Source organism: Kangiella sp. M94, assembly GCF_054926195.1.
Window position 1 is genome coordinate 2,645,769 of sequence record NZ_CM142903.1, and the last position, 57,554, is coordinate 2,703,322.

The following is a 57,554-nucleotide window of genomic DNA, read 5'->3' on the forward strand; positions in this document are numbered from 1 at the left end:
TACTGTTTTTAACTTCGCTGTCAGTAACAGCTGCTTCTTGGCTAAATTGCTCAGCTTGTTCTTGTTGAGCTTGCGGGCCATAATCTTTCTGCCAGGCCTGGTACAGTAGAAATGTACAAATAGCCAAACCTAAAATAAAAAATCCGCGCATCGATTCCATAGCAATCTCTTTAATTCTTTGCGTGTACTGTTAATTGTTTACTGGAGGGATAGGATCATGACCACCCTCGCATCCAGGATGACAACGAGAAATTCGCTTTATAGTCAACCAACTGCCTTTAATTGCCCCGTGTTGCTGTAATGCATCTATAGAATAATTAGAGCAGGTCGGATAAAAACGACATTGATTCCCCATAACAGGGCTCAATATTTTTTGATATCCGCGCACGATTCCTATCAGCAATTGATTTATCACTTGTTCACCCTTCTCTGTAAACGATTCCAGAGCTGTTCAAGGTGCTCGAATAATACCTCATTCACCAACTGACTACTACCACGTCTGGCTAATAAAACAATGTCATAGTTGGGTAGGCGTTGCTGATTTAAACGAAAACTTTCTCTAGCTAACCTTTTGATCCTATTGCGATCTACAGCTCTACGGACATTTTTTTTAGCCACAATTAAGCCGAGTCTTGGATAAGTCTTTTGATTTGGTATAGCAAGAAGGGTGTAAGGAGGGCAAACTATTTTGACAGGATTCGTAAAAACCCTTTTATAATCCTCTGCTGTGAGCAATCGCAGACTCGTTGAAAAGCCAGCAGAAAGCTGTTTTTCACAAGCCTGCTTAGCGCTCACATCAAGGAATACTTTACTTATCAGGCGCTTAAACGCTTACGACCTTTTGCGCGACGACGGTTAATAACCTGACGTCCGTTTTTTGTTGCCATGCGTGCACGGAAGCCGTGAGTACGCTTACGCTTGATAATGCTTGGTTGAAATGTTCTTTTCATCGGATTAAACCCACTAGCCAATAAAATTTAAGCTGATTCTTGACCCCAGAGACCAATTCTCTGCGGTTAAAATACAATCCAGCTCTACTACAAGGACGCGAGATTCTATAGGATTTATAGCGTTTGTGCAACGATCTTGGAGATTATTTAACAATAATTTTGCACTTTATATTAAGTCTTCAATTTTTATAAAATTGCTAGCTTCTGTCTATAATTTACTCATCTTATCTTATCTGGTAGTAGAGCCAACAAAAAAGCACAACATCATCCATTTCTCGATTTTCTTTCTCAACTGTGGATAATTTTCATTTCAATTAAACCTTCTATATTTACAAAAGTGTCAATAAATTGCTTTTTTTGCTGACTCTGCTTCAAAGATTACTTTTCTCAATGTTATCTTTGCTAGCAAAGTCTATTTTAGGGTTATTAAGTGTGTAATATTAATAGATCTTTTTAAAAAGATCTTATTATTATTATTAGCTTTTTATTTTCTGTGAATAAGTACCTTTTCACTTTAAATATTAGATGTTTAAGTCAATGATAAGTCTCTTTACAACTTGTCTCAAAAGCTTGGGATTAAACTTGCATAACTGTGTTAAATCACTTAATTCCGGTTATATGCACAGTTTTAAAGGGATTTTATACAGTATATACCCACATAAAGGTTCTTTAGTCAGTTTTGAGTTATTTTTTGTATAGTTTTAATTCTAGCGGCTTTATCATTAGCTTTGTGTTTATAGTAAAAATATATAGGTAAAGTTGTGGATTATTTTATCTTCTGGATCTAAACTTAGTCTCTCACCGTTTGAAGTGACCAAATCTAGCGAAAGAATAGAATTTATCCCTTCGCTAATGACATATAAACAAAAATTTAGGACTCTAATAATAATGACGGGTACTGTTTGGCGGAGTTGTTTGCAGAAGCTGCAATCCGAGTTGTCAGCAACTGAATTCAACACTTGGATTAAACCTCTTCAAGTTAAAGAAACTGATTCAGAGATGGCTCTGTATGCTCCGAATCCTTTTTTTGTTGATTGGATTCGTCAGCAGTATTTAGACCGAATTAATGAGCATATTGGTCAGAGAGATTCCGGTGATAGTCAGCAAGCTAAGCAAATCTCTTTGCATGTGGGCAATGCTAATCAAGGAGTAGAAGTCCCTGTTTCTTCGGAGTCGACGACTGCTAATGGTCATACCTCCGCAGCTGTTTCATACAAAAGTCGTCCCTCCCAAAGTCAGCAAAATCATCAAAACTCAGGTTTTCAACAGAATAATCTAAATCCCAACTTCCTCTTTTCAAGTTTTGTTGAAGGTAAATCTAATCAACTTGCTCGTGCTGCGGCCCAGCAAGTGGTTGAAAATCCAGGTGAAGGCTATAACCCATTATTCATCTATGGTGGAGTTGGCTTGGGTAAAACCCACTTAATGCACTCTATCGGTAACTCCATCCTTGAAAAAAGCCCTAACGCTCAAATTGTATATCTGCACTCAGAGCGATTCATGGCTAACATGGTCAAAGCTTTACAAACAGGAACCATGGATAAATTTAAAAATTTTTACCGTTCTGTAGATGCACTTTTAATCGATGACATTCAATTTTTTGCCAATAAAGGTCGCACCCAGGAAGAATTTTTCCATACCTTTAATAACCTCATCGAAAAGAACAAACAGGTTATTATCACCTGTGATCGCTTCCCGAAAGAGGTTGATGGTCTTGAAGAGCGGTTGAAATCCCGTTTTGGCTGGGGGTTGACCGTTGCCGTTGAGCCTCCAGAGTTGGAAACCCGTGTGGCCATTCTTATGAGTAAGGCTCATAGCTCTAAAATTGAGCTACCGAATGAGGTGGCTTTTTTCATAGCTAAGCGTATCCGTTCTAATGTTCGAGAGCTTGAGGGGGCATTAAAGCGTGTTCTAGCTAATGCACAGTTTACTGGTCGAGCCATCACCCTGGATTTTGTTAAAGATGCCTTGAAAGACCTTATTGCTGCTCAAGATAAGCTCATATCGATTGAAAATATTCAAAAAACGGTTGCCAGCTATTACAAGATTAAGGTTTCTGATCTATTATCTCAAAGGCGCAGTCGTTCTATCGCACGACCACGTCAAATGGCTATGGCTCTGGCTAAAAATTTAACTAACCATAGTCTGCCAGAAATTGGCGATGCTTTTGGGGGAAAAGACCATACTACGGTCTTGCATGCCTGCCGCAAGATTGAGCAGCTAAAAGGCGAAAGCATCGATATAGAAGAAGATTTTTCAAATTTACTTCGGACTTTGTCCAGCTAATAACAAGGTATCTATATGCGTTTTACCATAAGCCGGGATCAATTGCTGGCGCCACTTCAATTGGTTAGTGGTGCAGTAGAGAAACGACAAACACTACCTGTTCTATCTAATGTTTTAATGGTGGTTGATGATAGTAAGTTATCACTAACTGCTACTGATTTAGAGGTTGAGCTTAAGGCTCAGGTAGATCTAGAAGGCGAGTTCGAGCCTGGTGAAATCACAGTTCCAGCGCGTAAGCTTTTAGATATTGTGCGCAGTCTAGGTGATGGCGAGAATGTTAAAGTCGAGCAATCCGACACTCGTTTAAAAATCATTACTCCTAGCAGCCGGTTTAGTTTATCAACCATGTCCGCTAATGAATTTCCCAACCTTGATGAAACTGTCAGTTTGGCCTCTTTGGAATTAACGCAGGAAATTCTCAAGAGCCTTATTGAAAAAACTCAATTCGCAATGGCTCAACAGGATGTTCGTTACTATCTGAACGGCATGCTTTTTGAGTTTGATAATGACAAATTAACCACCGTTGCCACTGATGGCCATCGTTTAGCTCTGTCTCGTGCCAAAGTTAAGATTGATACCGAAGATAAAATTAGCGCAATTATTCCTCGTAAAGGTGTTACTGAACTGGCTCGTTTGCTAGAGCATAGTGACGAAACTGTAACCCTAAATTTGGGATCCAACCATATTAAAGTAATAGGGACTGACTACTCTTTTACTTCTAAGCTGGTTGATGGTCGTTTTCCTGAGTACGATAAAGTGCTCCCCCGCAATGGTGACAAAACAGTTATTGCCGATAGAGAACTGTTCAAAGAGTCCTTGTCACGTGCTTCAATCCTGTGTAATGAAAAGTTCCGCGGCGTTCGCTTCATGCTAACCAATGAACAAGTCAGGTTGCATGCTAATAACCCGGAGCAAGAAGAAGCCGAGGTGGAATTTGGTGTTGATTACCAGGGATCTGATTTAGAAATCGGTTTTAATGTCAGCTATATGATTGATGTAATGAACACTATAAAAACTCCCCAGGTTAAGCTTACCTTTATTGATGCTAACAGCAGCACTTTGATCGAAGAGGTAGATGGTGGGGAAAGTCTTTATGTCGTCATGCCAATGCGACTCTAAACATTCTTTATTATCTTCAGCATCCTAGATGCATATAAAATCTTTATCTATTCAAAATTTCAGGAATCTGCAGTCGTCCAGGCTGCATTTTTCATCTCAGCTGAATATCATTTACGGTGATAATGCCGCTGGGAAAACCAGCATCCTTGAAGCCCTTTTTATTCTTGGTCACGGCCGCTCCTTTCGCACCAGTCGTCATAACAAGCTCATTAACTACGACCAAGATTCGTTTACTCTTTACGGTGAGCTGCTGTCTAAAAATGTCAGTCATCGACTAGGTATTCAACGCTTCAGAAATAATGACGTCCGAATTAGGCTAGACCAAGATAATCTCACCAAGCTGAGCGATCTTGTAAGCTTGGCCCCGATTCAAATTCTTGCTCCCGAGCATTATGAACTCATAACCAAAGGGCCTAGTGGTCGCCGTAAGCTGCTTGATTGGGGAGTGTTCCACGTGGAACATTCTTTCTTAAAACGCTGGCAAGACTGTCAGCGTATTATACTTCAGCGGAACAAGATGCTAAAAAACAGCAATTCCTATAAGGATATTGAAGTTTGGGACAAGCAGCTTGTGCCACTTTCTGAACAAATAAGTCGGTACAGACTAGAGTATTGTTCTTTACTTAGTCCTTATTTTAAGAAAATCGTCTCAGAGTTTTTACCTGACGTCGAATTGTCTTTAGAGTTTTACCGAGGCTGGCAAGATAAAGAGCTTGCGGAAGTCTTATATCAACAATACCCGAAAGACAAAAAACTTGGTTATACACAGGCCACGATACAAAAGGCTGATATAAAAATTTTATCCGGAAAACACCTTGCTGCTGACTATCTATCACGAGGCCAGCAAAAATTGGTCACAACAGCTCTAAAACTAGCACAGTTAAACCTTGCTCAACAGAAAGGCCACCAGTATCCTGTATTCCTACTCGATGATATTGGTGCAGAACTTGATGAAGCGCATCAGCAAATGCTCTTAAACTTCTTGGCTAATCAGCCTGTAGAGCAGCAAATATTTATCACTTGTGTGCATTTAGATCCTCTCAAAAGCCTCATAAACAGGTATAATAATGCCAGGTTGTTCCACGTGGAACATGGGGCTGTTTCGGTAATAGAGCCTCAAGAATGAATGCGCAATAAGCTCAACAGAACAATCATAAGGAATCTGTATGTCGGAAAATAACAGTTACGATTCGTCCAGTATTAAAGTATTGAAAGGTTTGGATGCGGTTCGCAAGCGTCCAGGCATGTATATCGGTGACACTGATGATGGCACAGGCTTGCATCATATGGTATTTGAGGTGGTTGATAACTCTATTGATGAGTCACTTGCCGGTCACTGTACAGACATATACGTAACCATTCATAGCGATAACTCAGTATCTGTTAAAGATAATGGACGTGGTATTCCTACTGAACTGCATGAAGAAGAAGGTGTTTCTGCTGCTGAAGTAATTATGACTGTACTGCACGCTGGCGGTAAGTTTGATGACAACTCTTATAAAGTATCAGGCGGCTTGCACGGTGTTGGTGTGTCGGTGGTAAATGCTCTCTCTGAAGAGCTGAAGCTAACCATTCGTCGTGGTGGAAAGCGTTATGAGCAAATTTATGTACATGGGGTGCCTCAAGCGCCGCTTGAGATTGTTGGGGATGCTGAGACGACAGGCACAGAAATTCGATTCAAGCCTAGTGATAAGACATTTACTAATACCGAATACCATTACGATATTCTAGCTAAGCGTCTACGTGAGCTATCCTTTTTGAACTCTGGTGTCGGCATACGCTTGGCGGATGAGCGCACTGGCAGGCAGGATCACTTTAAGTACGAAGGTGGTATAAGAGCCTTTGTTGAATACCTAAACAGTAAGAAAACGGCAATTCATGAAAAAGTCTTCCATTTCACCCATGAGCGGGAAGAGGATGGAGTGACTGTTGAGGTTGCTATGCAATGGAATGATGGCTTCCAGGAAAGCATTTTCTGTTTTACCAATAACATTCCGCAAAGAGATGGCGGAACTCACCTGGCAGGTTTCCGTGCAGCTTTAACACGCGGCTTGAATAACTTCATGGAAAATGAGGGGTATAACAAGAAAGGAAAGGTTAACACAACGGGTGATGATGCTCGTGAGGGTTTAACAGCAGTAGTTTCTGTCAAAGTACCAGATCCTAAGTTCAGTTCACAAACGAAAGACAAATTAGTATCTAGCGAAGTTAAAACTGCGGTTGAGCAGGCCATGGGAGAGCATCTTAAAGACTTCTTGTTGGAAAACCCGGGTGAAGCTAAAGCTGTAGTTAATAAGATGATAGACGCCGCTAGAGCTCGTGAGGCTGCCAGGAAAGCAAGAGAGATGACTCGCCGTAAGGGGGCGCTTGATATTGCGGGCCTACCGGGAAAATTAGCCGACTGTCAGGAAAAAGACCCTGCATTATCAGAACTGTATATTGTGGAGGGTGATTCTGCGGGAGGGTCTGCTAAACAAGGCCGTGACCGTAAGAATCAGGCAATTCTACCTTTGAAAGGTAAGATTCTGAATGTAGAAAAGGCTCGTTTCGATAAAATGCTTTCTTCACAAGAGGTTGGCACTTTGATTACAGCTCTTGGCTGTGGGATCGGTCGTGAAGAGTTTGACGCTGATAAGACTCGTTATCATAGAATCATTATCATGACCGATGCTGACGTGGATGGTGCGCATATTCGTACGTTATTACTAACCTTCTTCTACCGTCAGGTACCACAACTAATAGAGCGTGGTTACATATATATTGCACAACCACCTTTATATAAAGTGAAGAAAGGAAAGCAGGAGCAATACCTGAAAGATGATGATGCGTTAGAGAATTACCTGACTCAAACGGCCTTAAATAACACTGAGCTTTATGTTAGTAAAGATGCGCCAGCGATTAGTGGCGAGGGTCTTGAACGGCTGGTTAATGAGTATCGTGACGTACAAACTACTATTCGTCGACTGGGGCAGTTATATCCTTCTAATATTTTAAACAGTATGATTTATCATCCAACATTAAAGACAGAGGATTTGAAGAGTGAAGCCAAAGTCAAAGAGTGGATGGATGGCTTGTCAGTTAAGCTAAACAAAGATCAAAAAAGCGGTGCTGTTCGTTTTAACTTTAATGTTCGAAAGGATAATGAACTAGAGCATTATTTACCTCATTTTGTGATGTTCCATCATGGCGTTGAGAGTGAGTACTTACTCTCAACAGAATTCTTTGCTTCAGGTGATTATAAAAAGATTTCCTTGCTGGGCGAGAAGCTGGAAACGTTGATTGAAGAAGGAGCCTTCGTTAAGCGTGGTGAAAAAATCCAGGAAATTGAATCCTTCAAGGAAGCACTTGACTGGTTGATGTCTGAAGCACGTAGAGGGCAAGCAATTCAGCGTTATAAAGGACTGGGTGAAATGAACCCAAGCCAGTTGTGGGAAACAACCATGGATCCTGAAGGCAGACGCATGTTGCAGGTAACCATTGAGGACGCAGTGGGAGCAGATCAACTATTCACAACATTAATGGGAGATCAGGTCGAACCCAGACGTGAGTTCATAGAAAATAATGCCTTGTCCGTTTCGAACTTAGATGTCTAAAATTCGATGCTATTTTTAAATAGACCGACAAAAAACCGCCTTATTAGGCGGTTTTTTATTGCAGAAAGTGAGATGGATAGCGAAAGTAAATACTTACTTCAATTCTGTTTTAGTCTAGAAAGGTAATATGCTACAAAGCGGAGCGATGATTTAACGAGTAAATCCTGTAGAGATACATGGTTTCAAGCACCAATAAAAGTGCGCCATCAGGGTTTGTATTGCTTTTCTTAGGATTAAGGGAGTCAATCAAGGTAAGGCAGTGGTGTAATACCCAGGCTTAGACACCTGCTACAGAAGATGGCAGGCCTAAACTAAAGAAAATTTAATACGGCAAATATAAAGGATTAGCTTCAAACGCATAAAATGAGATATAAGATCTTGAGATGTGATAGAACAAGAGTAAGATAAAAGTGAATCAATAACAAAAGGAGATGGTATGACTGTAGCAAAGGTTACCGAAATTATCGCTGACTCGAATGATAGTTTTGAAGATGCAGTGAAGCAAGGTATTCGAAGAGCTAATAAAACGTTAGACCAAGTAAAATCTGCCTGGATTAAAGAGCAGCAGGTGGTAATTAAAGATGGAGAGGTGGAAAAGTTCCGTGTTGTTATGAAAGTCACCTTCTTATTAAAAGATTAATCCTGCGACAGCTTCAACAAAAGCCCATGTTATTACATGGGCTTTTTTATGGAAGATAGAAAAAAGAAAGTTGAAGTGCGAATACAGCAGACTAAATAAAGGTGTGCTGCTATCAGGTTATAAACAAGGAGGGGGAGTAAAAAAAGGGGGCTGATTATGTCAAAGGAAAGATCATTGACAATAATCAAACAAAACCCCAAAAAATGAAGTAAAGTTAGGGAAACGAAGGAGGGGTTATGATTTTTGACGTATTACTGACCGATGTAATCAGCTCTACTCAAGAGCAAGCAGCTAATAGTGTTTTATGTGATATCGATAATAAATTGGAAGACATTAAGTTAGAACAAGTAGATTTCGAGAAGCAAATATTTATAACAGCCGATAAACAAATAGCATTTAAAGACGTTCAATATATCGTCATACAAAAACCAGTCTTTGAAAGCCTCGAAGATTATCAAAAAGAGTCTGGTAATCTGGACTACTCCAATTATCGAATTGAAATGAATAAAAAAAGTACCATAACGGGCCAGTGTGTTTATTGTGAAAACGAGAAAGGTCTTTGGAAAGTATTGCGTTTACACAAAAACCACATCTTTATAGTTTTGATATCAGAAAAAAACATTACAAACATTGATGTAATACAAAGCAATGGGCGTTCAACTTTTGGTCGAGAAGAAGATCGTTATACTGGCGAAATAAAAGAAATTGATCTAAGTACCATTGAAATTGATGAGAAATGGGTAAAGAAGTTTCCACCAGAATTACTGTTTAAATACCAGGCTCTACCATTATTTAAAAAGAATAACTTTCTGGAGGTTGCTTTCACTAACCCGCAACAGATTGATGCAATGCAGGTGTTAAGTTTTATTGCTGGATGCAATATTGAGCCTGTAAAAACAAGTAAGCGCGACTTGCTGGAATATTTAAGCGGCATTGTACAATTCCAAAATGAAAAAGAAGCATTAACCGAGCTGGAACGGGTCGGTATTGATGCGAGCAAAAACCTTGCCACTAATGAAATAGAAAGTCTAGGTAAGAAAAAAGGGGTGATTAACTTGATGGCGTCCATCATTACTGATGCCATTGAAAAAGGAGCATCTGATATTCATCTTCATCCAAGAGAAAAAAATTTACAGTTGCTGTATAGAATGGATGGAACTTTGACTCCAATCCGGAAACTCAATTTATCATTGCACCAGGCGCTGGTTAGTCGAATCAAGATTATCGGAGGCATGGACATTTCTGAGAGACGTTTGCCACAGGATGGACGTATTGAATATGCCGGCGGTGATAAGAGTATTGATATGCGGATATCGGTCATGCCAACTGTTTATGGAGAAAGTGTGGTCATTCGGATTTTAGATAGTTCACAAGGGCTGCGTGACATAAAGGAACTTGGCTTTAATGAAAAGGATACTGAGCGATTTGTAAATTTATTACATTCCAGTTACGGCATGTTTTTAGTTACGGGCCCTACGGGGTCGGGTAAAACCACAACCTTATATGCGGCAATTAACGAAAAGATAAAAGAAGGTCCGCATATAGTCACTGTCGAAGAACCGGTTGAGTATAAGATGAATGGTGTAACCCAAATTCCAGTTAATCATAAGATTGGGTACACCTTTGCTCGAGCATTGAGAAATATATTACGGCATGATCCAGATGTAATTATGGTTGGAGAAATACGTGATGGAGAAACAGCAAAGATTGCCGTAGAAAGTTCGTTAACTGGACACCTGGTATTAAGTACGTTGCATACGAACAGTGCGGTGAGCACTATTACTCGGTTAGTTGAAATGGGGGTTGAACCTTATTTATTAAAAGATGCGTTAGTTGGAATATTGGCTCAGCGTCTGGTTAAGAAAAATTGTCAGCACTGTCTGGTGGAAGAAAAAATACCAGAGTCAATTCGTAAAGAAATTCAGGCAACAAAAAGCGATAACTTTTATAAAGGCGCTGGTTGTGCGGAGTGCTTTAATACCGGTATTTCTGGGAGGCGATCGGTGTATGAATTATTAAGCATTACCCCTGAAGTAGCAGGAGAAATTAAGGATAGCCTGGACATCAACAAGCTCAACGAGATAGCGCAAAAACAAGGCATGGTTAGCTTGGCGGAAATGGCTTTGCAGTTGGCACGCAAAAAAGAAATATCAGCACTCGAAGTCTATAAAATCAGAGCAAATGCCAGTCAGGTTAAAACAGTGGATGAAGAATAATGTAACTCTCTTGTTTATAAATGCGTCTAACAGTTAACAACAACGAGTTCTGCTTATGGAAAGGATAGTTGTTTAAGTGTAAGTTACTGTTTTTCATGGACAAAGAGGGGATAAAATGAAAAAAATTGCTATTTTAATAGTGTTATTAACAACCTTGGTAGGATGTAAAGACGAGTCAAACTCTTTTAATCTGAGAACTGAAATGGTGTTCAGTAAAGCTAATGGTGAAGTGACTCAGGAGTTTGAGTACGGCGAAACAATTTATTTTGAAGTATATATTATTAACCAAAATAAATTAGAAACGGCAGTTATTAAATATGGTCAATGCGACGTGTTTAATATGGCCATACTTTATGAGAATGAAATTCTATGGACAGAAAACGATCGAGGAATAGGGTGTTCAGCTGATCTTAAAGAGTTGATTATCTATCCTCAAGAGCGACTGAAGGTTTATGAAGGAAAAGTTGATTATTTTGATGATGAAACTGTAAGCAATATAGATTTGCACTTGGAGCCAAATACTTACAATGTAGAAATCGAGTTAATAGGGGATAATGGTGGCTTTAGTACTAAGGATTTAACAGTACTGCCACCACCAACAGTACAATAATTTTATTAACTATAAAAAAGGAGCCGACAGGCTCCTTTTTTACTAGAGATAAATAAATCTTAAAGTTTAGATTCTATGTCAGAAAGTTTCTTTTCCAATTCTTCCAGCATTGAACGGGTTCTTTGCAGGACTTTGGTTTGTGCATCAAACTCTTCACGTGTAACCAGATCAAGCTTGGCTAGCTGATTTTGTAGGATTTGCTTGGCTTGTTTGGCAAATTCGTCACCAGTATCTTTCACTGACTGAGGAATAGCATCCGATAATTTATTTGCAATATCATCAAGCACTTTTGGGTCGATCATTTTTAGTATTCCTCTATTACCAGAGTGGTGGTTTAACTCTTGCCAAGTAAAGAACGGCTAAAACACTGGCGAGTGCTAGTACAAAAAAGATCAGTCGTTTTTTGCTTTCGGTGGCATGAAACATTTTTATGCCAAACATTATGTAGGTAACGATAAGCAGAATCTTTACTGTTAACCATGGTTGATGATGTGGGTACATCTTAAATTGCACCATTAATACGATACCGCTAGCTAACAAAAAGGTATCAATAATATGCGGTAAGATTTTAACCACTTTTTTCTGTAACAGCTGGCTACCTCTGAATAACCAGACGCTACGGATTAAAAACCCTAAAACGGTCAATGCCGCTAAACTCATGTGAAAATGTTTTAACGCTAACATGTAACTTTGGTTACCTCTAGTTGATTACGGTTGATATAAGCCTCAAGTGCTACTTCTAATTCGGGCAAAGTATTTTGCGGGACTTTGGCACGAATGGTTACCTGTTCAGCAAAGTCTGTTTGCTCAATCTCGGCTTGTGCTTCTTTAAGCAAGTATTCTACCTGTTTTTGAAGATCATAAGCACAAGTTAGATCAATCTTCTGCGTATAGATTCGAGAACCGAGAGTCAGTTGTTCCATAGCTTGTTTGACGGAACCGCCGTAAGCGCGCGCTAGGCCTCCGGTGCCTAATTTTGTACCACCATAATAGCGAGTAACCACTGCGGTTATATCCCCAACATCACTATGTTGCAAAACATTTAGCATTGGCATACCGGCTGTTCCGTTGGGTTCCCCATCATCTGAGCAGGCTATTAAAGTGGTGCTCGAAGGGTTGCCAACGATATAGGCCCAGCAGTGATGAGTCGCTTCGGGCTCAGTTTGATTGAAATGATTAATGAAGGCTTTGGCATCTTCGACCGTTGGCGTAAATGCTAATCGAGCAATAAATCGACTGCCCTTGATAACTTCTTCAAATGAAAACGGGTGCTCAACGGTATCTTGAGGCACCCGATAACCGGTAACTTCTTGCTTTACGGCGTCCGACATTACTGAAAATTAATCCAGATGCTCACGAGTCAGGTTGCGTGGGCCCGTTGCGGTGACCAGTACTTCATCTTCAATACGAATACCGCCGAAAGGTTTAAACTGTTCAATCTTATCCCAGTTTATGCTTTTGGCATGGTCAGTTTGCTTCAGATCACCCAGTAACGAGTCGATGAAATAAAGACCGGGTTCAATGGTCAGAATATTGCCAGTTTCAATGTCACGTGTGTTACGAAGGAATGGGTGCGCCTTAGGCGGTGGGGCTGGATCACCTTCGATATTCGCCTGATGGCCACCAACGTCATGTACTTGCAAGCCAATGTGATGACCCAGGCCATGCGGGAAGAAAGTAGAGGTAACACCAGCTTCAACCATAGACTCTGGTGACATATCGCAGAATTTGTACTTATTAAGCAGCTTGGCAATCTCATGGTGTGTTTCGATATGCAGGTCAACGTAGGATTGGCCTGTGGTTATTTTGCTGCAAATACGTTGCTCCAACGCATCCATATCACCAATCAGCTCGGAAAATTCATTCGTTTCATAAGCATAGGTACGAGTAATATCTGCTGCATAATTGTTATAACGGGCGCCAGCATCAATGAGGAAGGTTCGGTGCTGCTGTGGTGCCTGGTTGTTATATAAGGTGTAGTGCAAAATGGCGGCGTGTTCATTTAAAGCTACGATACTGCCGTAGGGTAGTTGATGCTCGGCGTGACCAGTTGCCAACAAATAGGCTAAATGGATTTCGAGCTCTGAGCCATTCTTGAAGAACATATCGCGAGCAGCCATGTGGCCCATGGCGGCGCGTTGGTTCGCACGTGAAACACATTCTACTTCGTAATCAGACTTGATCGCGCGATGCCAGTTGATTTCGTTCATGAAATAGCCGGGGTTTACCGCTGCAAAATTATCTTCGTCAAAAGGACGTGCCATTTCGCCGATATAGGCGACGTTACCCGTTGTTGGCACATGAGAAAGCACTTCATCTTTGGTACGAGTCATTACAATATCAAAGTGCTCAACCCAGAAACCTTCAGGATCACCAGCCACATAGTGCCAGAAATCAACTGGTTGGTAGTAACACAGCTTGCGCGTACCATCCGCTGAGATAATCAATACGCTATCGTGCAAATCATCGAGAGGCACAAAGCTGTTAAAATGGAAGTTGGATTTAAACGGATAAGACATGTCATCAAGAAAGATGCCGTGCTGTGAGCCAGCCGGAATCACCAGGTGATCAAAATCATGATGTTCCATGGCTTTTTGGTAGCGCTGAGTTACAACGTCAATGTGATGTTTGAATAAAGGCGCCAACGAAGAATCGTGCATAAAGTATCCGCTTGTGGTTAATCAATAGTGGCACCATTATTCCAGAAATCACGCCCGATCAGAAGGGTAGTCGGGGGCTTTCGTTTCCGATTAAACTTCGCTATGATTGGTCAGACCAGAAGTTTGAATTGTGTCTGCTGACCTCCAGCAGTACACTGGTTTCCTTTATTTTAGCCCTGACTCAGAAAAGTGAGAGTTAACCGCTAGAACAATTACCGCCAAAGCATTTCTTGCGAGAGATTGGCAGCCAGCAATGGAGATAAAGAATGATATTTGAAGGTCAATCGATTCAATGCAGATTGCACCCAACGGGGATTGCTGAAGTCTGTTTTGATAACCAGAAAGAGTCGGTCAACAAGTTTGATCGCGATACCCTAGAAGAGCTTGATAAAGTTATTAGCCTATTAAAAGATAACTCTGATATAAAAGCCGCCATGGTCACTAGCGGTAAGCCGGTGTTTATTGTCGGCGCTGATATTACGGAGTTTTTAGGCTTGTTTGCTTTGCCACGTGAAGAGTTAATGAAGTGGATTGTACAAGCGAACGCTATATTTACTGGTTTTGAAAACTTGCCGTTCCCAACTGCTGTTGCCATCAATGGGATTGCTTTAGGTGGCGGTATGGAAATGTGCTTAAGTTGTGATATGCGTATCGCTTCTACCGGTGCGCAAGTAGGCTTACCGGAAACCAAGTTGGGATTGATTCCTGGTTTCGGTGGCACCACTCGGTTGCCAAGAGTGATTGGTGCTGATAATGCATTTGAATGGATTGCCGGTGGCAAACCGAGTAAACCAGACGCCGCATTGAAAATAGGTGCGATTGATGCTGTGGTAGATGGTGATAACCTGTTCGCAGCAACAGAACGAATGTTGCTCGAAGCGATTGAAGGTAAGTTGGACTGGAAAGGCCGTCGTGCAGAAAAGACGGGACCATTAAAGCTTAATAAAATTGAGGCGAGCATGTCATTTATGACTTCAAAGGCCTATATCGCTGGTCAAGCAGGGCCACATTATCCAGCACCGGTTAAAGCGGTTGAAGCGATTGAAAAAGGTGCAGCTCTGCCACTAGAAGAAGCCATCAAATTTGAACATGAAGTCTTTGCTGATGTGGCGCAAAGCCCACAGGCTTCGGCACTGATACAGTTATTCCTAAATGATCAGGTTTTAAAGAAAAAAGCCAAGCAAGCCTCTAAGGCAAAGGATGTTGAAGTAAAGGCTGCTACGGTTTTAGGTGCAGGAATTATGGGCGGTGGTATCGCTTACCAGTCAGCTTCACGCGGCGTACCAGCGATTATGAAAGACATTCGCCAGGAAGCGCTTGAGCAGGGCATGAATGAAGCCATTCAGTTATTTGGTAAGGGTGTTAAATACGGCAAGATCAGTACTGAAAAAATGGCACAGGGTATTGCCAGCATAAAACCAACCTTAAGTTACGATGAGATCAAGCATACCAACATTGTCGTTGAGGCAGTGGTTGAGAATCCAAAGGTCAAAGAAGCGGTACTAAAAGAAGTGGAACAAATGATGCCTGAAGACGCCATCATTTGTTCTAATACATCTACTATTTCAATTGATCGCTTAGCCGGAGCTTTGAAACGCCCGGAAAAATTCTGCGGCATGCACTTTTTCAACCCAGTACATAAGATGCCATTAGTGGAAGTCATTCGGGGTAAAAATACTTCTGAAGAAACCATTGCCAGTGTCGTAGCTTATGCAAGCGCCATGGGTAAGTCACCAGTAGTGGTTAACGACTGCCCGGGCTTCTTCGTTAATCGAGTTCTATTCCCTTATTTTGGTGGTTTCACCAAACTGTTAAGAGATGGCGCAGATTTCCAGCAAGTGGATAAAGTCATGAGTAAGAAGTTCGGTTGGCCAATGGGTCCTGCTTATCTGCTGGACGTAGTGGGCATGGATACTGGTAAGCATGCAGCCGAAGTAATGGCGGAAGGTTTCCCGGATCGTATGAGCAAAGAAGAGAAAGATGCGATTGATGTCATGTTTGAACATGAGCGTTATGGCCAGAAAAACGGCAAAGGCTTTTATGTTTACGGAACCGATAAACGCGGCAAGCCAACTAAAGAAGCTGACCCAAAGGCTTATGAACTATTGAAAGAAGTCTGTCAGGACAGCAAAGAGTTCAACGATGAAGAAATCATTGCGCGTAATATGTTGCCGATGATTATCGAAACCATTCGCTGTCTGGAAGAAGGCATTATTGCCAGCCCTGCTGAAGGTGATATGGCATTGATTTATGGTTTAGGATTCCCTCCTTTCCGTGGCGGAGTATTCAAGTATGTCGATGATAGCGGCATACAAACAATTGTTGATCTAGCCAATAAGTACAAGCATTTAGGAAAAGCTTATGAGCCAACCGAAGGCATGTTAGCGATGGCCAAAGACAACAAAAAATTCTACAACGCATAACCAAAGGGGAAAGAGAAATGAATGAAGTAGTAATAGTTGATGCCATTCGTACCCCGATGGGGCGTTCGAAAGGTGGTATGTTTAGAAATACACGAGCTGAAGAATTATCGGCACGTTTAATGCAGGGGTTGTTGGATCGCAACAGTGCACTAGATCCAGCTGATGTTGAAGATGTGATCTGGGGTTGTGTACAACAGACCTTAGAACAAGGTTTTAATATTGCACGAAATGCGATGCTTAAAACCAGTTTGCCACACACAGTAGCAGGACAAACGGTTAATCGTCTGTGCGGTTCATCCATGCAGGCGTTACATTCCGCCGCTCGTTCCATTATGGTCGGCGATGGTGATGTGTTTATTATTGGTGGTGTTGAACATATGGGTCATGTGCCGATGAATCACGGCATTGATTTTGATCCAGAGTTAGCCAAGTACACAGCAAAGGCTGCTGGCATGATGGGCTTAACAGCAGAAATGCTGGCCATGATGCATAAGGTTTCACGACAGGAACAAGATGAGTTCGGTTACCGCTCACACCAATTAGCGCACAAAGCCACTATCGAAGGTCGTTTCAAAAAAGAAATCCTGGCTATGGAAGCGCATGATGAAACGGGTGGTTTACGTTTATACGATTTTGATGAAGTGATTCGTCCTGAATCGACCATAGAGGATATGGCAAAACTTCGCCCTGTATTCAATCCAAAAGACGGTACCGTAACAGCAGCAACGTCTTCTGCAATATCCGATGGCGCAGCGGCCATGCTAGTCATGTCGCGTGAAAAAGCTGATGCATTAGGTTTAAAGCCAATCGCTAAAGTGGTCTCAATGGGTGTCGCAGGTTGCGATCCATCCATCATGGGTTTTGGTCCTGTTCCAGCAGTTAATAAAGCATTAAAGCGTGCAGGTATGAAATTATCGGATATTGATTTGTTCGAATTAAATGAAGCCTTCGCAGCACAATCAATCGCCGTATTGGACGGGTTAGGCATGCGTGACAACTGGCAGGATAAAGTGAACCTTAATGGTGGCGCGATTGCACTTGGTCATCCTTTAGGTTGTTCTGGTGCGAGAATCTCAACCACTTTACTCCGGTTGATGGAAGATAAAGATAAAGAGTTTGGTATTTCAACCATGTGTATTGGATTGGGACAGGGGATTGCTACTGTGTTCCAGCGGTTGAATTAAGCTTTAACTTTAAAACTTAAAAAGGCTCCTGATGGAGCCTTTTTTGTGGTTAATAACCATACTTGAGATCGAAGTATTTGAAGTAAAAGGTAATAGATCCTGTAGGTTGGTGATGAGCAAAGCGAATCCCAACAGTACGATATGGTATAAAAATGCTGTTGCGCTGGGATTCGCTTTGCTCATCACCAGCCTACGACACAGAATAAAAACTTATTAAGGTTTGTTTTTAAGTTTGTGTTCCGGTGGGTTTTGATTGCGTTGGTTATCAAAGAAAATACTGCCAGTTACTCCGGCGAGGCCAAATATAAATATGAGTAGTGATACCAGTATCACTATAATCCACTCGAATATTGTCATGGGGCACCTCCTGTGCTTTTCTTTCATAATCGCTAATTAATGAAAAGTAAGCAACTAAAATAATGTAAAAGTTTAAGGTTAGTCTATACTGGTTGCAGTGAATCAAGGGTGAATCTAACAAAGGAAAATTGTGATGCAGTCGAACTGTCAGAAGATCACTAATGTGATTGTGGTCAAAAATGTGGATAAAGGCATTCAATTCTGGGGCAAGCTGGGCTTTGAAGTTGTCACTTCAGTACCACAGGATGATGAAATTGGCTTTGTGATTTTAAGCAACGGGAAAGCTGAGATCATGTATCAAACAACGGCCAGTATTGAAGATGATATTAATGAGAAGTTGCCAGAATCTAAAACTTTCCTATTTATAGAAGTTGAGGATATCGAAAACATCCAACAAGCCATGCACAGTGAAGAAATATTGATTAAAGAAAGGGAAACCTTTTATGGGGCAACGGAAACTATTTGTCTGGATCCTTATGGTAACTGGATTTGTTTTGCCCAATTTAAGGAAGGCAAAGAGAGTAACTAATCAGCGAAGAGGGATTTAAGCATCGAGATATTGTCGCTTGCTAACTGTTCTTGCTCTTCTTCGCTTAGAGGTTTGCGCTTTGCATCCCAGTCGAGGTCGTCTTGCGGTAGTTCGTTGAGGAAGCGGCTGGGTTCGCAAGTCAACACCTCGCCGTACTTTGAGCGCTTCTTGCACAAGGTAAAGGTTAAGGTTCGTTGAGCTCGGGTGATGCCAACGTAGGCCAGGCGTCTTTCTTCTTCGATATCGTCATTTTCGATACTGGATTTATGAGGCAGAAATTCTTCTTCCATGCCGACCAGATAAACGTGGCTGAACTCTAATCCTTTAGCAGCGTGTAAAGTCATTAACTGTACTTCGTTAGACTCTTCTTCTTCTTTTTCATTGCGGTCAAGCATGTCGCGCAACATCAGGTTAGCAACAGCGGCGGCAAATGGATTGGAATCCTGTTCATTATCGTCAATGCCTTTTTCCACCCATCCCAGTAATTCTTGAATGTTGTTCCAGCGATATTCGGCTGCTTTAGGGGTACTGGATGTTTCATGCAGCCAGGAGTGATAGCCAATACGCGCGACCAGATCATGAATGACGCCCACGCTATCGCCACGTGCAGCATTATCAGCAGCTCGCGTAACTAAATCAGAAAAGCGACGAACATTGTCTAAACCTTTTCCTTGTAGATGTTGCTCTAGTCCAACTTCATGACTGGCAGCAAATAAACTGATATGACGCATCTGAGCGTAAGAACCGAGTTGCTCAAGGGTGGTTGGTCCAATGCCGCGACGCGGGGTGTTGGCTATGCGCAGAAAAGCATTATCGTCGTCTGGATTCGTTAATAAGCGCAGGTAGGCCATAATATCCTTAATCTCAGCGCGAGAGAAAAAGGAAGTACTGCCTGAAATCTTATAAGGCACATTGTTAGAAATTAATGTGCGTTCAAATATTTTCGCCTGATGATTGCCTCGATACAAAATAGCAAAGTCAGAGTAGCGTCCGTTTTTAGTACGAACTTTTCGGCTAATAATTTCAGTAACCACTTTTTCCGCTTCAGCATCTTCATTGGGACAGGTAATCACTCTAAGCGGATCGCCATAGGGTTTGTCTGACCATAGTTTTTTAATAAATGCGTGTGGGTTGTTATCGATCAATACGTTGGCCGCTTTAAGAATGCGTCCATAAGAGCGATAATTTTGTTCGAGTTTAATAACTTGAAGATGGGGGTAATCTTTTGCCAGTTGGTCGAGATTTTCAGGACGTGCACCACGCCAGGAATAAATCGACTGATCGTCGTCGCCAACCACCGTAAAATTACCAAACTGGCCGACTAAGTGTTTAATTAATTCATACTGGCTGGTGTTGGTATCCTGATACTCATCGACTAATAAATAACGAATTTTGTTTTGCCACTTTTCTCGTACTTCTGGATCATCGCGCAACAGTAAAGTTGGAATTAAGATCAAGTCATCAAAATCGACTGCATTGTAGGCTTTCATGCTACGTGCATATTTTTCGTAGACTTTAGAGAAGATGAGCTGTTCTTGATCCTTAGCCTGATTAATAGCTTGCTCGGGAAGAATAAGATCGTTTTTCCAGGCCGATATTTGCTGCTGTAACCGGAACAGAAGTTGCTTGTCACTTTCTGCTTCTTTAAAGCCCAGATCTTTGAGTAGAGCCAGCGAGTCCTGATCATCAAAAATAGTAAAGTTGGACTTCATGCCAAGCTTTTTATATTCGCGACGGATAAAGTTAAGGCCAAAGTTATGGAAAGTTGAAACTGTCAAGCCTTGAGTTGCGCTGGCTCCGGCCAGTTTACTGACTCGCTGCTTCATTTCGCGGGCAGCTTTATTGGTGAAGGTTACAGCAACAATATTGCGAGCTGGAATGGCTTTTTCTTTGATCAGATAAACCATCTTGCGTGTAATAACACTTGTTTTACCACTACCGGCACCAGCCAACACCAGGATTGGACCCTGAGTTGCTAATAGAGCTTCGCGTTGTTTTTCGTTGAGCTTAGGTAAAGACAAGGTTGCTGGACGGTTAATCAAAACTGGCGGCAAGTTTAGCAATTTGCCGCCAGCAAAGACAATGGTAAATCGGAAAATCCGAAGTCAATAAATAATCAGTTGCCGCCTTTTTCAACAAACAGAGGCAGTTTCAAATACTTACGTCCGTTCGATTCCGAGCCGGGTAATTCTGCTGCTCGAATATTGAGCTGAACTGAAGGATATATCAAACGAGGAACAGCCAGAGTGGCATCTCGTTGGGTTCGAATCTGAACAAACTCCTGTTTATTGTGGTTTGCTTGCTGTAAATGAACATTGTGCTTCATTTGGGCAACCGGAATGCCGGTTTCCGGCTGGCGGCCATCGGGGTAGTCATGACATAACCAAAGTTTGAAGTCCTCCGGAAAAGAGAGCAGACGTTGAAGACTATCGAATAGTTTTTCTGCATCACCGCCAGGAAAGTCACAACGAGCGGTTCCTGTATCCGGATGAAAAAAGGTATCGCCAATAAACAGGTTACCTTCGATAAGGTAGCTCATACTGTCGTTTGTATGGCCGGGGGTAGGATGAGCAGTAAATTCATAAGAACCAAAAGGTAACTTCTCTCCTTCCGCCATTAAGTGATCAAACTGGCTACCATCAATCGGCATGTCGATATTAAAGAAGTCACTGAAATGGCTTTGTACTTCTTTGATGCCTTCACCAATGACAATTTTACCGCCCAAAGCCTGTTTAATATGCTGAGCTGCGGATATGTGATCTGCGTGAGCGTGGGTTTCCAGAATCCATTGTAAGTTAAGAGAGTTTTGTTTAATGTAATCAATGAGTTGATTAGCTGATTGATAGCTGATTTTGCCGGAACTCAAATCGAAGTCCATGACAGGATCGATAATAGTGGCTGTTTTTTGATCAGGATCAAGAAGGAGATAACTCCAGGTGCCAGTATCATCATGATAGAAGGATTTAATTTCGATAGGCATGCTATATTAACTTAATAAGTTTGTTATCTAGGATAGATTATTGTTTGAATATTAGCAAATACTAATCTACAATACATTAGATTTCTCTAATAAAGAGCTTAAATGGAAGGTTCTATGAAACAATCGCTGCTTAAATTCTCCATGATGAAGCCTAAATGGGTATTCGTTATTACGTTGCTGGTGACGGCAATTACCGGGGCCATGATTCCCAATATCGTTGTGGATACGGATCCGGAGAATATGTTGGCTGAAGATCAGGCGTCACGCGTCTATCACAACGACGTAAAGGATCGCTTTGATCTGTATGACATCATTGTGGTGGGCGCGGTCAATCATAGTGAAGCGGGAATCTATAATCCGAAATCATTACAGGCCATTAAGACGTTGACCGATGGTATTGCTGAGATAGAAGGAGTGGTTGCTCCGGATATGATGGCGTTGTCGACAGTGGACAACATCAGTCAGGAAGGACCTGGCACTATTCGTTTTGAATGGCTGATGAAAGAAGCACCGGAAACTCAAGGTGAAGCAGATTGGATCAATCAGCAGGTAGAACGCTTACCTTTATTGCAGGACACCCTGGCGTCTGGTGATGATAAGGCAACGGCAATTTATGTGCCAATTATAGATAAAGATGAAAGTTACCGAATTTCGAAGCAGATAGAAGGTTTGATTAGTAAACTGGATTCTAATGATGATTACCACATTACAGGTCTTCCTGTCGCAGAAGACACTTTTGGTTATCAGATGTTTGTACAGATGGGCATTTCTGCGCCATTAGCGGCTTTGGTAATTTTCATCTTGATGTGGGTCTTTTTCCGCAATTTTAAATTTATTGCTGCACCAATGATTATCGCGATGGCCACTGTGATTATCACTATGGGCTTATTAATTGGTATGGGCTTTACCGTTCATATCATGAGTTCAATGATCCCAATCTTTTTGATGCCAATTGCGGTAGTAGACTCTATTCACATCATGTCGGAATTTGCTGATAGTTATAAACCTGGTCGCGACCGTAAAGAGGTGATTAAAGAAGTCATTGGCCATCTGTTCACACCTATGTTGTATACCAGTGTGACTTCGGCGGTAGGCTTCTTCTCACTATTGTTAACTCCTATTCCACCAGTGCAGATATTTGGCGCTTATGTTGGCTTTGGTATTTTGTTGGCTTTCTTGTTAACGATTATTTTTATTCCAGCTTATTTGATAGCGCTAAAACCAAAGGCATTGGCCTCGCTTCAAACAGAGGCAAAGCAAAAAGGTAAGTTGCAAAAGATTCTGCACAAAATAGGTAAAGGCAGTTTAGCGGCCAGCAAACTGGTCACTGTTTTCTTTGTCGCAGTTGTTGCACTAAGTATCTGGGGAATTACTCAGATTGAAATTAATGATAACCCGGTACGCTGGTTCAAGGCAGATCACGATATTCGTGTAGCTGATAGAGTGTTAAACGATCACTTTGCTGGAACCTATGATGCATACTTGGTCTTAGAAGCTGATGAATCTGAAGCAAAAGCAGCTTGGATGAGAGTAGTTGATGCCATTGAAGATAAAGCATTGAAGAGCGAAGTTGAAACTGTCATGCAAAATGAAAATCAACTAACGACGCAGCTAAATCAGGTCATTATGTTGTTAGAAGATAAGTTATTTGATGCAACTGATGAGCAAGCGGAAGTGCTGGAAAGTTTGATCATGCAAGCCGATGAGGCACGTATAAAAGTAGCTTACTTCCAACAGCCGGAGATGTTGCATGAGATTGAAAAGCTGCAACAGGCATTGGCGGATAGTGGTTATGTGGGGAAAAGTAATTCGCTAGCTGATGTTGTTAAAACAGTGACCCGTGAATTGAAAACTGGCCAACCAAAAGACTTTGTTATACCCAACAGTCAGAATGGTGTGGCGCAGGCTTTGTTGCAATATCAATCGTCGCACAGGCCACAAGATCTATGGCACATGGTTACTAAGGAGTACAGCTCTACAGCAATCTGGTTACAGCTGACCAGTGGTGACAATCAGGATATGACCAAGGTGGTGGATTTTGTGGAGCAATATTTTGCAGAAAATCCTTTACCGGAAGGTGTTAAAGCACAGTGGGCGGGCAAGAGCTATCTGAACATGGTGTGGCAGGATGAAATGGTTAAAGGGATGTTAGACAGCTTGATGAGTGCCTTTGTTGTTGTGTTTCTGATGATGATTATTCTATTCCGTAGCGTACTGTTTGGTGTGCTGGCAATGTTGCCATTGAGTATAACCATTTTGTTTATTTATGGACTGATTGGCTGGGTCGGCAAAGATTATGATATGCCAATTGCGGTCTTGTCATCGTTAACGCTGGGTTTGTCGATTGATTTTGCGATTCATTTTTTAGAGCGGGCAAGAGAAATCTTTAAACAAACCGGTGATTTTAAAAAGACCATGGTCAAAATGTTTGAAGAACCAGCATCAGCAATCAGCCGCAATGCGATTGTGATTGCGATAGGCTTTACGCCGTTACTGTTCGCGCCATTAGTACCCTACATAACGGTAGGTTTCTTCCTGGCAACCATTATGGCTGCATCGGCCGCGGTTACCCTGGTTTTATTGCCAGTGGCACTAAAAGCGACACGTAACTGGGCATTTAAACCTGAAACTCAGGTCGACAGTTAGTCGGAGCATTATAGGAGGCTTTACATGAAAAGCTTACACAAAAGTTTTAAACAAAAAGGTTTGGCATTATTAGTAGCAGGGCTGATCTTGCCAATGATGACGGCCAGCATACAGGCTGCTGAAACAAGCGGCGGCCCGGATGTCGAGGAAGTTGTTAGCAAGGCTAATAAAATATCTTATTACGCTGGCGATGATGGGCGCAGTGATGCACGCATGGTCATTATGGACAAAGACGGTAATCGTCAGTTAAGGCAGTTTGTGATTTTACGAAAAGACATTGAGGATGAAGGTGACCAAAACTTCTTGGTGGTCTTTAGTCGTCCTTCGGATGTTCGGGGTACCGTTTTTTTGGTCAACAAGCATGTAGATCGTGACGATGATCGTTGGTTGTATTTGCCAGGGCTGGATTTGGAAAAACGAATTTCGGCAGGAGATAAGCGAACCAGTTTTGTCGGCTCTGATTTTTTTTATGAAGATGTCTCCGGTCGCAATCCTGAGCTAGACAGCCACGAATTACTAGAAACTACGGAAACAGCTTATATCGTAAAAAGCAGGCCAATTGATAAGACAAATGTTGAGTTTGCGTATTATATAGCAAACATTAATAAAGAAACCTATCTGCCTATGACGGTTGAGTATTACAACCAGAAAGGAGAGGTTTATCGCCGCATGGATGTTGTTGAAGTAGAAGAGATACAGGACATCCCAACCGTTATGAAATCTAAAATCACAAATCTGGAAACCGGTAGTGTGACATTTATGGAGTTCCGCCGCCCGGCATATAACATTGGTCTTCCTGATGATGTTTTTACCTCGCGTTCGCTGCGCAATCCTCCACGGGAGTGGCTCGAAGCTGAGCCAGAGTAAAGGATTCGGTAATAGGAAAAAATATGAGTACTAAAGCTCAAATTGTGAAAGGTTTAATCCTGGGTAGCGTTATAGCCATCCAGGGACTACCTATCAGCATGGCTGCTGAAGAAGATGGCTCTCAAGATGAAGAGTGGGCTGATGTTTGGGAAGATGACTGGGAAGAAGATGCTTCGAACTGGTCGTGGGCCGGATTTGTCGAAGCAGGTTACGGACAAAGGTTGCAAACCGATCCCTTGTTTGATGATAAGCAAACGTTGAATGAGGTTCGTGGGCATCTAGAGGCAGATTACATTGGAGAGGAGGTTAACTTTTCATTTCGTGGCGATAGTTGGTATGACGGTGTTACCGATGAAATGGAAGTGGACTTACGAGAGTTGAGTTGGAGTTTTTCCGCTTTTGGTAATACGGATTTTAAAATTGGTCGTCAAATAAGCACCTGGGGAACTGGCGATTTGGTTTTCCTGAATGACTTGTTTCCCAAAGACTGGCAGTCGTTTTTTGCTGGACGTGAAGATACCTACTTAAAGGCACCAGCGAACTCGGTGCGAATGACCAGTTACTTCGATGCGCTGAATACTGACCTGGTATGGACTCCGGTGTTTGAAGAGGACCGCTATATTAACGGAGAACGATTTTCACTATTTAATCCTGTGGTGGGAGACAACATCGGCGGAATGGATGTGATCAACCCTGTTGAACCCGATAAAAATTTTGGTAACAGCGAAATTGCACTACGCTTGTATAAAAATGTGGATGGAACCGAATATGCACTCTATGGTTATCGTGGATTTGATAAACAACCCGTCGGCATAACCAATACTTTTCAACCAACTTTCCATCGCAAGAATGTTTATGGAGCGAGCCTCCGCGGAAATGTCAGCGATGGTCTCTTTAATGTTGAAGTGGCTTATCACGATGCAGTAGAAGACAGTCGTGGTAGCGATCCATTTGTGAAGAACTCGCAGTGGCGTTTTTTGGCCGGTTATGAGTCAGAAGTTGCAACCCGATTGACTCTTGGTTTGCAGTATTATCTGGAATGGAATCAAGACTATGATCAGTTAATTACGAATTCACCATTCCCGCAATACGAAGGCGAAGAGAAGCGCCACTTAGTAACCACCCGACTGACCTACAGAACGGCAAAAGATAAATTTGTTTGGTCGTTATTTGTATTCTATTCACCAAGCGACAACGACAGTTATATACGCCCAAGCATGAATTACCGATTCAGTGATGAATGGTTGTTTACGGTTGGGGCAAATCTGTTCAATGGCCGGGAAGATCATACCTTCTTTGGTCAGTTTGAAGATGCAAGCAACGCGTACCTGCGTGTGAGATATCAATTTTAGGAGGCAATTCCTATGGCACAGCAAAAAATGACTGCAGAAAGAGTTCTGATGGCTTTTGCAGGTTTTATGGTTTTATTGTCAGTAGCGCTAACCTGGTATGTTCATCCATACTGGTTGTGGCTAACGGTTTTTGTTGGCGCAAATCTGTTTCAGTCTGCGTTTACCGGATTCTGTCCAGCAATGATGGTGATTAAGAAATTAGGATTTAAAACCGAAAGACAGGCAGCAACAGGAACTTAGTTGGAAGCGTAGGTCATCATAACTTGGTAGGGGCGCACCTATGTGTGCGCCCAGATACTATAAAAATTAAAGAAAGGACAGGCACATGGGTCTGCTCCATCCTATGGATAGGAACGAAAAGGGCTGATTCTGCTCTCCTGTCGCTATAAAAGAAATCACCAAAGTATGTTGAAATTATGGTTTAACGACTTCGCCACCAGTTTCAACCCACTGCTTAATGCCGCCTGCAACAGAAAAAACATTCTTAAAACCTATCTGCTCGAGAGCATGAGCACAACAAGCGGAACGTCCACCGGACGCACAATAAATATAAACGGGCTTATTTAATATTTCGTCTTCAGATAAGCCTTTGACTTCGGGATGGTTGAATAATTTAAATTCCAGAACACCACGAGGGATGGGTAAAGCACCTTCTATAATGCCTTCTGCATGTTCTGATGATTCGCGAACATCAATAACCAACGCATTGGAACAATCGGTTTTTTTAAAATCATCGATAGAGATTTCTTTAATATTCTGTTTGATATTACCAATGTAATTTTTTAAACAAGGTTGCATTAGCAAGTCTCCTGACAATAAAGTTCATGCAGTAAATGAATAATACGCGCAACTTCGGTAGAGGCTAACGAATAGTAAATAGTTTGTGAATGACGACGAGTTGTGACCAAATCATTGTTACGCAATAAGGCTAAGTGCTGCGAGAGTGCTGACTGGCTGAGTTGCGGAAGTAAATCATTTAACTCGCCTACCGATAATTCCTTTTCCAGTAGTATGCAAAGAATCATCAGCCGTTGTTCATTAGAAATATTTTTGAGCAACTTTGCTGCTTCGGCAGAGTGCTTTTGCATTTCATCGGTAAAGGCCATGGTACTGGTGTTGGTTCGTTCGTTCATTATCAAATTTTGCCTTAAAGTGTATTCGTACGCAATTGACTGACTCTAAAAAGAGCAAGCTATAAAGGTGAAAAGTCAGTCAATGCTTTTAATTTGGGTTGGGACTTCTTTGGAATAAAGTCGCCACTGGCAGGATTAAATTCATAATCCTTGGACCATGCTTCAGCGTTTTCAATGACTTGGCGTAAGGCGTCAACAATTAAATGTGCTTCATCATCATGGTTGGTTGGATGCAGAGAAACACGAACCCAGCCGGGTTTATCGGTTAAATCACCCTGGTCAATTTTATTGGTAATTTCATGACTTTGAAGCTGATCGACATCTAATAGCAAATGACCGTAGGTACCGGCACAAGAACAGCCACCACGGGTCTGGATTCCAAACCTGTCATTGAGCAAACGAACAATTAAGTTGTGGTGAATACCAAGAACGTAAAAAGAAACGATGCACAGACGATCCTTCTGTTCACCTTCTAGAATTCGAACACCAGGGATTTTTGAAAAGCCGTCTAATAAAATATTAGCAAGCTGAGCTTCGCGCTGTTGAATCTTATCAACCCCCATTGCGTCTTTAAGTTTAAACGTCAACGCAGCTTTAATGGTTTGCAGGAAACCGGGAGTGCCGCCATCTTCGCGCGCTTCAATGTTATCGAAGAAGCGATGCTCACCCCAAGGATTGGTCCATGACACAGTGCCGCCGCCTGGCTGATCCGGCACTTTACAGTCATAAAGCTTTTCATCGAAAATTAAAATCCCGCTACTACCGGGGCCGCCTAAAAACTTGTGGGGTGAAATAAAGATAGCATCCAGTTTTTGCTCAGGATCTGCCGGGTGCATATTCATATCCACATAAGGTGCAGAAGCAGCAAAGTCCACAAAGCAAAGGCCATTATGCTGGTGCATGATTTTTGCCATCTCGTGGTAAGGCGTTTTGATACCCGTTACATTACTGCAAGCGGTAAAAGAGCCAATCTTTACCAGGCGATCCTGATACTTTTCAAGCAGTTCGCGCATATGACCTAAATCAGGACGACCATTCGCATCGGAACGAATGATCTCCAAAGTCACTTCACATTCGTGCCAGGTGGTCTGATTGGAGTGATGCTCCATGTGGGTCACTAGCACCAACGGTTTTTCATGTTCTTGTATATCCAACCGCTCGCGCCATTTTTCAGGAACGCGCAAACCTAACATGCGCTGAAATTTGTTAATCACTAAAGTCATACCTGAACCCGCTGCGATTAATACATCACTCTCATCTGCATTGACATGACGCTTAATGATTTGCTGAGCATCATGATAGGCATTGGTCATAGTGGTGCCGGTAAGCGTGGTTTCAGTATGCGTATTGGCTACATAAGGGCCTAAAGTGTTGATAATAAAGTCTTCAATCGGACGATAAAGACGACCGCTCGCTGTCCAGTCTGCGTATAAAATTGAATCGCCATTCGGCGCAGCGTCGTAACTATGGTTTTCGCCAATAATTCCTTGACGGAATGGCGCAAAATGTTCAACAAGATTCATTATAGGAATAATAGTCTTAAAATATGCAAAGAAGCTAATATAGACAGGGAGAGGCAGATAAGCAAGTAACTACTAGGCATAAAAGCACTGGCTAGACCAATCTAGCCAGTGTTCTAGCATAGGATGGTGCAGGTAAATTAGATCAGGAGTCTTTGCCTAGCATCCGTTCGTGCACATCCAGCGCGTCGTAACTGTTGTCGGACTGAGGGCGAACGCCCTTGCCCATGCGAATAGCAATAATACTCTCGACCATACTACGAGAAGTCTCCAGCTGAGCGCCAAAATGGGTCTGATGCACTGGGTAGGTTCGAGTCTCGCAAGTCAGCAAGCCGCAGTCACGAGTGACCACCATAGTCTGGCTGTGGCTGATGGAGGGATCCGATTGCTGCTTGGTGTGAGTTAAGGTTTGTTGATCATTAATCACGAACCAGTCGTAGCCTTTTTCCAGGGTTAGCTGGGCAGCTCGTCGCATCGCATAATCCATTGCTTGCTGGCTGTCCTCACCCGGCATTTTAAAATGAATTCGATAGCTGTTGTTATCAAGCTGGCTATGGCTGTAGCGGAACCCTTTACCATCGGCTGGACGGTAAGTTGGGTTTGACGCACATGCCGCAAGAAAAATGGACAAGGTGAGTAATAACAGAAGATGTTTCATACATAACCTCCTTAGCAAGTGAATTAGTGAGCCCAGCCAGAACGAATGGCTTGTTGCTCTTGTTCCTTATCGAGAAAGCTGCCAACAGCCATAGATTCAACCAGCTTATTGATAGGCTGATTAGCACTGGCTGTCTGATAGCTGTTGGCCTGAATAGGTTCTTCGAATAGAGTCGCGGTCAGTTGCCAGCCAGTAGAATCATGGCAAGCAATACTGTGCTGACTGTTAGCAGGAGTGTTCAACACAAATTGGCGACAAAACTGCTCATTGGCATTGGTAAAAGAAACCCGTGGCAATAAAGTATAACCTTCCGCTAGTGTAATCGGCTGGCCGCTGATTTCCTGATCCAAAGCAGAAGCAATGGTTGCCCACTGGGTAGGATTATTAAAGTCGGCCATCCGCGAAGTTAAACCAATGCTCAAACCGATAATCAAAGCGGCAGCGGTGGCTAAAGGAGCATGATTCTGCCAGCCGGACTTAATTCGCTGCCACAACGGGAAATTAACGACATTGGTTGATGTTTTGGGACGAGCCTCGGCGCTTTGTCTCGCCGCTGAGCCGTCAAGCAACTGTTGAATGGATTGAGGTAAAGGCACTTCATCAATTTGATGATAGGTTGAAGATACAATGGCATCGACACTGGCCAATTCAGCAATACGATTAACCAAAGTTTTATCAGCAGCCATTAGATCACGGATCATCGCCATCTCTTTTTCAGGCAGTTCTGAATCAAGAAAAGCTGACAGCTTTTCATCAGACACAATCTCGTTAGAAAGCGCTTCTGCAGTCTTTTTTTCAGAAAAATGTGTCATGCGATTATCCTCATATCATGATCGTCGAACCACTTAGTCATAGCCTTGCGCGCTCTGGACAGTCTGCTCATGACCGTACCCACAGGTATATCAAGCAGATCAGCAACCTCTCTATAACTTAAGTCTTCAACGGCAATCAGTGTCAAAATAGATTTCTGTTCTTCTGGCAGTTGCTCAAGTGCTTTGTGAACTTGTTGAATGGTAAGCTGATTGGTCATGGTTTTTTCTCCGTCAACAATATCATGCCGTTGCAGTTCAGGTTTTTGCGTGGCTTCCTGGCGGACTTTTTGTGAGCGGTATTCATCGATCCACAGGTTACGGCATACTCTGAAAGCCCACTTGGTCAGATTCACATCTTTGGGCAGCTCTTTAGTTAACAGTCGTTCAAGAGTGGACTGTAATAAATCATCAGCATCATATTGATTACCCGTCAATGAATAGGCGAAACGCCTGATCATCGGGATAATGGGTTCTAGCTGTTGTTTCATCAGCATACTCCAGTTTTGAGCTATGACCTTTCAGTTAATAAAAGATCATGTCTATAAACAATAAGGGTTTTCCCTCATTAAAAACAAATAAATACATCACTTATTAGGAAGACGGCTGAGAAATAGGATTTATTCCACGAAATTTGGAATTATTTGTGACGATTAAACGTCAACCATATAGGGTTATAGAATCAATTGAAGATGGTGAAGAAATGAAGAGAGCTCTGGCAAAAAATCTTATGAAAATACATTGTGTAGCAGCGATGCTATGGGCAGTGACTGCACAAGCAGTTAGCCCGACCATTAATTCAGCAATAAAAAATATCGACAATCAAATTCCTGAGATCCGAAAGGTGCCGATAGATGTGGAGCGGCCTAAAGTTGATATAGAACAACCTGAGGAAGCAATAGAAGATACTAAAGTCAGGCTTGAAGAACTGAACAAAGTCGCAGTAGAGTCGGTCGGTCCCTTACAAACATTAGCGCAAAACTTAACGATAAAAAACAAACAGGGAGAAACCATTCTGATCGAAAAGGAGGTTGAGGATGGGTGGCGTGCAGTAGCTAACCAATGGCTATTGATGCTGGATGATCAGGATATTGACCAATTGAAAAAAGTAAACGCAGTAATTGTTAAGAAAACTGAATTAAAAAATCTAGAAATGACATTGGTGCAATTTGAAGTGCCAAATGAGCTCGATTCACTTTCTGCTTTGCAAAAACATTTGCCTGCTGAATGGATGCAACAACTGGGAAGAAATCATATTTATGAAGCAAATGGCGAGACAGACAGTGATCAAGAAGCCGCGCAAGAAGAGGAAGGTTTAAGAATACAAAATGCAGTGTGTGATAAGAAGGTAAGAGTTGGCTTGATTGATACTGGAGTAGAAGAGGGACATCTGGCCTTCAGTAAAGCCTCGGTACAATCAAAAAATTTTATGGATCAGGATCTAGCTCTGCCTACGGCACATGGCACTGCAGTGGCTGGATTATTAATTGGCAAACAGGGTCAGCTTGTACCTCTGCTGCCTAATGCAACCTTATATGCAGCATCCGTTTTTTATCCGCGAAATGAATACTCGCAAGGCGCTGTATTAATAAACTTAGTGCAGGCTTTGGACTGGATGCTTGCTAATAGAGTGGTCGTAATTAATATGAGTTTAACTGGCCCGGACAATCCAGTTCTGGCGCAGGCAATTGAGAAAGCTAAAACAAAAGGCGCTATTATTATTGCAGCAGTTGGCAACGAAGGGCCGGCAGCTCGCCCGCTATTTCCAGCAGCATACAATGACGTGATCGGCGCCACGGCAGTTGATAAAAATGAACAAGTGTATCGCTGGGCTAACCAGGGCGATTATATTGATTTCTCAGCGCTGGGAGTATCGGTGTTAACGGCTAGAGCCAATAATCAATTAGGACGCGAAAGCGGAACCTCCATTGCGGCTCCGGTAGTCAGCGCATTTGCTGCCTGCTATGCCAACGGATCCACACAAAAAGAAGAGGTCGTTGCTGCGTTAAATAAGCAAGTAAAAGATTTGGGCAGGCCAGGTAAGGACAGGGTGTTTGGATACGGTTTATTGCATCCACAAAAATAAGCTCAACATCCTTGCTGAGCACATAGATTAAGGTCAGTTGATAGTCAACTGGAGTGACTCAAACGGATAACAAAATCGCTAGAGACAATAATGGATTTAAAAATCTGCTCTGAAAACTAAGCTCACCTGCGATGCATCATAATCCGCAGATTCTAAGTTAGAGTCAGAGTAAGTTTGCTCAAACTCGGTAATCATAGAAAAGGTATCGTTGAAGAAAAAATCCCACGCCAGACTGAAACTGTTTTTAGTGTCTGCACGACTTTCACCAAGGTCGGGGAAGGTATCTTGATAGTCACGCTGATAATAACGCCAGTTCAACTTGAAACGATTACGTTTATCTAACCATGAAAACTCATTCGAATAAGTGGCGCGATAGTTTTCGCTTTCATAGCTGAAGTGATTTTGCTGTGCAACCTCATCTTCATTTTCGATTCCTAAAGCGACAAAGCTTAAACCTTGGTTGAAGAAATAATAAGCATCAACAGCAAATACATCAGAAGTTGCATTGCGATCACTTAAAGCATCAAATGTTTTCTCAATGTCCTGCATCTCTGCCCTAAGATAAAAACTGTTAGCAAACAGGTGTCCCGCATAAAAGCCTGTACGTTCCATATCAAGAAAATCCTCATCAGCAAGTTTTGCGTCTATCGAGTGGTGATTTGCTCCGAGGGTAACTACTGAAAAATCATAGGATACATCACCATAGAATCGATTAATGGCCAAATCAAAATCATCACTATTATGATAATTATTATTGAGGTAGTTATAACCTGCTTTAAGGTTAAAATTGTCAGTTGGTTTCCAGCTCCCGTCGGCTTCAAACTGGATGTGGTTAGCGGTATCACCGGACGCCTGATATTGGTCAATTTCTTCAACCGTTAGCTGAGAGTCATGAGTCAAACCAGCTTCTAAACCAAAAGAAAGATTGTTATCAGTATTTTCAGAAGCAGCAACGGCTTGGCTAACCAGTAAACCACAAAAAGGAATGAGTAAGAATTTCATATGGGTCTCCTGCGATAGTAATGTGAGCGTTAAAAAAGGAAAATGAAAAGGCCAGCTACTGCTGGCCTAATCGGACGTGCTACTGACCTGGAAGAGCATCAATAATGGTGTCATTGACATTGTCTTTAATAACATCTTCAACCGTATCAGTGACTTGCTCTTCAATAGAGGTTTCAACCTGAGCTTTAATAGATTGATTGACCGTAGAATCAACCGTAGCATTTACTGATTCAGAAACACTACCATTAGCCTCAGCACTCAGTTCAGAACTTGATTCTGCGTCTGCTTCAGCTGAAGCGTTCGAAGTCTCTACAGTGGTTTCTGCACTAGAGTCGGCAGAAGCATTAATACCTAAAGAGGTCTCCGAGTTGCTATTGTCTTCGGTGTTCTCCACAGTATCGGAGATAACCCCAACACTGGTATCAATAGCCTGACCGGCCTCAGATTGCAGCTCTTCAGCTTGGTCGCTGGCTTGCTCTGTTTCAGTTTCGGCACTGGCAGTCGCGTTGCCTACCACTTCAAGACCAACTGAGGCAGCAGAGTCAGCTTGCTCGTCAGCCTGTTGTGACGCATCAGCGGCAACATCCAGACCAGCATTAGCAGAGCTATCGACACTGGACTCAGCTTCTTGTGAAGCATTGGCAACTTGATTCTGCGAGTCGGCTACCGCATCAGAGGCCTGTTCAATGCCTGCCGAAGCAGTAGAGTTAGCATCATCAGTCACCTGTTCGCCTGAATCGGAAGCGATCTGTAAAGCTGCTTGAGCTTGAGCTTCAGCTTGAGCATCGGCTTGTGCTGCAACATCTTCAGCGAAAGCAACCGTCGAAGCCATGGTTAGCGTAGCGAGTAATAAAGTAGATTGTGTAAACTTAGACATAATCATCACCTCTTGTTTTATATGCATGTCATAAAGGTGACGAATCAGAAAGGTTTATTATTCTTGGCAGATCGGGATAAAGAGAACAGGATCACATTAAGGGAATCTGCTCTTCGTATAAATGGTTACCAATAATATGAAACTTTTAAACCAGCACAGCTCTTATAGGATGGGTTTACCCAAGGGGGCAGACCCAGCATTTATGCGTAACCCATCAAATTAATAATGGGTAACAGATGGGTTACGGCTGACGCCTAACCCATCCTATAAATAACACCAACCTGGTAGGGTGCGCCTTGGCGCACCGAAAATCATACATAATGTAATGATGTTGGTAGGGGCGGGCCAATGTCCCCCGCCCAGTTAAGTCACAATCGAATTGTACGGACAACTCATGAGTTGTCCCTACGACAAACCACCAAACCTCAAGGCAACTGTGCCAAATACCGCTCCATCTTCCGGTAATTCAACGTCTCGCTAATATGATGCGGCTCAATCATTTCTTCATTCGCCAAATCCGCAATGGTACGCGACACTTTAATAATCCGATGATAAGAACGCGCCGAAAGATTCAACTGCTCCAGGGCTTTATTCAAAAGCATTTTCGCCGAATCCGACAAAAGACAATGGTCGTCAATTTCGCCAGCCTGCAACTGACCATTCAACTTACCTTGTCTTTGGTACTGAGCCGCCTGACACTTCATCACCCGCTTGCGTAAATAACTGCTGGATTCCTTTGGCTTCGCTTCTTTGCGTTTGCCACCGGTCAATTCCTGCTGACTTAACAACGGCACCTCAACCTGCATATCAATCCGATCCAAAAGCGGCCCCGAAATTTTCCCCAAATAACGACGAATAACATCGGGCGAACAGCGACAAGCACCTTTCGGATTACCGTAATGACCACAGGGACAAGGATTGGTCGCGGCCAGAAACATAAAGTTGGCTGGATACTCCGCCTGTTGAGCCGCGCGCGAAATCGTGACTTTGCCGCTCTCCAGTGGCTCGCGTAGATTGTCCAATACCTGTCGCGAAAACTCGGTCAGTTCATCGAGAAATAAAACGCCATTATGCGACAAAGAAATTTCGCCAGGCTTAGGATGACTACCGCCACCAATTAATGCTGGCGCGGAACAGGAATGGTGTGGTGCGCGATATTTACGCACGAAAAACTGACTGGCATCAAAGCCAAAATGACTCACTGAATAAATAGAAGCCGACTCTTTGGCTTCCTGTTCTGTCATCGGCGACAGAATAGTCTGCATCCGCGAAGCCAACATACTTTTACCCGTACCGGGTGGGCCAATAAATAGCAGGTGGTGTTTGCCCGCTGCAGCAATCGTCAAAGCCCGTTTCGCTGACTCCTGGGCAATGACATCCGACATGTCCATATCAAAATCGTAATCATTAACCACTGCATCATTGATGCATTCGGATAAAGGCGTGTTACGCATTAACGAATGACAAACATCCAACAAATGTTTGGCGTGTACCGCCTGTACCGAAGGCACTAAACCCGCTTCGGCAGCATTTGATTCGGGCACAACCAAGGTTCTCTTGTCCTCAGTGCAGGCAAGCGCCACCGGTAAAACGCCCTTAACCGGACGCAACTCACCAGTCAAAGCCAGCTCTCCGATAAACTCATAATTGGATAAGTAATCAGACGGCAGCTGACCGGACGCCGCCAAAATTCCCAACGCAATCGGCAAATCAAAACGCCCGCCTTCTTTAGGCAAATCCGCAGGCGCTAAATTTATGGTGATGCGCCGAGCTGGAAATTCAAAATTAGAATTAATAATCGCACTACGTACTCGATCCTTACTCTCCTTAACCGCCGCCTCCGGCAAACCCACAATATTCAAACTCGGCAAACCGTGCGACAAATGCACCTCAACCGTCACCAACGGCGCCTCAATCCCAACCCCGGCGCGGGAATAAACAATAGCGAGAGACATAAATATCCTTATTTAATTTATAGATGATCCAATGGGCTTTTAACTGCATTAGCCCCTTTATTCATAACGTGAGTGTAGATTTGAGTGGTTTCGACACTCTTATGCCCAAGCAACTCCTGGACTGTTCGAATATCGTAACCAGCTTCTAACAAATGCGTTGCAAAGGAATGGCGGAAAGCATGACTGGAGGCATGTTTTGTGATGTTAGCTTGTTTGAACGCTTGATTGAGTACTCTACCAATGGTTCTAGGATGGCGATGAAAGCCACGACGAACACCCGTAATCAAATCAGGTGGATTGGTAGAAGAAGGGAACACAAATTGCCAGCCCCATGAAGTATTAGCATTGGGAAACTTCTTACCTAAGGCATTGGGCAAATGTACACCAGGCCAATCAGGATTAAGCTTGAGGTTATGATAGTTGGTTTTCAGGTGAGAGAAATGATCTAAAAGTAATTGAGCAGATAATTTGGATAAAATCGTGACTCTATCTTTCTCACCTTTGCTTTGCCTGACTGTCACGGTGCATCTTGTGAAATCAACGTCCTTAACACGTAACGACAAAGCTTCAGAAATACGCATGCCACTGCCATATAAAAGAGAAGCAATAACTTTATATTCACCCGTGAGAACTGAAAAGATACGAGAAACCTCATCATGGCTAAACACGGTAGGCAAACGAAGAGGTTTTTTTGAACGCGTAATACCAGGCAATACACCCAGAGGATTACCGATGATATCTCGATAGAGAAAAGCCAGTGCATTCAAAGCCTGTTTTTGAGTGCTTCTACTGACGTTACGTTCAACAACTAAAAAGGATAAATAATTGCTGACATCAGCATCGGATAAATTTTGTGGATGCTCCATTCGATGATAGCGAATAAAATCCTTAATCCAATACAGATAACACTTCTCAGTTTGATAGCTGTAATGATTCGTTCGCAGGTAAGTGCGAATAGATTGTAAAAAAGGAGAGCCAGACATTCCATGTCCTGTTTGTTGGATTTAGCTGCATACTAAAAAAACCATTGCAATTAAAAAAGAGCCAATTACTATAAGGCCTGTAGGTCATTGACCATGGTATCTGTAAACTCAATACAAAAAAGGATACCAGAACAGGAATGTCCGGTTTTATATGGTATTAGCCTGAAAAACGGACATTGAAAATAAATTATTTTAAATCAAAAGGTTACCGGCGATGTCCGGTAATATAATGTTAACTGCTCTAGGTAAGTCATGTATCAAGAAGGTGAAGTAACAATTGCACAATGCAAGAAATGCAAAGAATCATTTCCTGTATTTACCTTTGTGGCAGATACAGACATGGTAACTATGGGTTGCACTTCTCTTTCAGCAAAAGGCAACAAAATTGCTCTTACCATGCAACAACCTAACGAAACGGAATCAAGCATTGAAGCGAGAGTTGGTTCTGGGTATAAAGTGGTGCAAGTTCGCTACGAAGACAATAACCCTTCGGGTAAGGGTATGTCATTTCAAGACTTCCGCAAAAATTATAAACCAGCAACGCCTATATATTCTTGTATCAACTGTTACTCCGATGCTGAAGCCTTAAAAACTGAGACAAAAGAACAGTTTCTAACTTACGGTACAATCGAGGTTTTAAATGGCAGTTAACAAGGCCAAGCAACATCAGTCGCTGCGCTCCTTGGACAGCCTTGCGCTTGCGCCTTTTGTGCATGGCTTCGCCATTTTTGCACAAAAGGCGCAATCACAAGTCTGCCGTTGTTGGCGGCGTTAGCCCAAATTAGTGACATAGGACATTTATGAGAGTTCTGATATTGTTTTTAACTGCTGTAATTTCTCTAGTTAGCCATGCTCAATCGGATATAACTCTCAAAGAGTGGCAGCATCAAGTTGAGCAATCTGACTTTTCAGGTATTGTTTTGACAGCTCATAATGGTGAAGAGATATTCAAACAAGCATTTGGAATAGCAAATCGAGAATTAAATATTCCCTTCAGCGAACATACTGTATTTGATATCGGTTCTATCACAAAGCAGTTTACGGCGGCGGCAATAGTAAAGCTGGCCGAAGAAGGCAAACTCTCATTGCAAGACTCTTTGAGCAATTTCTTCGACGATGTACCGTCTGATAAGCAAAAGATCACACTGCATAATATGCTAACCCATTCGGCAGGTTTTCCTCATGGATTTGGGCTGTATAACGTAGTTAAACAAGAGCACTTTATTCAAGAGGCTATGGGAACGGAACTGCTTTTTTCACCAGGAGACAAGTACCACTACTCGAATGTTGGCTATAGCTTGCTTGCTGTTGTGATAGAAAAAGTCACCGGTATGGGTTGGGAGAACTATATAAATCAAAACCTACTAAAGCCTGCTGGGTTGCATAACACTAGCTATCGTATTTTAGAGCGTTCACCGAAAAGTTTAGCAATCAATTACGGAAGAGATCCAAATGCATTCCAGCGTTTTTTTTCTCTGACTGCGGCAAGTAAACCGGTTGGGCATTCTTTGCAACACCAATATAATGAACCTGGCCCGCGTTGGTATATGGAAGGTGCGGGCGGTTTCTTGTCGACAATTGGTGATATGAACCAATGGTATTTAGCTTTACGCTCGGGAAGTGTGCTCGACGAAAGGTCGTGGAAGGCTATTTTTAAACCTTATATTGCCGAAAATGAAAGCGCAACGTCCTACTATGGTTATGGATGGGCTTTAGATAAAAATAAAGGCGGTCACAAAAGAATCTTTCATGATGGCTCAAATGGATACTCTTACGCCGTTTTCAAATACTTACCTGACGACGATGTTTTTATTTTTATAGCCACTAATAATAGAGATGACATGCCGAGTGAACTGTTCTCAAAGCTTGAGCACATTGTTCTAGATACTGTGGCTAACAAATCAATACAGCCGACCGCTAACACGTCGGCTGATTGAAGCGTTAACTGGCATAAGTAAGGTAGAAAATGGAGTTCGGAAAAATCGAAAAAAAATCAGGTGAAATTGAACTCAATGAATGGAATAAAATAATTGAGTCTCATTCATCATTGGAAAAAGCACTTGATAGAAAAGGAACTAACCCATTCACGAATGAAGAGATTACATTCTCAGGTAAAGGTGTAGCTTTTTATATTGAGGGTGGTAATCCTGAAGGAAATATTGCGCTACAAGAAGGTTCACTTCTAACTACAGGTGTTCCCTTAAATATATGCAATGATATAGCATCAATATTAGGTGCTTCGGTAAATGAAGATGATCGCAGTTAACAAGGCCAAGCAAGCTCAGTCGTTGCGCTCCTTGGACAGCTTTGCCGTCGCGCTTTTTGTGCATTGCTTCGCCATTGTCGCACAAAAATCACAACAACAAGTCTGCCGTTGTTGGCGGCGTTAGGATGCGACATGCGGGAGACTGCGAATGAGTCCGGTTAACAGAGTGGGGTACCTCTCATCGATCGGCCTTTTCGTCGTGGGCGTTGTGTACGTGGTGGTCGTTGCGTTTGGCATTTCCCAAGCCGGTTTTGAAGATCCAATCGTGGATCCGTCCCTCGCCGTGATGGAGGCACTTACATTGCTGTCGGCTCCTCTTGTGGTTGCCGTCATGGCTTCGATCTACGAATTAATGGGGTCAGAGAAAATTAATATGTTATACCTCCCTGAGTAACATGAGTATCTTCAATGTTAAAAGTTTTTAGAGTCGTAAGCCTATTAGAAGGCATTTCATATCTACTTATATTGTGTGTAACGCTAGGTGTTTTTAGTAGAGATTATGTTTTCATAATCGGTATGGGGCATGGCCTTATATTTCTTTTGTATTTCGTGTTTTCGCTACTAGCTTCGCATCGCCAAAATTGGTCTTTGGTTGTTTGGCTAATGGTTTTCTTAGCATCTATTATTCCCTTTGCTTTTATACCAGTGGAAATATTTATCAAAAAAGAGCTGACAAAAAATGAGCGGGTCACATAGCACGGCTCTAAAGCAAGGACGTAACAAGGCGTGTAGCTTAGTTTAGCGTTAACTTGCTGACGCCATTAACTGACATGGCCTGAATCATCAGCTACAAAGTTTTTAGAGAAAGAAGATTATGGCAAAATATTTAATTTCATTCCCAAGTGCTGCAATGAATGTAGCCGATAGTGAGTTGGAGGCGGTGGGTCGCGACGCACACGCCGTGATCGATGAGGCGAAAGCCGCTGGAGTCTATGTCTTTGGTGGTGGTATTGACGAAACGGTGCCCCCCGTTCTAGTTTCAGCCAATGGGTCGGTCGCTGAGGGCGGTTATCCATGGGCGCCACCGCTTGATGGTGGCTTCACCGTGCTCGAACTACCCTCACGCGATGAAGCCATCGCGTGGGCCGCGCGCATCGCTAAGGCTTGTCGTTGTGACCAAGAGCTGCGCGTCTTTGGGCTCGACCCGCAGTCCTGAGTACGGCCTAATTCATTCATACCGAGAGCTATTCGTAATACAGCTTCATTCAAGCGTAAGACGTATCCATAAATTAACCTTCTAAGGAAAAATAATGAACGGTCCAGCAAAACATGGGGCAATAATTTACTCGAGCGATATAAAGGCACTTTCTCAGTTTTATACTGAGCTTTTTTCGATGATGGTTATTCGAGAAACTTCAGAATTTATTAGTCTTGCAAAAGATGGGTTTAACATCATTATTCACACGCCACCAACTATTATGCCGCAGCAAAGTGTGAATACGGTAAAGTTATTTCTAACAGTGGATAATCTTGATGTGGCTAAAGAAAAAGCGGTTGAGTTGGGTGGAAAGGCTTTTGATGGTGTATGGGCAAACCCATTATTCAGTGTCTGCAATATTGCAGATTCAGATGGCAATCATATTCAACTGCGTGAGTTTACGTCATGAATAAATAATGGTTACTCACCAACTTTTGCAATCCTCACGAGACCTAATTTAAGATGTGCGCCACAGATGTTGCCTTTTGCTACCCGTGGTGTCCTTAAATAGACGCCCGTAAAAACGGGAAGGATAATAAGGTCTTGAGAAAGAATTCGTTTAATAAAATGTGTAGCTTACACAGTTATAATTTGAAGGAAAAATTACATTGAAAAAACTATTAACTTTTTCATTTTATCAAGGAGTATTCATTCCGGTATGGGGGATAGCGCTATTGTGTGTGGGATTCCTGACTCCTGGTCATGATTCAATTGCACAACACCTGAGCGTTATTGGTTTAAACCCAGCACCCTGGTCTGGCATCTTGCAGGTTGTAAGTATCTGTCTTGGTGTTTCAGTTTGCCTTTACTCTATAAGTGCTTCATTTGTTCTGAAAAAATTCGCATGGTTTGCCTTGCCGTCTTTAGCTTTTGGAGTAGCCATGATTTTTAATGGTTTGTACAAAATGGGTAGCCCTATGCATGGGTTGTATGGCATGGCGTTCTTCAGTCCATTGGTCCCCATATTATTCGCTCTTGAATTTAAGAATAAACTTAATTCCAGTCATTTTGTTGTCTATTCAATTATTACTTCGCTTATTGGGATGATTTATATGTGGCTCATGCTGACTCAGCTTGATCCTCACGGATATATTGGACTAACACAACGGATATTTATCATAGTGATAACGTTGTGGTACGGCATAGGCGCTTATTTATTGTGGCGTCAGAAATAGCCAGCAACCAGTTGTTGACGTGATTACCACTCACGCCTCCTGGTTATCTAAAGCTGAATGTTAGGCGTACAAGAAGGGTTAAAGTTTGGATGTAAACAAACTAAATATTTATGCCGTGTTTTTTTTAGATCAGAGCCTTAAAGTCACTGGATTGTCGGGTCAAGCCCGACAATGACGGGTGGTGATAAAGTCACTGGATTGTCGGGTCAAGCTCGACAATGACGGGCGGTGGTAAAGCCACTGAATTACCAGATTAAGCCTGACAATGACTTGATGAAGGCATAAGCAACTACCTATAGAGATCCGTCTTGCACCTCATTTCTTATAGATTAACTAAACGCAGTATCTGCGCTTTGGCGCACCATTGAAAAAGTACTAGAGACTCACTAACGCTTTTTAATCCTCCCGAAATTTAATTAAAACAAGTGGGCCACAGATATTCGCTTTGGTCACCAGTGGTGCCCGAAAAATAGACGCTTGTAAAAAAAGAACAATGATAATAAGGTTTTAAGAAAGAATTCGGATAATAAAAGGTATGAATAGCTGGAGGATGTGCGGGTATGGTGACAAGCAAACAGAAAGGGTTGGGTGACATCGACTCATAGCTAGGCCGGTTCTATATCAGGCGACGGCCAGGTAACAATAGGAGTGAGTATGTTTAAAGACTTAATGGCGGGTGCGCACCGCCTGTCTCGCGTCAATTACGCTCCAAGAGCTATTGCTTTCGCTGTCAGCTTCGTGATTATTGCGCTCCTGGCCGAAGAACGAAGCTGGGGGACGTGGTATCTCGCTTTTCCCGCATTGTATTTACTGATATACCCGCATGTGCTGGTAGTGGCTGGCGGGCTTCTCTCGGCAACTGCCCGATTTGAAACAAGAGCCATCCTTGCTGATTCCCTGATCTTAGGTTTCCTTGCGGCCTACGTTAACTTTTACCTATGGCTATCTTTCGGGTTCATGGTCGCTATCGCCTTGAATGCGTCAGTTGTTGGAGGTAGTCGGCAGCTGGTGCTTTCGCTGGCTCTGTACACAATAGGCGCCATCACAGGCGGTATCATCGACGGCTGGAAGGTGCAGATTGAAGGCCCTTTCTATCTAGACATAATGTCCATGGCGCTGCTGCTGGTCTATGTTCTTGGTGTGGGCTTCCTTGCATACAATCAGAATGCCCGGCTGGTCAGCACAACCCGGGGGGTTGAGGAGCGAAATCGTATCTTTCAGGTGATGGTAGAGATTTCGTCGAGTGCCGATCTTGTGGGGGAGGTTCAAGAATTCATCCAAGATGCGGTACAACGAATTCATGATCTTTACCCAAAATACGGCCTGGGGATGGTGGTGCGCGATGTGAAGCGGCCAGGAGTCCTGCGTTTCGTGGAGTTCGTGGGGATTTCTGAGGAAGAACAGAATGCACTGGTGAAGTATTTGTCCGCTACGAGTACACCAGATAGCCGAGAGTTAACCTGGGTCAATCCTGACAATGGAATCATATTTCAAATGGTCTTCGATAATAGCCGAGTACGTGGCAATGAAAGCATCATGGTAATACGTGCGCGAGAGATAAGTTCGTTGCTCCGAGAGGCCACCCGGCTGTCCCTTGAAATGCTGGGTATTCACATCGAGAATAAGATACTGGCCCTCGATCTCAAACATGCCGCAGAGCGAGATCCTCTGACGGGCGTCTTCAACAGGGGGCGCCTGGATGCGGAATTGGCTGCCGCCATACGTAGTCGCAAGCAGTACGGTGCCATGGAGTTCGCTGTATTGATGATCGATGTGATCGGTTTGAAGCAGGTCAACGACAAATACGGCCATGAAGCCGGGGATGTGCTTATCCGAGAGACTGCGGTGGCGCTACAGAAGGTTTGCCGTGCTACGGACTCCTTCGGACGCTATGGTGGTGATGAGTTTGTTGTCATCTGCCGGGGCAGCAGTCGCGAGGATGCAGAAGGGCTACGCCAGCGCATTAAGCGCGACGTGGCAGGGCACAAGATCCGTCTGCCAACCGATGGGAAGGGGATGGATGCTGTATCCCTTGAGCTTAGCATTGGTCTGGCTAGCTCCAGCGACATAGAGCCCGAAAAGGTACTGGCAGCGGCAGACGAGGACATGTACCGTGATAAGGAAGTATGGTATGCAACTCACGAGCGATACCGTTGATTGGACCAATGCAACTAAACCGTCACCAATGGCGCTTCAATCTCTTCCTCGGCGTGAGGATACACCCTACAAAAGAAAACCATTGCAATTACAAAAGAGCTAATTATTATTAGGTCTGTCGGTCACTGACCCTGGTACCTGCAAACTTAATACAAAAAAGGATATAAGAACAAGAATGTCCGGTAATACAATGTTAGAGCGCAAGGAGAGTGTATGATACACATCGCGATTGGGTTTGCCCTATTAATAGGGTTATTATTTTCACCAGGCACCTATATTTTATCATTGATGATAAACATGGATGTTGCCAAAACTGGATTTGAGCCATATCAGTTACATTTGCTTTCAATTGCAACTAATTTTTGGGTTCCTGCAGTAATATTTCACCAAGTAGCAATTAGAACAAGGTTGAGCACTATTTTGCGGCCAAATAACAAGTTGCGACTAACAATAATTATCTCAAACTCGGTTATAATCGTATATCTATTAGCAAGAATGTTTGCCTCAACCATTGAAGGCGGTGGTGGCTCATATGTCGTACGTTCTTTTAGTATATTTACCTTAGTTCCTGCATCTCTAGCTTTATGTGTTTCCTTTTTCATTCTAATCAAACAGGCGGTTTCTAAAAAAACATCAAATCATTTAGCAAAAACTAGAACAACTTCGCTCTTTCTTTTAACCTTAATAATTCCTTTATCATATGTTTCTTACCTTTTGTTCGCGAAAGGCTCTCCTTTCAAGGAAGCCGATCTTATTGAAGATAAATTTAAAGAGTACTGTAAATCTTCTGGAGAGAACATTTACGAGAGCATAGTTACGCCTGTTGAGAGTGTTTATGTTTCTGCGGGAGAGAGGAGGTTTAGATTTGATGAAAAGGGGAAGGTTAGGTCTACTGGAATAGGCACTTTAGGTCGTTACCTTCTTAACAAAAATATTATAAGCTTTATCGAAATGGACAACACAAGAAAAAAATCACCAGGAGATGGAGCGTACATTGTGGAGGGAGCAAAAAAAAGGTCTCCTACTACCACTAATGAACTAAAAAGTAAGTATGGTATTTTCTCTACACAATTAGTGTCAGAGGAAGATAGAAAACTAGGCATAACAGGTGAAGAAGTTAGAGTTGTAGATATATCAAATAAAAAAGTGCTAGCGGATACAACATACTTTTACAGCAAACCTCACCGCCTATTTTGCGGTCACTATGAAAATGATATTTTTTCAACTTACGAGTTTGTATTGAGGGTTTTTGAACTTGACGGGAAAATTTAGAAAAAGGAATTAATCCTGAAGACGATTTAGTTGCGCTTCATACCCATCAGGCATGGGCCGGAATGAAGAGTACGTGACTATGGGTTTTTTCGATTCGACGAGAACCGAAAGATTGTGCCGCATTGGGACTCTATACAGAAAGTGCCAGATGAAACGAAGAATGGTAATCCAATGTATTGAGTAATTGCCTAACAAGATAAATGCACTCGGAGAGCAAATAACGTTGCTCTGCACTGCTTTTCAGTACCAAGATTTAAAACGTTAGAAGTATAAACAATAAGGATAATTATGATTATTAAAGCCGAAAAAATATCAAAGAGTTCATTTTTTAAATTACTATTAATCTCAGTAGGTCTCGGCCTTTTCTTTTTCTTCCTGCTTTGCGGTATTGCAGCACTTTTTGGATCTAGCACAGTTACCTGGAATGGAGAGGTGGTAACAGGTATTAAAGGTTTGTTAGCAGCGTTGCTTATGTGGCCTTTTTTCAGTCTGTTTCTTGTCTGTTTTATTTGGCTGTTTGGTGTTCTGGGCTTGTGGGCATATTCATTGGTATCCCCACTATATATTGAATTTAAAGGGGATGCTAAGCCATTGTGAAAAGCACGTAAATTCACAACCGGCGCAGCGTAAACTAATCTTTATCTCAGTTGCCACCATAGCGGCTATATTTTTTTTAAATATCAATAGGAAGCTTTATGAAAATTAAAGTCACGCTTTTTCTAAGTCTCTTCGTATTACTAAACGGCTGTGCTGGCTACCAAAGGATGTATGAAGGTGCGGAGAAAAGTCCGGAAGAAGTCTCGATTATTTCTGCAACTGGTAATGAAACTGACGGGTTTCTGGGAATAGGTTATAGCAGCATTCTTATCCGCACAGTAGATGGACAATCATCCTTACCTTCAAATATGAAACCTAATTCTGTTGAGGTGTTGCCTGGCGTCCATACATTCGAAATTGGATTATACAACGCTAGGAGCCAGTCGTTTGCAACTTTCACTCTAGATGTAAAGAAAGGGCATCGCTATGAGATAAGGTTTGAGGAAGCCCGCTCTGAATCAAATCCAGATATGGTTAGGGTTCAATCATCTTGGGTGGTAGATCTGACTGAAAATAAAGTGGTTAAGAATATTAGGGAGTGGACTTTAGCAACTGAAGCAATTTGGATAACTCCCATTTACATCAGCTATTGATAATATTTAATAAAGCGCGTGAAGTGTCGTTGTCTTAGGTATTGCATGGCATTTAGAAAAAGAAGACTTAAACGAATTTTTTTATTAACTAGGAAGAACAATGCAACAGAAAACAAATTTAATTTTAATTTCAATTTTAACTTTAATTCTATCAGGCTGTACTATAAACCCACCACAAGACTTGAGTCTTTCTGGAACTCCGCAAAGTAACTCATTTGTTACTGATGATCGGGAAGATCTTGATTATCCGGGGTATATGGCAGGTGAAGGCAATATATATAGTTGTCATTACGGTATAGCATATTTCGAAGATGAGCTACTAAATCCTAAACCAATATCTATATTAGAACATCACCTGATACAGAATCATCCTGAAATAAGTAAAAATAATGTTTCTGTTAATAGATTTGATATATTTTACAATTGGAAAGAGCCTCTAATGCAAGTGGCAAAGCATTCTGTAGCTGGAGCACTTTCGGGAGTTACGGGTAATACTTGGGTTGCAAAAGAAGGCCCGCTCGAGGGAGAAATTATAGGCTGTGAAAATGAAAATTTGGGCGAGTATTATCGAAGCGAGGTTCCTGTTGGCTATGCTGCGATGGTTACCTATCTTGATTTGAATGTTGATAGTCGAGTAATAAAAGTACGAAACGTGACTCCAATAATGGTAGATGGAGTACCCCTCAAAAAAGAACTAAGCCCATGGATCGATAAGGCAATTGTAAACACATTTATTGAATTAGATAAGCAGATAAGCGAAAAGCAATAATATCAGTTGGCCTTTATCAAAAGGGATTGCCACACCGGCAGTTCCTTCAAAAAATATAGGACGAGGTTAAAATGCTAACTCATATCCAGCGCTGCGTGATCCTTATCTTTACTTCAGTTGCCGCTGTGGCGGCTCTATTTTTTGTAGATCCTATTCCTCAAGATCCTAATTATCATTTATTTGCGGACTCACGCCATATAGCTGGTATTGAGAACTTTTGGAACGTTGCCTCGAATTTGCCATTTATGGTGGTTGGCATACTGGGTTTAGTCCGTTATCCCAAGTTGTCGCATAAAGAGAGCGCTAATGCGTATTTGGTTATGTGCATCGGCGTCTTTCTGGTTGGGTTTGGCTCGGCCTATTATCACTATGCCCCAACCAACGAGACTTTGTTGTGGGACAGGCTGCCGATGACGGTTGCCTTCATGGCTTTGCTCGCTCTGTTGCTTGGCGAGCGTGTACTTCGTACTCCGCGTCCGCAGTTACTTTGGATTTTTATTTTGATTGGAGCCTCCGCGGCATTGTATTGGGCATGGACAGAATCACTTGGCAGGGGTGATCTTCGACCCTATGCCATTGTCCAGTTTTTGCCCGTTCTGCTGATTCCGTTGATGCTAGCCATGTTTCCGCAGCGTTATCTTAGCGGCAAGTTGTTGTTATGGGCGTTCGGTTTCTATTTACTGGCTAAAGTTTTTGAACACTACGACGGACAGATCTTCAGTGCAACCGCAGTCATGAGCGGACATGCTATTAAGCACGTAGCGGCTGCCGTCGCGGTTTTGTGTTTGATTTATGCTATTCCGACAAGTAACAAGCCTAACCTCGAAAAAGCCTGAGTTGGTGTAAACTCCAACGAATACTGTAACCCGCGATATTTCAGGAGCCCGAAAAACACTAAAGAAATCATTTGGGTATATCATTTCTGATCCCAAAACTTGTGGGGAAGTCGGTCATACTGTTGCTATTGGTAGCTTTGGCTAGTTATTTGCTCGATGTATAACAAGGAAAAAACAGCTTTGGGCGTTATTGGTTTGTTCAAAAAATAATCACTTGTAAAGAGATTTTGTTGGAGTTAGTATGAAATTAGGAGCTACACCATTCATGGAGGATGGTCAATGGATATGACCCATATCTCGAAAATCTTCTGGTATTCCACAAGTCTTTGCATGCTGGCTCCTACTGCCATGTGGCTTTATATTGCTTGCAAAAGACTGATACCAGATAGTCAATCAAGGAGGATATATTATGAAACAAGGGAAAAAAAACTCAGATCACGGTAACGATCATAACAACAAAAATAAAAGCCCACGCTGTGAACACATTACTCCATCCGAGCATAGGCTTTTACTCAATTATCTAAATCAAGCTGTTAGGGTAGATGACTTGATTTATGGTATGCCTGAAACGGCTCATTCACACCCAAAAGATCCACATCCAGAGCATACACACCATCATGATCATCGACATACATTCATGAAGGCTGATGTTGCCAAGAAAATAATGGAATTAAAACTGCATAAGTTTCCATTAGGTTTTCGGCACTGGGAAGACTTACGAATAATTAAAGGTTTCCGTCCGGAATGGCTGGATGATTTGATCTTTTCGTTTAGTAACGCTGTGCTCGGAGAGTGGAATGATTTCCCCGTCGATATTCCACGCAGAGGGAATATGAGCAGAGATGGTATCGTGCATGCCATTATGCTTAAAACAGGACAAGTGTTATTTATTACCGGCGATGAAACAACCCTGTTATGGGATCCTGAAGATACGACGGCAGCAACATTTGAAGATCCAACCAATCAACCACACCTGATGCCCGGTGGATATTCTCAGGTGTGTAGCCATCATGCGCAAATGTCAGATGTTGACGGTTCAGTGCTGGTAGTAGGTGGTGGTGGATACGGTCCTAACTCATTGGCAGTGGCAGGATATATCTTTAATCCGGTGACTAAAACCTGGCGTCGGACTGCCAATAACATGGTGCAAAATAAGTGGTATCCAACAGTGGTAGCGTTGGGTGGGAAAAAAATGCTTATTGCCAGCGGAAAATCGAACGATGGTGATATGGAAATATTTGATGAAATGACCGAAACATTTTCGACACTGTCTGGAGACGACAAAGTATTTCCGAACTTGTACCCAGGGCTACATCTTTTGCCAAACAATTCTATTTTTTATTCTCGTACTGGTTTCGGTACAGCAGGAGCGGGTCCTGGTGGTGTTGCTTACGATGATCCCACCGTTTCACCGAATAATTTGGGCGGAAAGCGTCCCGCATACTTCACTCCTAATGCGATTCCGAATGCAACGGCAACGGGTGGTACATGGACAAAAATAACGCCATCACCAATTAAAAGAGTAAAAGGGATGTCCGTTACTCTGTTGAAATCAACGCCACCTTATGTGCGGATTATTGTGATGGGAGGAACAGACACACTCACCAACAACACCTATGAAATGTTTGATGCGTCGACACTAAGCCCAACGTCAAGTTTCGACCCGGCTGAGCCGTTTCCTGACGGTCAAAACAGATCGCTACCCAGCGGCGTTTTATTACCCACCGGAAATCTTTTTGTTTGTGGTGGAATTTCAACAACTAATTCGCCTTGTGCCGAATTTGATATTGCGAGTAATTCCTGGTCTGCAAGAGCTAACCTGGGGTCTGTGCGCCAATATCACTCGGCAGCACTACTTTTACCAAGCGGCAAAGTAATGATGGCGGGTTGGAATAATCCCAAAATTGAAATTTACAGCCCTCCTTATCTTTTTAACGGGCCACAGCCTACCATCACGTCTGCACCCGATATTGTTCATCATGGAGCAAACTTCACAATAGAGACGCCGGACGCAACGGATATTAGCAAGGTGGTGTTGGTTCGGCCTATGGCGGTGACACACCAGACTGATTCGGAGCAGCGGGTCATTGAAATGTTACCGTTAGTTCATATCAGTTCGACCGAGCTGGGGCTAACCGCTCCTGATGGTGGTCATCCACATGCGATGGCACCACGAGGTCATTACATGATGTTTGTAATCAATAATTCTGGAGTGCCATCCGTGGCAAAATGGGTTTATTTACACTAATTGCATGAAGCGATTTGAAAGCAAAAAATATCAAAGGATGGATATATGGCAACTTATGAAATTGAAATTAAGACCAGTCAGCAACCCATGGACATTGGACCGCCTGGGGCACCCTTAAACGCTAATAACTTAGAGCTCTATAACGGCAAAGTTGGGCTCATTATCCCCAATGATTTTCCAACCGAAATACCGGGAGGCGTTATTAATGTTGGTGATAGCCTGATTGTCCGACTGATTAATGACCTGCCGGCGCCTATCGCAACGGGCATTCACTGGCATGGTATCGAATTGCAGAGTAATGCAGATGGAACACCCGTTACGCAGGATCCAGTTCCTGGAGGTGATTTGCAGGTTTTAGGAGGTATTGGTGGATCACCAGTAGGGGGAACTTATCTCTATAAATTTAAAGTCACTCGCCCCGGAGTATTTTGGTTTCATCCTCATCACTTTCACTCTACCAATAGAGTGTTTAAGGGTACCTATGGAATGCTCATTGTTACCGATCCCAACGAAGCAGCATTGATACCAGGAACCATTCCTGATGCATCGAATACCGAACAGCTAGTACTTAGTGATATTACGGTGTGTGGTGCTCCGGGCAATAATCCCCCATACGATCCTAGCCTGCCATGGGCAGGCCCTGGCGGTGTTCTTCCGCCGCAAGCCGGTTTTTCACCGGAGGATATATGCGATATTGATGCTGTGGATGAAGAAGGTGCTGGAATCCCCGCCCCGGGTTACGGACTGGGCGATGTGCCAAATATCCAGCGCCCCAGTGGTAGAGTCAACGAAGGAATTACCGTTTTAACGAACGGGGTGAACGTTGGACCGCGTGGCGGAACACCGACAGCACCCGATCCAATTGTGCCAGCGGATGTCAGAATGATCGATGTTCAGCCTGGGCAGGGCTTGCGTTTGCAGATTGTTAATTGCGCCACTACCAGATATTTCAGACTGAAGTTGACGACTAACCTTGGAGTACCGATTGATCTGGTACGCATCGGTGGTGAAGGTGGGTTACTGGATAATGCAGTTCTGGAAGGCGGTACTATCAATGGGTTCGATACCAAATACGATGAGGGGGAAATTTTATTGCCCCCTTCCAGTCGCGCCGATGTGGTGGCGGCTATTCCTGATGATGGTACCACCGATTTGACTCTGTGGACTTTGGATTTTGAGCGCTTAAGTGGAGGGGGTGGTACTTTTGCAAACCTACCCACAGTGCCAGTGTTACACTTGAATGTGACGGGTGCTGCAGTAACGCCAGCCTATAGCATGACCGGTACCGCGAACGGCCAACCTGACGGAATGGTTATCCCTACACCATTACGTTCAGCCACCGGTAATCTTGTGGATGAACTTGGTGCGGCGACAGCGACCTTGCTGGACCCGGCAACTTTTACGCCAAGCAAAGACGGCATGGCTAGCCAGGACATTGAGCTTACCTCTGGAACACCGGGTATTAATGGAATTGACTCAAGTTTTAGCGGCTTTACGCCGTACAGCGCCGCGGATCATGTGGATTCATCGCGTTATGCAAAGGAAGGCGATCTATTGGAGCTGACCGTAACAAACTCGACAGGAGCCCATCATCCTTTTCATTTGCATGGCTTTTCCTTTCAACCGAAATCCATTACTGGCCCCGGTGGGACTTTCACTTGGGAGTATCAGGAGTTTAGAGATACGGTAGATATACCAAATGGTCACACCCTTACCTTTAAAGTGCTGATAGAAGATGAACGCCCATTTGCTGACGACTCTGTGACGCATAGAGGTGGGTCACTGGGGCGCTGGCTTTTTCATTGCCATATTTTCTTTCATGCTCATCGAGGCATGATTAGTGAGCTGGTCATTACCGACAAAGATGGCAGCGGAGATGAAAAACCCAATATTGATGTAGGAGGTTCCTGGACTTATGCACCAAGCGGCATGATCGCAACACGAAAAGGAACCTATTATTTACGGGACGGCGATACGCTCGACACGATCGTGGCTCATTTAGATGATGGCACGCCTATTGGGGATATAACTGTGACAGGAGGAACTAGCTGGGAGTGGCAATCACATACGCCGCCAAATGCTGCATTACCCGATCAGATAAACTATGTCTACGTAACAATAACAGGTAACTCTGGGCGTAAGGATCAGACTGTTTTTCGACTTCAAATTGGCGGAGCCGATGAAGGTTCAGACAATGGTGACCCACACATCAAAACCATCGACGGGACCAAATACGATTTTCAATCGGTTGGTGAGTTTACGCTTTTGGCAGATCGTGATGGAATGGAAATACAGACGCGACAAACACCGGTTCTAACAGCGACACCTATCACCAACTCCTATACAGGGCTGACATCTTGTGTCAGCGTCAACACCGCTGTTGCTGCCTTACTGGGTTCACACTATATTTCCTATCAGCCGGGTCAAGACGAAGGATCGCTAGAGTTTTATGTCGATGGCAAACGATACGATTTAACAACACGAACACTGAATCTTGATAACAACTTGGTAAGAGGTGTGGAAATTGATGGCAAGATGGGTTTGCGGGTTGACTTCAATAATCATGCCGTATTAATGGCGACACCCCATTTCTGGAGCAGTAATAACATTCACTATCTCAACATCAGTGTTTCGCATACACATGGTGACGAAGGTTTGATGGGTAAAATACCTGAGGGTAACTGGTTGCCAAAATTGCGTAGTGGAGCAAAACTGGGACCAAAACCACGGGATTTACAACAGCGATATGAACAGTTATATAAAACTTTCGCTGACTCGTGGCGTGTTGATGACAAAAGAAGTTTGTTTACTTATGCGCCCGGTAAATCGACCGCAGATTACACCGACAAAGACTGGCCGACATTCCAGCCTCCATGCAAGTTAAAACCGCAGTTTGAAATTCCTGGTGCCACCGTACTGCCTGCTATTCCGGAAGAAGAAGCAAAAATAATATGTCAGGAAGTAACGGAAGGCGACTTATTCGCCAGTTGCGTAGCTGATGTATCCGCAACGGGCGATAAATCATTTGCCGAAGGCTACTTAATTGAACAAAAGATTCGTAGCAGTGCTACTTCTGTTCAAGTGGTTTACGGTAATGATAAAGGGAAGATAAGAGTGACCGCGATTGTTTTACCGTTAAGCAAAAATGGCGCTAAGCCGACCGGTAAAGTTACCTTTTCTGTAAATGGTATTGCAGTGGGGCAACCTGTTGCGGTTGATTCGGATGGACAAGCGACGATTACTCTGGACGATGCTAAAGAAGGAGACCAAATAGAAGCTACTTACGATGGTGGTGATGAGGGGAGCCTATCCTCAAGTAATAGTCCGAGCTTAACTATTTCGCGTCTACCGATGGAAAATATCAATGGAGGCAATAAGAAATGGCCCTGGTATTTTTGGCTTATCATGCTGTTAATTATTTTACTGTTATTGGCATTAATAACGTTCTGATGAAAAATTTTAGACACTCATACACTAGCCGTTTGTTCTGTACATTTTTCATAGAACAAAATTTATGAAAGACCTTGCATTGCCGGGTCAAGCCCGGCAATTCCATGTTGATTGGAGTTGGCTTGGTGTAGCTTCGTTACAGTTAGAATCTGTTAAGGCTAATCACTTTTCTTGCCACTCTTATTGTTGGGTTTCTTTTTCTTTGGTTTGCGTTTGGCCTGAGCAGTGCTGGGTTTTTTATTGGTTTGGTTAAGCTTAGCTTTGGCTAGCTTTTTCTTGTGCGGCTTTTTCTTACCAACATTTTTCAATGGTGTTTCAGGCAGCACGTGTTGCGGTTCAAAGCCGTCGGCGATTTTTCTCTCGAGCTGTTGGCGGATGAGATCTTGAATACCGCGGAGGTCATCGACTTCATCGGCGCTGACCAGTGAGATAGCTGTACCTTTTTCTCCTGCCCGTCCGGTTCGTCCGATGCGATGGACATAGTCTTCGGCGACATTGGGTAAATCGTAGTTGATGACCAGTGGCATCTGTTCAATATCGAGGCCACGAGCTGCGACGTCGGTGGCGACCAAAACCGTTACCTGTCCATTTTTAAATTCGGCAAGAGCTCGGTTACGTGCTCCCTGACTTTTTCCACCATGAATGGCTGTTGCTTTAATGCCTCTTTTATCGAGGTCGACGCTGAGCTTGTTTGCACCTCTACGTGTTCTGACAAATACCAGTAACTGCTCCCAGTGGTGGTGGCCGATGAGGTAGCTGAGTAGGGCTGGTTTCTGTTTTTTGTCGACAGGGTAAATCCACTGTTTGACCGTTGTTGCTGTGATGTTGGTTTGCCCGGTTTCGACCAGGGTAGGATTGGTCAGAAATTGCTGGCTGATAGCTTTGATCGATTCAGAGAAGGTGGCGGAAAACAGTAATGTCTGTCGCTTCGCGGGTAGTTTGCCAATGATGCGTTTTATGCTGGGCAGGAAACCCATGTCCAGCATTCGATCCGCTTCGTCTAAAACGAGAAATTCAAGATCTTTAAAACCCACTGCATTTTGCTGGATTAAATCCAGCAATCGTCCGGGCGTTGCGACCAACACATCAGTACCGCGACGGAGCTTTAACATCTGTGGGTTAATCTTGACGCCACCGTAGACCACAACCGAATTCAGCGACAAGTTTGCCGCGTATTTCTGGACGCTTTGGTGAACCTGTTCTGCTAGCTCACGAGTAGGAGTCAGAATCAGACAGCGTGCAGAATTGGCGGAAGCTCTCTTTCCTTCTGACAGACGCTGCAAAATTGGCAATGAAAAACCAGCGGTTTTACCCGTTCCGGTCTGCGCCGCAGCCATTACGTCCTGACCATTGAGGATTAAAGGAATGACTTTTTGTTGGATCGGCGAAGGAGTTTTATAACCACTCTTGTGTAATGCGTCGAGTAGCGGCTGAATTAAATCGAGTTTGGAAAAGGGCATGAAAGAAGGGATTAATGCATAAGGCGCTCAGTTTAGCCTTTTCCGGGACAAACTACGAGTAATTAAAGGGTAGGTGTGTGGTGAAAGCGATTGCAATTAGCTAAAAGCGAACTAGGATAAGGGTTTAAGGTAATTGAGGGATGTCTGCCAAAAGAATGTTAGCTTTATCTGTGAAACTACTTATCTCTGTACCGGTACTGCTATTGTGGTCATCCCTCAGTTGTGCGGATGAACCACTAAAGGCTCCTACAGCGAAACGAGTATGCAATAAGGACATAACATATTGTGCCTACCTGGCACCTGAAAAGGATGCGATCATTTATAAGGTCGAGGGAAACTATAAACTTTCCGAGGCTTACCAAATAAAAGGGTGGCATCGCTCCTTTTATATATCACCCAACGGAGAGTATGTTGTCATCGGCTTTGCTGGACTGGATTTAGTACCTAAATCCGTTAGGCCTAACCAGATAATGCTCTCCATATATCATAATGGTAAATTGCAGCACACTATCGTGCTTTCTCAGTTACTTTACAGCTTAGATTCTTTGCGACCAACAGTTTCCCACTACTACTGGGGTTCGATCAGCCAGGTATCAGACTTTCATGTTCGGCTAGATACAGTCGAAGGAATGGTGGAAGTGGATATAAGTAGTGGCAAGGTATATCGTGCTGAAAAAAATTAACACAGCAAACAGTTTGATGCCGTGAGTGGTGCTTAGAGATACTGTATTAGGTTATACCCTTGAATCGACTTTCACCAACATGACGTGAAAAACCATGAAAAAGATATTTGTTGTAGTACTGATCATAGGTATTGTTTGGGGACTATATAATTGTTCAGGCAAGGTGTCGCTAGGACCTGGTGTCAAGGCACCTGATGTACCACAACAAGACAAGTTAGACCCTCCAATAAAATTCAAGCATCAAGAATTCACGATTAGCAAAGTTGCTGCCTTCCAAATTAAAGCGAAGGTATTAGCAAAGGAAAACTATCATCTTGGACGTGAAGCGGATCTTTCCCCAACCGACTTGGCACTCGGATGGGGAAGAATGTCTGATGAAAGTATTCTGCAACATATCGATATGTCTCAATCAGGTCGGTTTTATCGCTGGCGTGTGAAATCATTTCCAATACCGCGAGAAGAAATAGAAACCCATAGCGCCAACATGCATCTGATTCCTGCCAATGACCATATAAAAAATGTTATTGATGATATTCGCGAGGGAGAGATCATCGAATTGTCAGGCAGTTTAGTTAATGTAGTATCTGATACGGATGGTTGGCGCTGGAATACGTCTTTGACCAGAAACGATACCGGCAGTGGGGCTTGTGAATTGATTTGGGTGGAGAGTCTTAGAGTTACAAGATAAGTTCAGGTTTTGGTGCTCTGATGATATGAGTGAAGAAGGAGCATGTGAGCGTATGATAGAGGTAAAAAATGGCAAAATTGGAAGACTGCTGGAAATAAAGGGTGTGGGTTTAGCGTCAGGTATATAAAGGATTGACGGAATCAAGAGCAAAGTTTGGACACACGAACTTGTTCAATGGAATGTTTTGCCGCAACAAAGATTATGATTAACAATAAAGGGTATTGGATGAGCGAAACTAGTAAAAAGTTATCTACTTCGAGAAGTCGCCACTTCGCCATAAGCCCATGGATACTTGTGTTTGTTCAGTTTTTTCCTCTCTCATTCTTCGCTACGTATGCTTTTTGGCACGGCGAACCTACCGATGACCGATGGATGGAGGCGTTTCAATGGGGAGCACTTGCAGCATTGATTCAACTTTTAATCGTGTTACCTCAGCGGAGACCAATAAACCGGCTGATACTCGCTGCGAATCTATATTTGCTTGTAGGAGGCGGAGCAGTACTTACGCACCAGTGGTGGCTACTGCAAGCTTACGGTACGCTGAGAGAAGCGGGGATTTTCATTGCCATACTGATTGTGGGTATCGTAACGACATTCGCAACTTCGACTGGCTTTATCGCTACTTTGGCTTCTCAGTCGGAAGTTCGACGGGCCTCTCTTTGGTTGCTTATGGCGGTAATTCTTAGCTTGGGAATGTCGCTGGTGTTTGCAGGCGACACGACTTGGG

Annotated in this window: 57 protein-coding genes and 1 pseudogene (2 of these 58 cut by a window edge); 36 read left to right on the forward strand and 22 right to left on the reverse strand. The window is 43.0% G+C overall.

Features of this window, described 5'->3' with window-relative positions; genetic code table 11:
• The 4 genes in view from yidC to rpmH are tightly spaced (at most 56 nt apart) and all read right to left on the reverse strand, a layout consistent with a single transcriptional unit that may run on beyond the window.
• Window positions 1-160, reverse strand: partial view of a membrane protein insertase YidC gene (gene yidC / locus ACYTXU_RS12295; RefSeq protein WP_462207077.1) — the beginning only. 1,448 nt of this gene lie to the left of the window's left edge; 160 of the gene's 1,608 nt are visible here — the first part of the coding sequence; its start codon is at window positions 158-160; its stop codon lies off the left edge, out of view.
• 30 nt (window positions 161-190) lie between these two features.
• Entirely contained in the window at window positions 191-355 is a 165-nt protein-coding gene (yidD, locus tag ACYTXU_RS12300; protein ID WP_462209425.1) for a membrane protein insertion efficiency factor YidD, read from the reverse strand.
• Window positions 356-411: 56 nt separating this feature from the next.
• Window positions 412-795 carry a ribonuclease P protein component gene (gene rnpA / locus ACYTXU_RS12305; protein ID WP_462207078.1) on the reverse strand — a complete coding sequence of 128 codons (384 nt, stop codon included), beginning with the start codon at window positions 793-795 and terminating at the stop codon, window positions 412-414.
• 20 nt (window positions 796-815) lie between these two features.
• Window positions 816-950 carry a 50S ribosomal protein L34 gene (gene rpmH / locus ACYTXU_RS12310; protein WP_018623625.1) on the reverse strand — a complete coding sequence of 45 codons (135 nt, stop codon included), beginning with the start codon at window positions 948-950 and terminating at the stop codon, window positions 816-818.
• Between the two features lie 888 nt (window positions 951-1,838).
• On the opposite strand from rpmH, the gene dnaA reads away from it, so the two are divergent.
• The 7 genes from dnaA (at window position 1,839) to ACYTXU_RS12345 (ending at window position 11,414) form a co-directional block, all read left to right on the forward strand.
• Window positions 1,839-3,236 (forward strand): chromosomal replication initiator protein DnaA, encoded by a 1,398-nt coding sequence (dnaA, locus tag ACYTXU_RS12315; protein ID WP_462207079.1) that lies wholly within the window; start codon window positions 1,839-1,841, stop codon window positions 3,234-3,236.
• 15 nt (window positions 3,237-3,251) lie between these two features.
• Window positions 3,252-4,355: a DNA polymerase III subunit beta gene (dnaN, locus tag ACYTXU_RS12320; protein WP_462207080.1), complete on the forward strand. Its 1,104-nt coding sequence runs from the start codon at window positions 3,252-3,254 to the stop codon at window positions 4,353-4,355.
• 28 nt (window positions 4,356-4,383) lie between these two features.
• On the forward strand, window positions 4,384-5,481 hold the full coding sequence (recF, locus tag ACYTXU_RS12325; protein WP_462207081.1) for a DNA replication/repair protein RecF: 1,098 nt from the start codon (window positions 4,384-4,386) through the stop codon (window positions 5,479-5,481).
• 40 nt (window positions 5,482-5,521) lie between these two features.
• Window positions 5,522-7,948, forward strand: a complete 2,427-nt coding sequence (gyrB, locus tag ACYTXU_RS12330) for a DNA topoisomerase (ATP-hydrolyzing) subunit B (protein ID WP_462207082.1) — start codon at window positions 5,522-5,524, stop codon at window positions 7,946-7,948.
• Between the two features lie 436 nt (window positions 7,949-8,384).
• Entirely contained in the window at window positions 8,385-8,588 is a 204-nt protein-coding gene (locus ACYTXU_RS12335) for a dodecin family protein (RefSeq protein WP_462207083.1), read from the forward strand.
• Window positions 8,589-8,824: 236 nt separating this feature from the next.
• Window positions 8,825-10,804 carry a GspE/PulE family protein gene (locus ACYTXU_RS12340; RefSeq protein WP_462207084.1) on the forward strand — a complete coding sequence of 660 codons (1,980 nt, stop codon included), beginning with the start codon at window positions 8,825-8,827 and terminating at the stop codon, window positions 10,802-10,804.
• A 115-nt stretch (window positions 10,805-10,919) separates the two neighbouring features.
• Entirely contained in the window at window positions 10,920-11,414 is a 495-nt protein-coding gene (locus ACYTXU_RS12345; RefSeq protein WP_462207085.1) for a hypothetical protein, read from the forward strand.
• Between the two features lie 59 nt (window positions 11,415-11,473).
• Here ACYTXU_RS12345 and ubiK read toward each other — a convergent pair whose 3' ends face one another.
• The 4 genes from ubiK to pepQ are packed head-to-tail and all read right to left on the reverse strand — an operon-like array spanning window position 11,474 to window position 14,074.
• The gene (ubiK, locus tag ACYTXU_RS12350; protein WP_462207086.1) at window positions 11,474-11,716 is read right to left on the reverse strand and encodes a ubiquinone biosynthesis accessory factor UbiK; all 243 of its coding nucleotides are present in this window, start codon (window positions 11,714-11,716) and stop codon (window positions 11,474-11,476) included.
• A 16-nt stretch (window positions 11,717-11,732) separates the two neighbouring features.
• On the reverse strand, window positions 11,733-12,074 hold the full coding sequence (locus ACYTXU_RS12355; protein ID WP_462207087.1) for a SirB2 family protein: 342 nt from the start codon (window positions 12,072-12,074) through the stop codon (window positions 11,733-11,735).
• 17 nt (window positions 12,075-12,091) lie between these two features.
• Window positions 12,092-12,745: a YigZ family protein gene (locus tag ACYTXU_RS12360; protein WP_462207088.1), complete on the reverse strand. Its 654-nt coding sequence runs from the start codon at window positions 12,743-12,745 to the stop codon at window positions 12,092-12,094.
• A 9-nt stretch (window positions 12,746-12,754) separates the two neighbouring features.
• A complete protein-coding gene (gene pepQ / locus ACYTXU_RS12365) occupies window positions 12,755-14,074 on the reverse strand; it encodes a Xaa-Pro dipeptidase (RefSeq protein WP_462207089.1) in 1,320 nt (439 codons plus the stop codon).
• 11 nt (window positions 14,075-14,085) lie between these two features.
• Here pepQ and ACYTXU_RS12370 point away from each other — a divergent pair, with 11 nt between their 5' ends.
• From ACYTXU_RS12370 to fadA, 3 genes are all read left to right on the forward strand, one after another.
• Window positions 14,086-14,274 (forward strand): hypothetical protein, encoded by a 189-nt coding sequence (locus ACYTXU_RS12370; RefSeq protein ID WP_462207090.1) that lies wholly within the window; start codon window positions 14,086-14,088, stop codon window positions 14,272-14,274.
• Window positions 14,275-14,340: 66 nt separating this feature from the next.
• Window positions 14,341-16,497 (forward strand): fatty acid oxidation complex subunit alpha FadB, encoded by a 2,157-nt coding sequence (fadB, locus tag ACYTXU_RS12375; RefSeq protein ID WP_462207091.1) that lies wholly within the window; start codon window positions 14,341-14,343, stop codon window positions 16,495-16,497.
• 17 nt (window positions 16,498-16,514) lie between these two features.
• Window positions 16,515-17,681 carry an acetyl-CoA C-acyltransferase FadA gene (gene fadA, locus ACYTXU_RS12380; RefSeq protein WP_462207092.1) on the forward strand — a complete coding sequence of 389 codons (1,167 nt, stop codon included), beginning with the start codon at window positions 16,515-16,517 and terminating at the stop codon, window positions 17,679-17,681.
• 213 nt (window positions 17,682-17,894) lie between these two features.
• Here fadA and ACYTXU_RS12385 read toward each other — a convergent pair whose 3' ends face one another.
• The gene (locus tag ACYTXU_RS12385; RefSeq protein WP_462207093.1) at window positions 17,895-18,038 is read right to left on the reverse strand and encodes a hypothetical protein; all 144 of its coding nucleotides are present in this window, start codon (window positions 18,036-18,038) and stop codon (window positions 17,895-17,897) included.
• Between the two features lie 133 nt (window positions 18,039-18,171).
• On the opposite strand from ACYTXU_RS12385, the gene ACYTXU_RS12390 reads away from it, so the two are divergent.
• Entirely contained in the window at window positions 18,172-18,567 is a 396-nt protein-coding gene (locus ACYTXU_RS12390; protein WP_462209427.1) for a VOC family protein, read from the forward strand.
• On the opposite strand, the gene rep is transcribed toward ACYTXU_RS12390, so the two are convergent.
• Window positions 18,564-20,588, reverse strand: coding sequence for a DNA helicase Rep (gene rep / locus ACYTXU_RS12395; RefSeq protein WP_462209428.1), 2,025 nt, complete (start codon window positions 20,586-20,588; stop codon window positions 18,564-18,566). The genes ACYTXU_RS12390 and rep overlap by 4 nt on opposite strands.
• A 95-nt stretch (window positions 20,589-20,683) precedes the next feature.
• Window positions 20,684-21,547, reverse strand: coding sequence for an MBL fold metallo-hydrolase (locus tag ACYTXU_RS12400; RefSeq protein ID WP_462207094.1), 864 nt, complete (start codon window positions 21,545-21,547; stop codon window positions 20,684-20,686).
• 114 nt (window positions 21,548-21,661) lie between these two features.
• Here ACYTXU_RS12400 and ACYTXU_RS12405 point away from each other — a divergent pair, with 114 nt between their 5' ends.
• From ACYTXU_RS12405 to ACYTXU_RS12420, 4 genes are read left to right on the forward strand one after another with little or no spacing between them, the layout of a single operon-like run.
• The gene (locus ACYTXU_RS12405) at window positions 21,662-24,193 is read left to right on the forward strand and encodes an efflux RND transporter permease subunit (RefSeq protein WP_462207095.1); all 2,532 of its coding nucleotides are present in this window, start codon (window positions 21,662-21,664) and stop codon (window positions 24,191-24,193) included.
• Between the two features lie 24 nt (window positions 24,194-24,217).
• Window positions 24,218-25,060, forward strand: coding sequence for an outer membrane lipoprotein-sorting protein (locus ACYTXU_RS12410; protein WP_462207096.1), 843 nt, complete (start codon window positions 24,218-24,220; stop codon window positions 25,058-25,060).
• A 23-nt stretch (window positions 25,061-25,083) separates the two neighbouring features.
• The gene (locus tag ACYTXU_RS12415) at window positions 25,084-26,412 is read left to right on the forward strand and encodes a hypothetical protein (protein WP_462207097.1); all 1,329 of its coding nucleotides are present in this window, start codon (window positions 25,084-25,086) and stop codon (window positions 26,410-26,412) included.
• Window positions 26,413-26,439: 27 nt separating this feature from the next.
• A complete protein-coding gene (locus ACYTXU_RS12420; protein ID WP_462209429.1) occupies window positions 26,440-26,652 on the forward strand; it encodes a YgaP family membrane protein in 213 nt (70 codons plus the stop codon).
• Between the two features lie 174 nt (window positions 26,653-26,826).
• Here ACYTXU_RS12420 and ACYTXU_RS12425 read toward each other — a convergent pair whose 3' ends face one another.
• From ACYTXU_RS12425 to ACYTXU_RS12450, 6 genes are all read right to left on the reverse strand, one after another.
• A complete protein-coding gene (locus ACYTXU_RS12425) occupies window positions 26,827-27,210 on the reverse strand; it encodes a rhodanese-like domain-containing protein (RefSeq protein ID WP_462207098.1) in 384 nt (127 codons plus the stop codon).
• Window positions 27,210-27,518 carry an ArsR/SmtB family transcription factor gene (locus tag ACYTXU_RS12430; protein ID WP_462209431.1) on the reverse strand — a complete coding sequence of 103 codons (309 nt, stop codon included), beginning with the start codon at window positions 27,516-27,518 and terminating at the stop codon, window positions 27,210-27,212. Before ACYTXU_RS12430 ends, ACYTXU_RS12425 begins: the two co-directional genes overlap by 1 nt.
• 86 nt (window positions 27,519-27,604) lie before the next feature.
• On the reverse strand, window positions 27,605-29,068 hold the full coding sequence (locus ACYTXU_RS12435) for an aminotransferase class V-fold PLP-dependent enzyme (RefSeq protein WP_462207099.1): 1,464 nt from the start codon (window positions 29,066-29,068) through the stop codon (window positions 27,605-27,607).
• Between the two features lie 142 nt (window positions 29,069-29,210).
• On the reverse strand, window positions 29,211-29,723 hold the full coding sequence (locus tag ACYTXU_RS12440) for a CC0125/CC1285 family lipoprotein (protein WP_462207100.1): 513 nt from the start codon (window positions 29,721-29,723) through the stop codon (window positions 29,211-29,213).
• A gap of 23 nt (window positions 29,724-29,746) precedes the next feature.
• On the reverse strand, window positions 29,747-30,535 hold the full coding sequence (locus tag ACYTXU_RS12445) for a hypothetical protein (RefSeq protein WP_462207101.1): 789 nt from the start codon (window positions 30,533-30,535) through the stop codon (window positions 29,747-29,749).
• Entirely contained in the window at window positions 30,532-31,023 is a 492-nt protein-coding gene (locus tag ACYTXU_RS12450) for an RNA polymerase sigma factor (protein WP_462207102.1), read from the reverse strand. Before ACYTXU_RS12450 ends, ACYTXU_RS12445 begins: the two co-directional genes overlap by 4 nt.
• 239 nt (window positions 31,024-31,262) lie before the next feature.
• Here ACYTXU_RS12450 and ACYTXU_RS12455 point away from each other — a divergent pair, with 239 nt between their 5' ends.
• Complete coding sequence (locus tag ACYTXU_RS12455) at window positions 31,263-32,618, forward strand: S8 family serine peptidase (protein WP_462207103.1); 1,356 nt, start codon at window positions 31,263-31,265, stop codon at window positions 32,616-32,618.
• 96 nt (window positions 32,619-32,714) lie between these two features.
• Here the strand turns inward: ACYTXU_RS12455 and ACYTXU_RS12460 are convergent, their stop codons facing one another.
• The 4 genes from ACYTXU_RS12460 to ACYTXU_RS12475 all read right to left on the reverse strand — a co-directional run bounded on the left by ACYTXU_RS12460 (window position 32,715) and on the right by ACYTXU_RS12475 (window position 37,435).
• Complete coding sequence (locus tag ACYTXU_RS12460) at window positions 32,715-33,620, reverse strand: hypothetical protein (RefSeq protein ID WP_462207104.1); 906 nt, start codon at window positions 33,618-33,620, stop codon at window positions 32,715-32,717.
• A gap of 79 nt (window positions 33,621-33,699) precedes the next feature.
• Window positions 33,700-34,497, reverse strand: coding sequence for a hypothetical protein (locus tag ACYTXU_RS12465; protein WP_462207105.1), 798 nt, complete (start codon window positions 34,495-34,497; stop codon window positions 33,700-33,702).
• Between the two features lie 425 nt (window positions 34,498-34,922).
• Window positions 34,923-36,452 (reverse strand): YifB family Mg chelatase-like AAA ATPase, encoded by a 1,530-nt coding sequence (locus tag ACYTXU_RS12470; RefSeq protein ID WP_462207106.1) that lies wholly within the window; start codon window positions 36,450-36,452, stop codon window positions 34,923-34,925.
• A 17-nt stretch (window positions 36,453-36,469) separates the two neighbouring features.
• Entirely contained in the window at window positions 36,470-37,435 is a 966-nt protein-coding gene (locus ACYTXU_RS12475) for an integron integrase (RefSeq protein ID WP_462207107.1), read from the reverse strand.
• Window positions 37,436-37,687: 252 nt separating this feature from the next.
• Here ACYTXU_RS12475 and ACYTXU_RS12480 point away from each other — a divergent pair, with 252 nt between their 5' ends.
• The 17 genes and pseudogenes from ACYTXU_RS12480 (at window position 37,688) to ACYTXU_RS12560 (ending at window position 53,996) form a co-directional block, all read left to right on the forward strand.
• Window positions 37,688-38,086, forward strand: coding sequence for a hypothetical protein (locus ACYTXU_RS12480; RefSeq protein ID WP_462207108.1), 399 nt, complete (start codon window positions 37,688-37,690; stop codon window positions 38,084-38,086).
• Window positions 38,087-38,235: 149 nt separating this feature from the next.
• Window positions 38,236-39,372: a serine hydrolase domain-containing protein gene (locus ACYTXU_RS12485; protein ID WP_462207109.1), complete on the forward strand. Its 1,137-nt coding sequence runs from the start codon at window positions 38,236-38,238 to the stop codon at window positions 39,370-39,372.
• A gap of 29 nt (window positions 39,373-39,401) precedes the next feature.
• Complete coding sequence (locus ACYTXU_RS12490) at window positions 39,402-39,701, forward strand: hypothetical protein (protein ID WP_462207110.1); 300 nt, start codon at window positions 39,402-39,404, stop codon at window positions 39,699-39,701.
• Between the two features lie 148 nt (window positions 39,702-39,849).
• Window positions 39,850-40,095 carry a hypothetical protein gene (locus ACYTXU_RS12495; RefSeq protein WP_462207111.1) on the forward strand — a complete coding sequence of 82 codons (246 nt, stop codon included), beginning with the start codon at window positions 39,850-39,852 and terminating at the stop codon, window positions 40,093-40,095.
• A 14-nt stretch (window positions 40,096-40,109) separates the two neighbouring features.
• Window positions 40,110-40,397, forward strand: coding sequence for a DUF3817 domain-containing protein (locus ACYTXU_RS12500; RefSeq protein ID WP_462207112.1), 288 nt, complete (start codon window positions 40,110-40,112; stop codon window positions 40,395-40,397).
• Window positions 40,398-40,515: 118 nt separating this feature from the next.
• Window positions 40,516-40,857: a YciI family protein gene (locus tag ACYTXU_RS12505; RefSeq protein ID WP_462207113.1), complete on the forward strand. Its 342-nt coding sequence runs from the start codon at window positions 40,516-40,518 to the stop codon at window positions 40,855-40,857.
• Between the two features lie 94 nt (window positions 40,858-40,951).
• Window positions 40,952-41,308 carry a VOC family protein gene (locus ACYTXU_RS12510; RefSeq protein ID WP_462207114.1) on the forward strand — a complete coding sequence of 119 codons (357 nt, stop codon included), beginning with the start codon at window positions 40,952-40,954 and terminating at the stop codon, window positions 41,306-41,308.
• Between the two features lie 199 nt (window positions 41,309-41,507).
• A complete protein-coding gene (locus ACYTXU_RS12515; RefSeq protein WP_462207115.1) occupies window positions 41,508-42,074 on the forward strand; it encodes a DUF998 domain-containing protein in 567 nt (188 codons plus the stop codon).
• Window positions 42,075-42,728: 654 nt separating this feature from the next.
• Window positions 42,729-44,231 carry a diguanylate cyclase gene (locus tag ACYTXU_RS12520; RefSeq protein ID WP_462207116.1) on the forward strand — a complete coding sequence of 501 codons (1,503 nt, stop codon included), beginning with the start codon at window positions 42,729-42,731 and terminating at the stop codon, window positions 44,229-44,231.
• Between the two features lie 213 nt (window positions 44,232-44,444).
• Complete coding sequence (locus ACYTXU_RS12525) at window positions 44,445-45,503, forward strand: hypothetical protein (RefSeq protein ID WP_462207117.1); 1,059 nt, start codon at window positions 44,445-44,447, stop codon at window positions 45,501-45,503.
• Between the two features lie 17 nt (window positions 45,504-45,520).
• A pseudogene (locus ACYTXU_RS12530) lies at window positions 45,521-45,683 on the forward strand (nuclear transport factor 2 family protein); the annotation flags it as partial.
• Window positions 45,684-45,791: 108 nt separating this feature from the next.
• Window positions 45,792-46,100, forward strand: coding sequence for a hypothetical protein (locus ACYTXU_RS12535; protein ID WP_462207118.1), 309 nt, complete (start codon window positions 45,792-45,794; stop codon window positions 46,098-46,100).
• A gap of 98 nt (window positions 46,101-46,198) precedes the next feature.
• On the forward strand, window positions 46,199-46,693 hold the full coding sequence (locus ACYTXU_RS12540; RefSeq protein ID WP_462207119.1) for a hypothetical protein: 495 nt from the start codon (window positions 46,199-46,201) through the stop codon (window positions 46,691-46,693).
• Between the two features lie 100 nt (window positions 46,694-46,793).
• Window positions 46,794-47,462 (forward strand): hypothetical protein, encoded by a 669-nt coding sequence (locus ACYTXU_RS12545; protein WP_462207120.1) that lies wholly within the window; start codon window positions 46,794-46,796, stop codon window positions 47,460-47,462.
• A gap of 71 nt (window positions 47,463-47,533) precedes the next feature.
• Window positions 47,534-48,298, forward strand: a complete 765-nt coding sequence (locus ACYTXU_RS12550; RefSeq protein ID WP_462207121.1) for a ceramidase domain-containing protein — start codon at window positions 47,534-47,536, stop codon at window positions 48,296-48,298.
• A 409-nt stretch (window positions 48,299-48,707) separates the two neighbouring features.
• Window positions 48,708-50,546: a galactose oxidase-like domain-containing protein gene (locus ACYTXU_RS12555; protein WP_462207122.1), complete on the forward strand. Its 1,839-nt coding sequence runs from the start codon at window positions 48,708-48,710 to the stop codon at window positions 50,544-50,546.
• A 45-nt stretch (window positions 50,547-50,591) separates the two neighbouring features.
• Entirely contained in the window at window positions 50,592-53,996 is a 3,405-nt protein-coding gene (locus ACYTXU_RS12560) for a multicopper oxidase domain-containing protein (RefSeq protein WP_462207123.1), read from the forward strand.
• Between the two features lie 158 nt (window positions 53,997-54,154).
• Here the strand turns inward: ACYTXU_RS12560 and ACYTXU_RS12565 are convergent, their stop codons facing one another.
• Window positions 54,155-55,456 (reverse strand): DEAD/DEAH box helicase, encoded by a 1,302-nt coding sequence (locus tag ACYTXU_RS12565; protein WP_462207124.1) that lies wholly within the window; start codon window positions 55,454-55,456, stop codon window positions 54,155-54,157.
• A 140-nt stretch (window positions 55,457-55,596) separates the two neighbouring features.
• Here ACYTXU_RS12565 and ACYTXU_RS12570 point away from each other — a divergent pair, with 140 nt between their 5' ends.
• From ACYTXU_RS12570 to ACYTXU_RS12580, 3 genes are all read left to right on the forward strand, one after another.
• Window positions 55,597-56,139, forward strand: coding sequence for a hypothetical protein (locus tag ACYTXU_RS12570; RefSeq protein ID WP_462207125.1), 543 nt, complete (start codon window positions 55,597-55,599; stop codon window positions 56,137-56,139).
• Window positions 56,140-56,233: 94 nt separating this feature from the next.
• Window positions 56,234-56,827 carry a hypothetical protein gene (locus ACYTXU_RS12575; RefSeq protein ID WP_462207126.1) on the forward strand — a complete coding sequence of 198 codons (594 nt, stop codon included), beginning with the start codon at window positions 56,234-56,236 and terminating at the stop codon, window positions 56,825-56,827.
• A 477-nt stretch (window positions 56,828-57,304) separates the two neighbouring features.
• Window positions 57,305-57,554 carry the 5' portion of a hypothetical protein gene (locus tag ACYTXU_RS12580; protein ID WP_462207127.1) on the forward strand. The gene runs 89 nt beyond the window's last position, so 250 of the gene's 339 nt are visible here — the first part of the coding sequence; the start codon lies at window positions 57,305-57,307; its stop codon lies beyond the right edge, outside the window.

Bases quoted from the DNA above. Each gene is read 5' to 3' on its own strand.
- ACYTXU_RS12545 (WP_462207120.1), top strand. From the start codon at position 46,794: ATGCAACAGAAAACAAATTTAATTTTAATTTCAATTTTAACTTTAATT.
- pepQ (WP_462207089.1), bottom strand. From the start codon at position 14,074: ATGCACGATTCTTCGTTGGCGCCTTTATTCAAACATCACATTGACGTT.
- ACYTXU_RS12360 (WP_462207088.1), bottom strand. From the start codon at position 12,745: ATGTCGGACGCCGTAAAGCAAGAAGTTACCGGTTATCGGGTGCCTCAA.
- ACYTXU_RS12500 (WP_462207112.1), top strand. From the start codon at position 40,110: ATGTTAAAAGTTTTTAGAGTCGTAAGCCTATTAGAAGGCATTTCATAT.
- ACYTXU_RS12565 (WP_462207124.1), bottom strand. From the start codon at position 55,456: ATGCCCTTTTCCAAACTCGATTTAATTCAGCCGCTACTCGACGCATTA.
- ACYTXU_RS12410 (WP_462207096.1), top strand. From the start codon at position 24,218: ATGAAAAGCTTACACAAAAGTTTTAAACAAAAAGGTTTGGCATTATTA.
- ACYTXU_RS12390 (WP_462209427.1), top strand. From the start codon at position 18,172: ATGCAGTCGAACTGTCAGAAGATCACTAATGTGATTGTGGTCAAAAAT.
- ACYTXU_RS12455 (WP_462207103.1), top strand. From the start codon at position 31,263: ATGAAAATACATTGTGTAGCAGCGATGCTATGGGCAGTGACTGCACAA.
- yidD (WP_462209425.1), bottom strand. From the start codon at position 355: ATGGGGAATCAATGTCGTTTTTATCCGACCTGCTCTAATTATTCTATA.
- ACYTXU_RS12485 (WP_462207109.1), top strand. From the start codon at position 38,236: ATGAGAGTTCTGATATTGTTTTTAACTGCTGTAATTTCTCTAGTTAGC.
- ACYTXU_RS12465 (WP_462207105.1), bottom strand. From the start codon at position 34,497: ATGTCTAAGTTTACACAATCTACTTTATTACTCGCTACGCTAACCATG.
- ACYTXU_RS12420 (WP_462209429.1), top strand. From the start codon at position 26,440: ATGACTGCAGAAAGAGTTCTGATGGCTTTTGCAGGTTTTATGGTTTTA.
- ACYTXU_RS12560 (WP_462207123.1), top strand. From the start codon at position 50,592: ATGGCAACTTATGAAATTGAAATTAAGACCAGTCAGCAACCCATGGAC.
- ACYTXU_RS12335 (WP_462207083.1), top strand. From the start codon at position 8,385: ATGACTGTAGCAAAGGTTACCGAAATTATCGCTGACTCGAATGATAGT.
- ubiK (WP_462207086.1), bottom strand. From the start codon at position 11,716: ATGATCGACCCAAAAGTGCTTGATGATATTGCAAATAAATTATCGGAT.
- recF (WP_462207081.1), top strand. From the start codon at position 4,384: ATGCATATAAAATCTTTATCTATTCAAAATTTCAGGAATCTGCAGTCG.
- ACYTXU_RS12400 (WP_462207094.1), bottom strand. From the start codon at position 21,547: ATGCCTATCGAAATTAAATCCTTCTATCATGATGATACTGGCACCTGG.
- ACYTXU_RS12540 (WP_462207119.1), top strand. From the start codon at position 46,199: ATGAAAATTAAAGTCACGCTTTTTCTAAGTCTCTTCGTATTACTAAAC.
- ACYTXU_RS12430 (WP_462209431.1), bottom strand. From the start codon at position 27,518: ATGGCCTTTACCGATGAAATGCAAAAGCACTCTGCCGAAGCAGCAAAG.
- ACYTXU_RS12490 (WP_462207110.1), top strand. From the start codon at position 39,402: ATGGAGTTCGGAAAAATCGAAAAAAAATCAGGTGAAATTGAACTCAAT.
- ACYTXU_RS12445 (WP_462207101.1), bottom strand. From the start codon at position 30,535: ATGACACATTTTTCTGAAAAAAAGACTGCAGAAGCGCTTTCTAACGAG.
- fadA (WP_462207092.1), top strand. From the start codon at position 16,515: ATGAATGAAGTAGTAATAGTTGATGCCATTCGTACCCCGATGGGGCGT.
- ACYTXU_RS12535 (WP_462207118.1), top strand. From the start codon at position 45,792: ATGATTATTAAAGCCGAAAAAATATCAAAGAGTTCATTTTTTAAATTA.
- ACYTXU_RS12525 (WP_462207117.1), top strand. From the start codon at position 44,445: ATGATACACATCGCGATTGGGTTTGCCCTATTAATAGGGTTATTATTT.
- ACYTXU_RS12575 (WP_462207126.1), top strand. From the start codon at position 56,234: ATGAAAAAGATATTTGTTGTAGTACTGATCATAGGTATTGTTTGGGGA.
- ACYTXU_RS12440 (WP_462207100.1), bottom strand. From the start codon at position 29,723: ATGAAACATCTTCTGTTATTACTCACCTTGTCCATTTTTCTTGCGGCA.
- ACYTXU_RS12405 (WP_462207095.1), top strand. From the start codon at position 21,662: ATGAAACAATCGCTGCTTAAATTCTCCATGATGAAGCCTAAATGGGTA.
- ACYTXU_RS12570 (WP_462207125.1), top strand. From the start codon at position 55,597: ATGTCTGCCAAAAGAATGTTAGCTTTATCTGTGAAACTACTTATCTCT.
- ACYTXU_RS12555 (WP_462207122.1), top strand. From the start codon at position 48,708: ATGAAACAAGGGAAAAAAAACTCAGATCACGGTAACGATCATAACAAC.
- ACYTXU_RS12425 (WP_462207098.1), bottom strand. From the start codon at position 27,210: ATGCAACCTTGTTTAAAAAATTACATTGGTAATATCAAACAGAATATT.
- ACYTXU_RS12415 (WP_462207097.1), top strand. From the start codon at position 25,084: ATGAGTACTAAAGCTCAAATTGTGAAAGGTTTAATCCTGGGTAGCGTT.
- ACYTXU_RS12495 (WP_462207111.1), top strand. From the start codon at position 39,850: ATGAGTCCGGTTAACAGAGTGGGGTACCTCTCATCGATCGGCCTTTTC.
- ACYTXU_RS12505 (WP_462207113.1), top strand. From the start codon at position 40,516: ATGGCAAAATATTTAATTTCATTCCCAAGTGCTGCAATGAATGTAGCC.
- ACYTXU_RS12355 (WP_462207087.1), bottom strand. From the start codon at position 12,074: ATGAGTTTAGCGGCATTGACCGTTTTAGGGTTTTTAATCCGTAGCGTC.
- ACYTXU_RS12340 (WP_462207084.1), top strand. From the start codon at position 8,825: ATGATTTTTGACGTATTACTGACCGATGTAATCAGCTCTACTCAAGAG.
- ACYTXU_RS12475 (WP_462207107.1), bottom strand. From the start codon at position 37,435: ATGTCTGGCTCTCCTTTTTTACAATCTATTCGCACTTACCTGCGAACG.
- fadB (WP_462207091.1), top strand. From the start codon at position 14,341: ATGATATTTGAAGGTCAATCGATTCAATGCAGATTGCACCCAACGGGG.
- rpmH (WP_018623625.1), bottom strand. From the start codon at position 950: ATGAAAAGAACATTTCAACCAAGCATTATCAAGCGTAAGCGTACTCAC.
- dnaA (WP_462207079.1), top strand. From the start codon at position 1,839: ATGACGGGTACTGTTTGGCGGAGTTGTTTGCAGAAGCTGCAATCCGAG.
- ACYTXU_RS12435 (WP_462207099.1), bottom strand. From the start codon at position 29,068: ATGAATCTTGTTGAACATTTTGCGCCATTCCGTCAAGGAATTATTGGC.
- ACYTXU_RS12520 (WP_462207116.1), top strand. From the start codon at position 42,729: ATGTTTAAAGACTTAATGGCGGGTGCGCACCGCCTGTCTCGCGTCAAT.
- dnaN (WP_462207080.1), top strand. From the start codon at position 3,252: ATGCGTTTTACCATAAGCCGGGATCAATTGCTGGCGCCACTTCAATTG.
- ACYTXU_RS12460 (WP_462207104.1), bottom strand. From the start codon at position 33,620: ATGAAATTCTTACTCATTCCTTTTTGTGGTTTACTGGTTAGCCAAGCC.
- ACYTXU_RS12450 (WP_462207102.1), bottom strand. From the start codon at position 31,023: ATGAAACAACAGCTAGAACCCATTATCCCGATGATCAGGCGTTTCGCC.
- ACYTXU_RS12470 (WP_462207106.1), bottom strand. From the start codon at position 36,452: ATGTCTCTCGCTATTGTTTATTCCCGCGCCGGGGTTGGGATTGAGGCG.
- ACYTXU_RS12385 (WP_462207093.1), bottom strand. From the start codon at position 18,038: ATGACAATATTCGAGTGGATTATAGTGATACTGGTATCACTACTCATA.
- gyrB (WP_462207082.1), top strand. From the start codon at position 5,522: ATGTCGGAAAATAACAGTTACGATTCGTCCAGTATTAAAGTATTGAAA.
- ACYTXU_RS12550 (WP_462207121.1), top strand. From the start codon at position 47,534: ATGCTAACTCATATCCAGCGCTGCGTGATCCTTATCTTTACTTCAGTT.
- ACYTXU_RS12510 (WP_462207114.1), top strand. From the start codon at position 40,952: ATGAACGGTCCAGCAAAACATGGGGCAATAATTTACTCGAGCGATATA.
- ACYTXU_RS12345 (WP_462207085.1), top strand. From the start codon at position 10,920: ATGAAAAAAATTGCTATTTTAATAGTGTTATTAACAACCTTGGTAGGA.
- ACYTXU_RS12480 (WP_462207108.1), top strand. From the start codon at position 37,688: ATGTATCAAGAAGGTGAAGTAACAATTGCACAATGCAAGAAATGCAAA.